The sequence below is a fragment of the Haloplanus sp. GCM10025708 genome, assembly GCF_042663985.1.
In the GTDB taxonomy this organism is placed as follows: Archaea; Halobacteriota; Halobacteria; order Halobacteriales; family Haloferacaceae; genus Salinirarus; species Salinirarus marinus.
The window spans coordinates 54255-107500 of record NZ_JBHSZA010000011.1 but is presented as its reverse complement, the minus strand read 5'-3'; the positions used below and the strand labels follow the sequence as shown (position 1 = coordinate 107500).

Here is a 53246-nt window from a genome sequence, read left to right as displayed (position 1 = left end):
CGGCGATCCCGAGAAGGTGCGGGCGGCCCGCGACGCCCTCGACGAGGCGACGCTCTTCTACGGCGGCGGCGTCCACGACTACGAGAGCGCCTACGAGATGGGCCAACACTCCGACACCGTCGTCGTCGGCGACCTCCTCCACGATGAGGGCGTCGACGCCGTCGCAGCGACCGTCGACGGCGTCAAAGACGCCCACGGCGAGTGATTCGCGGGGAGCGTCGTCACGCCTGCGCGGCCGGGCGGGGTGCGTTCGACCGCTCGACGGACACCGCCCGGCGTTCCCGACCCCACAGCGAGAGCGCCGCCGTCAGACCGTAGAACGTCACGAACGCACCGGCGAACGGGCCGACGACGGGGAGCGTGCTCGCCGCCGCGGCGACGAGAGACGACGCGAAGGCGACGAACGCCGCCGCGAGCCAGTGGCGAACCGTCGTCGCGTCGGCCGCCGTCTCCCAGACCGCCGAGACGTCGAACGCGGCCCCGAGTTCGTCCTGCAGGGCGTATCGCGTCGTGGCGACGGTGGAGAGATACGCACAGACCGGTGAGAGGACGGCCGCGGCGACGAACGCTGCGACGACGGGCGCGGACGAGAGCAGATCGAGAAACGAGTTGAGGACGAGCGACGGACGCGACGCCGCCGAGAGGAGGAACCCGCCGCCGACCGGACGCACCCCGACGAGGCTTCGCCCGACGCCGACGGCGGCGATCACGGGCACGTAGTAGGCGACGAGGATACCGGTCACGCGAACGCCGTCAGTCGCCAGCGCCTCTACGTCGTCGAATCCGGGGTCGGATCGTCGGTGTCGGCGCGGAGCACGCGTACCGCGTAGCCCGCCAGCAGCACCGCCGGGAGGACGAGCGCCGTCGTCGCCGCGAGCAGCGTCCCGACGAGAGCTACGTCCGGCCAGTCGTCGGCCCGTGTCACGTCTCGAATCGCCGTGTCGATGTCGGCTATCATGCGTCGATCCGAGATGGTCCCGGTATCGTACTTAAACGTACGCCGACCGCCCGACGACGAGGAGCGCGTGACCGACGGAGCGAGCAAAACGGGTCCGTTTAAGGGCCATCACCGGGAACAACGCCCTATGCAGAACCGAACCTATACGGCCGACGCCGATCCCGGCGAGACGGTGACCGTCGCCGGGTGGGTCCACGAGATTCGGGACCTCGGCGGCATCGCGTTTCTCATCCTCCGGGACAAGACCGGTAAGCTACAGATCAAATTCGAGAAAGACGAGATGGACGACGACCTCGTCGAGACGGGACTCGGCGTCCACCGCGAGAGCGTCGTCTCGGTGACGGGGCGCGTCGAAGAGGAGCCCCGCGCACCGACGGACGTCGAACTCGTGCCCGACTCGGTGGACGTCCTCGCGGAAGCCGACCCCGAACTCCCGCTCGACCCGAGCGGGAAAGTCGAGGCGGAACTGCCGACGCGCCTCGACAACCGGACGCTGGACCTGCGAAAGCCCGAGGTGAAGGCCATCTTCGAGATCCGTGCCGAGATTCTCCGCGCCGTCCGCGACTACTTCCGGTCGGTCGGCTGTACCGAGATCAACACGCCGAAGATCGTCGCCACGGGGACGGAAGGCGGCACCGAGCTGTTCCCAATCACCTACTTCGGACAGGAGGCGTTCATGAACCAGTCGCCGCAGTTGTTCAAGCAGCTGATGGTCGGGAGCGGACTGGAGCGCATCTTCGAGGTCGGCCCCATCTTCCGCGCGGAGGAGCACAACACGCCGCGTCACCTCAACGAGGCGACGATGATCGACTTCGAATCCTCGTTCATCGACCACAACGAGGCGATGGACGTCTGCGAGGGGACGCTGAAGGCTGCCTACGAGGGCGTCGCCGAGAACTGCCAGGAGCAGCTCGACCGCCTCGGCTACGAGGAGTTCGAGACGCCCGACGGCGACTTCCCGCGTCTCACCTACGAGGAGGCCATCGAACGCGTCAACGCCACGGGCGAACTCGACGAGCAGCTGGTCTGGGGCGACGACCTGTCGACGGAGGCCGAGAAGGCCCTCGGCGACGATATCGGCGGCCACTACTTCATCACCGACTGGCCCTCGGAAATCAAGCCGTTCTACATTCAGGACTACGACGACGACCCGGACCTCTCGAAGGGGTTCGACCTGATGCATCCGCGGATGGAACTCGTCTCCGGCGGCCAGCGCGAACACCGCTACGACGAACTCGTCACCGGCTTCGAACAGCAGGGGCTCGACCCAGACCAGTTCGAGTATTACACGAAGATGTTCAAATACGGGATGCCGCCACACGCCGGGTGGGCCTACGGCGTCGAGCGCGTCGTCATGACGATGCTCGATCTGCCGAACATCCGCGAAGCGGTGTTGTTCCCGCGAGATCGCCAGAGACTGAGCCCGTAGGGCGAAGTCTCTGGGAGCCAGCGAGACGAGCGACGCGAGTCTCGCCGGATCGCCAGCGGCTCTCTCCGTAGCGCCACGCCGACGAGCGGGAGCACGTCGGAACGCAGCCGTTTTCACCCCCGAACGAATCCGACAAGGATTAACGCCGTCTCGTTCTCGTACTGGCAATGACAGCCGAGGGGTCCGAGCGGGAGCGCGAGTCGGCGAGGAGGCGAGACGAGGCGACGGCGTTCGTTCCCGGTCACGTCACGGGCTTTTTCAGCGCACACCCGGCCGACGACCCCGCGGTCGCCGGGTCGCGCGGCGCGGGCCTGACGCTCTCGGACGGCGTCCGCGTCACCGTCGAATCCGGGGATCGACGGATCACGCTCGACGGCGAGGTGTGCGAGATGCCGCCGGTCACGCGCGTCCTCGACGCGATGGACGTCGACGCGCAGGTGCGCGCCGAGAGCGACCTGCCGGTGGGAACGGGGTTCGGCGTCTCGGGGGCGATGGCGCTCGGCACCGCGATCGCGGTGAACGCCGCCTTCGACCGGGACTACTCCGAGAACTCGCTGATAACGATCGCACACCGCGCCGAGGTGGCGGCGGGGACGGGACTCGGCGACGTGGTCGCGCAGGCGCGTGGTGGCATCCCCATCCGTCTCGAACCCGGCGCGCCGGCGTACGGCGAACTCGACGGCATCCCGACGACGGCCCGCGTCGAGTATCTCAGCCTCGGGAGCCTCTCGACGGAGGAAGTCCTCTCGGGCGACACCGACCGCCTCTCGGCCGCCGGCGAGGACGCCCTCTCCCGACTCGTCGCCCGACCCACGCTGTCGCAGTTCATGGTCGACGCCCGGCGGTTCGCCCGCGAGGCGGGACTCCTGACCGACCGCGTCGAGTCGACCATCGCGGACGTGACGGAAGCGGGCGGCGAGGCGTCGATGGCGATGCTCGGCGAGACGGTGTTCGCCCTCGGGACGGGGCTCTCGAACGCGGGCTACGAGGCGACGGCCTGCCGGACCCACACGGCGGGCGCGACGCTGGAGTAGCGGCGAGTCGAGACGGGACGGTTTTACCTGTGGCCACCCTGCGGCCGGTATGGCGAACGTGGAGATTCCGGACGAGCACCCTCGGCGCGACTCGCTGGTGACCCGACACCGCATCGAGGCGGGCGTCGAGAAGGGAATCACCAGCAAGCAGGGCCTCATCGCCGAGGGGCGCGGCGAGGCGTTCGACTACCTCCTCGGCGAACGGACCATCGAGAGCGCCGACGCCGCCGAACGGGCCGCCGCCGCACACCTCCGTCTGGCCGATCACCCCGTCCTCGCGGTGAACGGGAACGTCGCGGCGCTCGTCCCCGGCGAGATCGTCGAACTCGCCGAAGTCACCGGCGCGGACGTCGAGGTGAACATCTTCCACCGGACGGAAGAGCGGATGCAAGCCATCGTCGATCACCTCCACGAACACGGGGCCGAGGCGGTCAAAGGGCTGACCGCCGACGCCCGGATTCCCGGCCTCGAACACGACCGCGCGAAGGTCGACGCGGACGGCATCGCCGACGCCGACGTGGTTCTCGTCCCGCTGGAGGACGGCGACCGAGCGGAGGCGCTCTCCGCCATCGGGAAGATCGAGATCGTCGTCGACCTGAACCCGCTCTCCCGGTCGGCACGGACGGCGGCCGTCCCCGTCGTCGACAACATCGTCCGGGCGATCCCGAACATCACCGCCCACGCGCGCGCTCTCGAAGACGCGGACGAGGCGGAACTGCGGGAGATCGCCGCCGCGTTCGACCCCGACGAGGCGCGAGAGGCGGCCGAGTACGCCATCCGCAGCGGCGTACTCGACTGATCCGAGAGCGCCCGTTCGGTCGGGGCAGTCCGGAGTCGGCGGGGACACTGGCGGAGCGCGACCGCGACGGAGAGGGACGTGCCCGGCGGGGAGCGCCGTCCGGACGGGCGTCCCGGCCTCAGTCGCTCGGGTAGCAACTTTTCCCGGTCGGCGGCGACTCCCAGAGTGGGATGTCAGTGAGCAGCCTCGCAGTCGACCCGATAACAGCACCGCCAGAAGTCCCGATCGGCGACGTCGCTGAGTTGATGTCGACAGAGGAAGTCGGCGACGTCGTCATCGTGAAGGACGACCGGCCGGTCGGCATCGTAACGGACCGGGACATCGCGCTCGCCGTCGCCGAGCACGGCGACATCACCGAGTTGGCCGCCGCCGACGTGATGTCGGAGGACCCGGCGACGGTGTCCGCGGACGCGGACCCCCTCGCGCTTCCCGAAGAGATGGCCGAGGAACGCGTCCGCCGAATCCCGGTCGTCGACGACGGCGAACTCGTGGGGATCGCGACGCTCGACGACCTCGTGGCAACCGTGGGCGAGGAACTCGAGGACGTCGCAACCGTCATCGAGGCGCAGTCGCCGGGCTACTCGCCGTCCTGAAGCGCCGGCGGCGGTCCGCCGGGTAGCCGGTCCCGGTCGTGGGGCCCGGTGAAGTCGACGTCCGGTCCGATCGGGACCAGCCGCTTCGGATTCAGTTCGGCGTGGCTCCGGTAGTAGTGCCGGACGATGTGGTCGACGTTGACCGTCCGCTCGACGCCCGGCAACTGGTACAGTTCCTTCGTGTAGTTCCAGAGGTTCGGATACTCGTGGATCGCGCGGCGGTTACATTTGAAGTGGGTGTGGTAGACGTGGTCGAAGCGGACCAGCGTCGCGAACATGGCGAGGTCCGCCTCCGTGAGGACGTCGCCCGCGAGGTAGCGCTGATCCGCGAGTATCGCCTCCCAGTGGTCGAGCGCGTCGAAGAGCTCCTCGACCGCCCGGTCGTACGCCTCCTGTGACCCGGCGAAGCCGGCGCGGTAGACGCCGTTGTTGATCGGGTCGTAGATGTCGTCGATGACGCGGTCGACCTCGTCGCGGTAGCCCTCGGGGTAGAGGTCCACGTCCCGCGTCGCGTGGCGGTCGAACTCGGTGTCGAGCATCCGCATGATCTCCTCGGACTCGTTGTTGACGATGGTCTCGCGCTCCGTGTCCCAGAGGACGGGCACGGTGACGCGGCCGGTGTAGTCGGGATCGGCCCGGCGATAGATGTCCCGGAGGTACGGGTCGCCGTAGAGCGGGTCGGGCTGTTCCGCGGAGAACTCCCAGCCCTGGTCGTAGCGTTCGGGCTGGACGAGCGACAGCGAGATGGCGTCGTCGAGGCCTTTCAGCGCCCGCGTCAGCGCGGTCCGGTGGGCCCACGGACAGGCCCGGCAGATGTAGAGGTGGTAGCGACCGGCTTCGGCGGGGAACTCGGCGTCCGGGTCGTCGCGTATCCGGTCGCGAAACGCCGTCTCCTGTCGCTGGAACTCGCCGGACTCGTCCGTCGACGGGTCGACGTCGATGCGCCACTCGCCGTCTACGAGCATGTTCGTCACGCGAGAGTCACCTGCATGGTACTCGGCGTTCGGCGGGCGCGAGGATAAGGGTTTGGCGACCGGTCAGAACGAGTCGCGGATCGCGTCGGCGACGTCGGCGGTCACGTCGCGGGGTTGGTCTTCAGCCGGCGTTCCTGGACGAGCGTGTTCTCGACGACGTCGTCGACGTCCTCGACACCCAGACCGAGGGCGGCAAAGGAGGACGGAAGGCCGACGGAGTCGCGGAGTCGGGCGCACTCTTCGACGAGCGCGAGCGCCGCTGTGCGGTCGGTCGTGCCGTCGGCGACGCCGAGTTCGCGAGCGATGGCGGCGTATTCGGCCTCGCGAACGGGGAGGTTGTAGCGCAGGCCGGGTTCGACGGAGGCGGCGAGGCAGTCGCCGTGGGGCGCGCCGGTCATGCCACCGACGGCGCTCGCGAGGGCGTGGACCGCGCCGAGACCGGCGTTCGAGAACGCGAGGCCGGCGAGATGGGAGCCGAGACTCATCGCCCGACGCGCCTCCCGGTCGCCGCCGTCGAAGACGGCGCGTTCGAGCGATCCGTGGACTGCCCGAGCGCGCGCCGGGAGAGCGGCTCGGTGACGGGGTTCGCGCCCTGGTAGGTGATAGGCCGCTCTTCGACCCAGCGGTAGTCGCGGGCGGTGAGCGACTCCAGCGCGTGGACGAACGCGTCGAACCCGGAGCGGGCGGTGACGTCGCGGGGCAGCCCGTAGGTGAGTTCCGGGTCGACGAGCGCCACGTCCGGGCGCAGGCGTTCGTCGCTCACGCCGCGCTTGACGCCTTCGAAGGCGAGCACGGCCGTCTGGGTCGACTGCGAGCCGGTGCCGCTGGTCGTCGGAACGGCGACGAGCGGGACGGGGTCGCCCGGGAGCTTCCCGGTGCCGATCCAGTCGGCCGGGTCGCCGCCGTGGGCGAGGATGGCCGCGACGAGTTTCGCCGTGTCGAGGACGGAGCCGCCGCCGACGGCGACGACGCCGTCGACGTCGAAGGCGTCGACGTCGGCGACGTCGGCGGCCGATGGCTCCGTCGTCGCGTAGTACGTCTCGACGGCCCCGTCGAAGGCCTCGAGGGCGAGAGAGGACGCCCGCGTCGGCGACGCCCTCGTCGGTGACGACCAGCGGGTCGTCGACGCCGAGACGGCCGAGAACGGCCGGTAGCGTCCGGACGACGCCCTCGCCGAACTCGAACTTCGGGGCGGTCAACGACAACTCGTCGGGGGCGATAGCTTCCGCCATGATCACGTCGTTCGGTAGCACGCCCCGACAATGAGCCTGCCGGTTGGGGAAGGAGAACAGTTTTAATGAAGGAGTAATATTACCTAGTGGTATGGCAGAATTCGAGCAGTTCAGTGAAGTCGGAGAAGCGGACGTAACGCGAGCCATCGGCCAGGAGTGGACCGAGGAGTTCATGGATTTCTCGGACAGCGACGTCATCATCGTCGGGGGCGGTCCCTCGGGACTGATGGCGGCGAAGGAACTGTCCGAACGCGGCGTCAAGACGATGGTCGTCGAGAAGAACAACTACCTCGGCGGCGGGTTCTGGCTCGGCGGCTTCCTCATGAACAAGGTGACGGTCCGGTCGCCCGCCGAGTCGGTCCTTGACGAACTCGACGTGGACTACAAACAGTCCCAGGACAGCGAGGGCCTCTACGTCGCCAACGGGCCGGAGGCGTGTTCCGGCCTCATCAAGGCCGCCTGCGACGCCGGCGCGAAGATGCAGAACATGACCGAGTTCACGGACATCGTCATCCGCGAGGACCACCGCGTCGGCGGCATCGTGATGAACTGGACGCCGGTCCACGCCCTGCCCCGGGAGATCACCTGCGTCGACCCCATCGCCGTCGAAGCCGACCTCGTCATCGACGCCACCGGTCACGAGGCCATGGCCGTCAAGAAACTCGACGAGCGCGGCGTCCTCGACGCCCCCGGCATCGAGAGCTCGAAGTCGAACGCCGGCATGGACCAGACCGGCGACGACTCCTACGGCGCGCCCGGTCACGACTCGCCCGGCCACGACTCGATGTGGGTCGGCAAGAGCGAGGACGCCGTCGTCGAACACACCGGTCTCGCCCACGACGGCCTCGTCGTGACGGGGATGGCCACCGCCACCACCTACGGCCTCCCGCGCATGGGACCGACCTTCGGCGCGATGCTCCTCTCGGGCAAGCGCGCCGCACAGGCCGCCATCGACGAACTCGGCGTCGAGGCCGACCCGGTCGAGATGACCACCCGAGCGCCCGCCGACGACTGAGGCGATGGTCGAACGGGTCACGCTGTACCGCGCGCCGACGACCGTCGCGGACGCCGACGCCATCGCCGGCTGGCTCCGCGGCCGCGTCGACGCCGAGGTGGCGGTCCGCGACCGGTTGCTCACCCAGGTTCGGGACGACGACCTGCCGGAGGCGTTCGCCGACGCGCGCGTCCTCTCGCCGTACGACCCGGAGACGGGGAACACGATGCTCGGCATCGTCCGCTACGAGGAGCGCGCCATAGAGAACCCGGACCGCGCCGGCGGCGTCATCTACGACGGCGTCGACGTCCAGCAGGCGCTCAACGCTCGCCTCCCGGCCGACGAGCGCGGCCTCGACCATCTGCACGTCCCCCTCCTCGACCGCGTGCTCGGGACGTGGGGCGACCACGACGGCCGGTGGCACAAGCGGGTGAACGTCCTCGGTCAACCGGCGCTCGTCTCGGTGCCCGGTCTCTACGAAGCGCCGGCGAAGCCCGAGGACTACTACAAGGAACAGCAGCGACACGCCATGCTCTCGGGGGACACGCCGCCGCGCGAGGTGCTCGAATCGCAGGTCGAGGGCGACTTCCTCGTCGAGGACGACCCGCGGACGACCGAGGCCCTGAAGGGGTACGTCCTGCAGGCCGTCCACTACCTCCGCACCGGCGAGGCGTTCTGCGACGACGAGCGCTGTCGGCTCCACAACCCCCACCGGCAACCGGGCGTCGTCGACTCCCAGCTCCGCGATCCGGAGTTCTGTCCGGACCACGCCGAGGCGTACCAGTAGCGCTCAGCCCTCTCGTCGTCCGGAACTCACCCGGACGAAGCCGAACGCCGTCGTCTCGTGGGTCGTCGCGTTACACGACTCCAGAATCTTCCGGTGAGCGGCGGCGACGCGCCGGTCTAACACCCGCGTCGGCGACTCGCCGTGATAGCGCCGCGTTCCCCGCGGCGACGACGCGAGGACGAACGCCCGGAAGAGCGGATTGAGCGCCCCGGCGACGGGGCGCGTACTCCGCGCGAGGTCCAGCAGCGCGATCCAGCCGCCGGGTCGGAGGTGGTCGAGCCACGTTCGCACGGCCTCGCCGGGGTCGGCGAGCATCCCGACGAGGAACGAGGCGAAGACGGCGTCGGCCCTCGCGACGGGCGGGTGCGTGGCGTCGCCGCGAACGACGTGGACGTTCGCCCAGCCCTCGCGGTCGATTCTCGCCCGCGCCCGGGAGAGCATCCCCGCCGTGAGGTCGACGCCGACGACGGTGCCCTCGGGACCGACCGCCTCGCGCAGGGCCGGGAAGTTCGCGCCGGTGCCACAGCCGAGTTCGAGGACGGTGTCGCCCGGCGACGGGTCGAGGGCGTCGACGGCCGCCCCGCGGATTCGTCCGACGCCGGGAGCGTGACTCGCCAGCAGGTCGTAGGGCGTGGCCCACCGCGAGTAGAACTCCTGTGCGGGGCCGGTTCGGGTCACGTCTCAGAGCAGGTCGCGGACGACGCGGGCGACGGTCGGTGCGTCCGGTCCGAGGACGTAGGTGATGGGTTCGATGCCGTAGCCGCCGGTCTGGTAGAGGACGAACGTCTCGTCCGTCGACCGACCTTCGAGGGCGGCGACGATGGAGTCGACGGGTTCGTCGCGTTCGCTCTCCGCGGGCGACGTCCCCTCCACTTCGAACTCGATGGCCTGATAGTCGGCGTCCCGGAGGCGTTCGAGCAGTGCCGGATCGTAGCGGACGTTGACGGCGGCACGGGCGGGAACGCCGCCCGCCCGCGCCGACAGGAGCACCGACGCGACGTGTTCGCTGACGCCGAACTCGGGGTCGCCGGGCACCGTCGCCCGGCCCTTGACGTCGAAGATGCGACCGGGGACGCCCGCGACGTCCTCGATGTCGGTGGCGTCGGGGAGACATTCGACGAGGTTCGATCCGACGTTCGGGACGAGGCCGGCGAATCCGCTCGCGTTGGTGAGCGTCCGGAGGCCGCGACGAACGGAAGAGAGGACGCGTTCGGCCGTCCGGAGCGGGCTGTCCGGGTCGTGGATGCTGAAGCCGCCCTCGTACTCTTCGAGTTCGGGCATCGCCTCCTCGTGGAGCGCCGCCAGCAGGTCGCCGTCCTCCAGTCGGCGGATGAACACCTCGGTCTCGACGAGGGCCTGCACCCGGCTCATGTCGCCGGTGGCGAGGCCCTCGCCGATGCGCTCGACGAGTTCTCGGACGCGCGTGTCGTCCCGGATTTCGGGGCGACTCCCCACCTCGCCGTGGGCGTACTTCGAGACGGCGGACTGGGAGATGCCGAGCGCGTCGGCCACCTCGCGCTGGGTGAAGCCGCGTTCGCGCAGGTCCTCGGCGAGCATCGACCGGAAGGTGGGCAGGAACTCGTCGACGACGACCTCCTCGACGAACTTCATCGGTCGAACTCGGGGTCGTCCCCGATGCGCGAGGCCTGCGGGCCGCGCTGGTCCTGGTATTTCGATCCGCGCGCCGCGCCGTAGGGCCGGTCCGCGGGCGATTTGAGCTCCGTGAAGACGAGTTGCGAGATGCGCATCCCGGGCGTGAGCGCCACCGGGGCGGTGCCGAGGTTCGACAGTTCGAGCGTCACCTGCCCCCGGTAGCCCGGGTCGATGTAGCCCGCCGTCGCGTGGACGACGACGGCGAGGCGACCGAGCGACGACCGCCCCTCGACGTTGGCGACGAGGTCGGCCGGCACCTCGACGCGCTCTTTGGTCGTCCCGAGGACGAAGTCGCCGGGGTGGAGGATGAACTCGTCGCCGTCGTCGACGACGGTCTCGGTGATGTAGTCGCTTATCTCCTCCTCGCGGTTGGGGTGGATACAGGAGATGTTCGTCCGCTGGAACTCGAGGAACTCCTCGCCGAGGCGGAGGTCCACGCTCGCCGGCTGGACCTGCTGGGCCACGTCGTCGAGGGGGTCGATGACGAGCGACCCCGATTCGAGGCGAGAGAGGATGTCCGCGTCCGAGAGTATCATACGCGAGAGGGAGGGGCCGGAGGATAAAAATTCCCTGTCTGAGCGACGAGAGGAGCAGGTACTTTACGCCGGCCGCCCGCACCACGGATATGAAACAGGCAATCGTCGCGCGCGCGGACCTCGGGATGGGCGAGGGGAAACTCGCTGCACAGGTCGCCCACGCCTCGCTGTCCGCCTACGAGGACGCCAGCGAACCGACCCGCAAGGCGTGGAAAGGGGAAGGACAGAAGAAAGTCGTGCTGAAGGTGAACGGGGAGGCCGCCGTCTTCGAACTCGCGGACGACGCCGAACGCGAGGGACTACCCCACGCCGTCGTCCGCGACGCGGGCCACACGCAGCTCGAACCGGGGACGGTGACGGCCCTCGCCGTCGGTCCGGGCGACGACGACGTCGTGGACCGCGTGACGGGCGATCTCTCGCTGTACTGAACCGCAGGGCGCTGTGTCGATTCCCGCAGCGCGCGAACGCGGGGCCGGTTTGAAGCCGTTTGGGCGTGAACGTCGGGAGCGATGACGCTCTTGCAAACCGGGAACGGGGAGGTAGCGACGGTCGCGCTCGCGCTCGCGTACCTCGCGGTCACCGTCGGCGCACTCGTCCTGCTCTACTCACTGTACGGCTACGTCAGGGGATTGCTCGCGGACACCTACCGCGAGCGGTGGTGGTATCTCGGCGCCGGCGTCGGCGCGGCCGTCGTCTACGGCGTCGCGGGACTGGCCGACGTCGTCGCGTCGGTCCCGGGAGCCCCCGAGTTCCAGGTCGGGGCGATGTTGTTTTTCTTCCTCTTTCTCGCCTTCGGCGTCCGCGACCTCTACTCGCTGGAGCGCGGCGAGGAGAGCCCCGTCCCGTCGTGGGGTCCCTACGTCGTCCTCGGCGGATTCATCGTCGCCTGGTGGGTCGGTTACGCCCTCGACGCGGGCGCGTTCGTCCACGCCGTCGAGACGGTCGGCCTCACCGTCGCCACCAGCTACACCATCGTCTACGCGGTGCTGACCGTCCGCGTCGAGGAGGGGACGAGCATCGCCGCCGTCGTCCGGCATCTCCTCCCGGCGCTGGTCTGTTTCGCGGGCGTCGTCCTCGCCGAGCAACTCGGGCAGTACACGGGCGTCTCGCCCGCCGTCGTCACGGCCATCGAACTCGTCGGCACCGTCCTCGTCGGCGCGTTCCTCTTTACCACCGCCGTCGCCATCGAACAGCAGGGCGGCGAGGTGCGCCGGATGTACGACCGGACGACCTGGCGCGGCGAGTCGCTCTGAAAACGCGTTCCCCCGAGCGGCGGTCACGCCGGGCGGCCCGCGTCGACAGTCGCTCCTGGCCAGCGCGCGACGTCGTCGAGCTCCGCGCGTTCGGCCATCATCGACGCGGCGGTCTCCGCCCAGTCGCCCCAGACGAACCCCACGCCGACGACGGCCGCCCAGCACGCGTACGAGAGGACGACGCCGAGGTAGACGCCGGGGAGGCCGTAGCCGAGGGCGACGCCGGCGACGTAGGAGACGCCGACCATGAAGAGGAACGCGCCGAGCAGGCGGGCGTAGAACGGAGTCCGCGTGTCGCCCGCGCCCCGGAGCGCCCCGGCGAGCGGGAAGAAAACCCCGAAAAAGAGCATCGAGACGCCGAAGGCCCGGGTGAACGACACCGCGTATTCGGCCGTCGTGCGGTCGTCCGTGAACACCGACACCAGTTGCTCGGCCCCGACGAACAGGACCACGCCGGCCGCGCTCAGCGTGAGGAGGCTGAATCCGAGGATGGCCGTCGCGGCGTACCGGGCCGCGTCGGCGTCGCCGTCACCCAACCGCTGACCGACGACGATGCTCGTGACCGTGCCCAGCGACCGGTACAGCGGCCCCGTGAGTTGCTGGTAGATGCGGCGGCCGATGTGGTAGGCGGCGACGGCCTCCGTACCGAACACCAGCAACAGGGCGTTGAACGGGAAGTTCGCCAGCGACGTGCTCATCCCCTCCGCGAACGTCGGAACGCTCACCGCGACGAGCTGGCGCGTGAGTCTGAGGTCCCGCGGGCGGGAGAACGAGAGGGGCGTCCACCCGCTCGCGATCGCGCCGGTGACCGCGAGCGCCTCGAACAGACGACTGACCGCGGTTGCGACGCCGACTCCGAGGATGCCGAGTCGCGGCACGACACCGATTCCGAGTCCGAGGCTCACCGTGAGAGCGACGTTCAGGACGTTGGCACCGCCGTTGACGAGCATCGGCGTCCGCGTGTCGCCGGCCCCCTGGAGCGCGCGCGCACCGACCAGGCCGACGATTCGCATCGGCGACGCGGCGAAGACGACGAGCAGGTAGGTCCCTCCCAGTTCGACGACGGTCGGTTCGGCTCCGAGCAGGCCGATGAGCGGGCGGCCGAACAGCAGGCCGACGGCGACGAGCGGGAGGCCACAGAGCGCGCCGATGAGAAGCGCCTGCGTGATGGCGCGGTTCCGAGTGTGGCCCGCCCCGCGGCCCGTGTCCTGGCTGGAGAGCGCGATCGCGCCGGCACCGAACCCCAGACCGACCCGGAGCGGGATCTGCGCGTAGAGGTCGGCGAGGCCGATCGCGGCGACGGCCGCCGGCGAGAAGAGGCCGGTGACGACGATGTCGACCGTCCGCATCAACGTCGTGAAGGTCTGCTGGACGGCGATCGGCCAGCCCAGCGCGACCATCCGTCGCCAGATGGAAGCGAGGCGGTCCGGAACCCGGAGCATCTCCTACATCGGACGGGGAGCGGCGGTAACAAAACGAGGGAAGGAGCAAGGGTGTCGGGGTTCGGAGCGGCGAGGCGGTCGCGCGGATCGTCGGACGAGTCGCCTAAACCGCTCCGCCCCGAACAGCGACCGATGCGCGAGGCACACCCGCTGGAACGGCAGGTCGGGATGGAGTACTACGTGAGCGACGCCGACGGCGTCGGCGGCCACCTCCGCGACGAACCCGCGGACTTCCGCGTGCGCGAACTCGAACGCGTCGACCCGGAACCCCTCGACGCGGACCCGGGCGCGTACGCACACCTGCTCCTGCGCGTCACCCTCCGAGGGTGGGACACCAACGACTTCGCCGCCCGCATCTCGGACGCGCTGGGCATCTCCCGCGAGCGCGTCTCGTGGGCGGGCACGAAGGACAAACACGCCGTGACGACACAGCTGTTCACCGTCCGCGGCGTCGCGCCGGACGACCTGCCCGAAATCCGCGACGCCGACGTCGAGGCCGTTGGGCGGGTGGGTCGCGCCCTCGAGTTCGGTGACCTCGCGGGCAACGCCTTCGACGTCCGGGTGCGCGACCCCGACTGTCCGGAGTGTGCCGACGACGTGACCGCCGATCTGCGCGCGTTCGTCGACGGGGAGGCGGCCGTCCCCAACTACTTCGGCCAGCAGCGGTTCGGCAGTCGCCGACCCGTCACCCACGAGGTGGGCCTGCACGTCGTCCGCGGCGAGTGGCGGGGGCCGTCCTCGCGTACGTCGGCAACCCCGCCGAGACGGAACCCGACGAGACGCGGGCGGCCCGCGCGTTCGCCGACGACCAAGCCGCGAGCGACGACCCCGACTGGTCGCTCGCTCTCGACGAGATGCCGCGCTATCTCGGCTACGAGCGGTCGATGCTCCACCGACTCGACGAACGGGAGGCCACGGACGACCCCGCGGACTTTCGCTACGCGCTCGAAGCGGTCCCCTCGAACCTCCAGCGGATGTTCGTCAACGCCGCGCAGTCGTACCTCTTCAACCGCGTCCTGAGCGAGCGACTCCGGCGTGGCCTCCCCTTCCATCGTCCAGTCGCGGGCGACGTGGTCTGTTTCGCCGATCGCGACGCCCCGGAAGGGCTGGTCGTCCCCGACGTGGACCGGCGTCAGCGCGCGACCGACGACCGGGTGGACGTCCTGCGCCGCCACTGCGACCGCGGGCGGGCGTTCGTCACCGCACCGCTGATCGGCACCGAGACCGAACTCGGCGACGGCGAACCCGGGGACATCGAACGCGGGGTCCTCGCCGACGTCGGCGTCGATCCCGGCGACTTCGCCCTCCCCGGCAACTTCGACTCCTCGGGGACCCGCCGGGCGATACTCGTCCGCCCGGACGTCGAGGTGACGGACGACCCGCTCCGGTTTTCCTTCTCGCTGCCCTCGGGGAGTTACGCCACCGTCGTGCTCCGGGAGTATCTCAAGATCGACCCGCTCGACCTCTAACCCACCGGTCACGTCCGCTCGACCGCGTATCCGAGAAGCAGCGCCGGCACGCCGACGACGGCGGCGGCGAAGGCCCCGCCGACGGCGAGGACGACGGCCAGGCCGTACAGCGTCCCGCCGGAGGAAAACAGTGGAAACTGGACGGCGAGGACGAGCGCGAGCGCCGTGCCGGCGACGGCGAGACCGCGACGCAGGTCGTCCCGGGCCGCGGCGTAACCGACGGCGAGCGTCGCGTACACCGGGAGCGCGGGCAGGACGTGCCGGACGATTCGGGCGTGGGGCGGGAACGCCACGGCGTCGGCGACCTGCGTCGCCTGCAGGGCGGCCGCGACGCCGACGGCGACGACGAACGCGCCGCCGACCAGCGCGGTGACGCCGGCGAGCGAGAGGCGTCGCCGAACCGCCGGATGGCCGGCTGCCCCGAGGACCGCGACGCCGACGCCGGCCGCGAACAGGGCGGGCGAGGAACTCCCGAGCAGCGAGAGCGCCCCGGCGTAGAGCGGATGCGCGGCGAGCAGGAGGCCGATCCCGACCACGAGAGACGCCAGCGGCTCCGGGCCGCGCTCCCCGACGCCCGTCCGGCCGGCGGCCCACGCGACGGCCGCGACGACGCCGAGGTAGACGGAGAGCGGAACGGCGACCAGCAACAGGAGGTTTCGCGCGACGACGTCGCCGACGGCGGCGGCGACGGCGACGAAACTCGTGAGCGGTGTGACGAGTCCGCCCTCGGGAACGAGCGTCACGAACGGGCCGTCGCCGTGCGAGTCGAAGCTGGTGAGCGTCATCTCGCGACCCTCGACCGACGCGCCGGAAAGCGCGCGGTCGACGACCCGTCCCTCGGGCGCGACCAGCGTCAGGCGGTCGGCACCGAGGCCGTCGTAGTCGCGCCCGACGTCGTCGCGGAAGTAGGTCACGAGGAGGACGTTTCCGGGGGCGTCTCGGGCGAAGTCGGGCGTGCGATAGCGAATCGTCACGGTCCGTTCGTCGACCGACGCGCGCACCGCCTCGGCCTCGCGGGCGGCCAGCGAGTCGGCGGCGACGCGGTCGACGAGCGCCGCGTCGTCGCGGAACCGTTCGGCCGCGGCCTCGTCGACGCGGTTCTCGACGGTCCACGAGGCGGAGCCGTTTCCGTGGACGCGGACGTGGGCGGTGCTGTGGCGGATCTCCAGGTCGACGCCGTGACCGCGGGCGGCGGAGACGAAGGGCCGGTCGCAGGGCCCACAGACGGGGACGGGTCGCGGACTCGCGGTCGCGACGGCCGACGTCGCGAGGAGGACGACGAAAAGGGAGAGGACGATCTTTCGCGGAGCCATGCGGACGCGTGTCGCGGCGGCCGGTAAGTGTCTTCCCCGGAAAGCGGCGCGAACGGACGGACTTATCCGGGGGACGGCTTTCCTCGGATATGGAGTGTCGGCGGTGTGGGTCCCCGCTCGAAAAGCCGGGCGACTACTGTCTGGTCTGTCACACCGCCAACTGCGACGCCGTCGTCGGCGAGTTCGCGCGCGACCGGGCGACGCTGACGATGCTGTCCGAGGAGACGGTCGTCGGCGAGACGACGGTGACGACGGTCCCTGAGACGGGCGACGAAACGGAGGTGGTGGAACTCCGAAACTTCGCCGGCCTCGTCGCCGACGAGATCCGGCGCAAGCGCCCGGAGACCGTGTACGCGGCGGGGGACCGCGAAGTCATCCGCGAGACGCGGGCGCAACTGCATTACGAGTTCTACCGCGTCGACGGACAGGACCCCGTGGCGTCGGTCATCGACCGTCGCGGGGAACGGGCGCTGGAGGTGGTCGAGACGCCGCCGCGCGAGAAACTCGGTGGGCGACACACGACGCTCATCGGCGGCCGCCCCGGCCGGCGGGCCATCGGCACCGTCGCCGAGCATCCGCACGTGAAGAAGATCGTCCCCGGCCCCATCGACGCGGGCGGAACGGGATCGCAGTCGGGGTTGCGGGCGAAAGTCACCCGCGCCGACGACAACGGCAACGTCCGCCTCCTCCTCCGCGACGGGTCGAGCGTTCAGGAGAACCGCGTCGTGACGACGGCGATGGACCGCGAGACGGGCGAACGCGTCCGTGACGATCTGAACGAGGCGCTGGCGGCGGCGGAGTTGCAGTAGCGGCTCCGCACGAACGCGACTCGTAGGGTTTATGCGTCCGCTGGCGGTACGAAACGGTACTATGGCCGAGAACAAGGCACGACAGACCGGGAGCGCCGGTCGCTTCGGCGCGCGCTACGGCCGGGTGGCCCGCCGCCGCGTCAAGGAGATCGAAGCGGAGATGCACGACGCGACGGTCGACGGCGACGACGTGACTCGCGTCGGGACGGGTATCTGGCGAAACGAATCGACGGGCGAACTCTTCACCGGCGGCGCGTACCGCCCCGAGACCCCCGGCGGACGCACCGTCCAACGGTCGATTCGCGCCGCCCTCGCGGGCGACGAAGAAGAGCAAGGATGAGCTACAAGTGCTCCCGCTGTAAGCGCGACGTGGAACTCGACGAGTACGGCGGCGTGCGCTGTCCGTACTGCGGGCACCGCGTCCTGTTGAAAGAGCGCGCGCCCACCATCAAGGAAGTCGACGTTCGGTAGCGCGTGACCGACGCCGAGCGTACTCACGCGGTTTCTCTCGATTTCGACTACGACGACGAGCGACGCGCCCGCATCGTCGAGCGGAGCGTCCGCGTCGAAGTCAGCGAGATCGCCGACAGTCGGTCCGAAGCGTCGGTGGCGCGACACGGCCGAACCGTCACCGTCGCCGTCGACGCCGCGGACCTCGTTGCGCTCCGCGCCGGCGTGAACACCTGGACGCGTCTCGTCGCCGTCGCCGAGGAGCTAACGTAGGTCGTCTCGATCCGCGGACGCGGCCGCCTCGTCACGGGACGTGGGCGACGCGACCGGAATACGGGGCTTTTTCACGTCGGGACTCCACGCTTCGATCATGCAAGGGAACCTCCCGCCGGAAGCACAGGAGAAACTCGAGGAACTGCAGGACCTCCAGCAGACGGCCCAGAAAGTCGCCGCCCAGAAACAGCAGGCCGAGACGACGCTGAAGGAGTCCCAGACGGCGCTGGACGCCCTCGAGGACATCGACGAGGAGACGACGATGTACCGCGAGGTCGGCGAACTGCTCGTCGAGACGGAGTACGACGAGGCCTACGACGACCTCGAGGACAAGGTCGACTCGCTCGAAGTCCGCGTCGAGCAGCTGTCCAAACAGGAAGAGCGCGTCCGCGAGCAGTTCGAGAGCCTCCAGTCCGAACTCCAGCAGATGCTGCAGGGGGCGCGGGCGGCGCGGGCGGCGGTCCGATGGGACCGGGCGGCGCCGGCGGCGCGTAAGATGCCGACCGACGAAGAGGTCGTACAGACGGCCGCCGAGGCCGCCGAAGGCGTCATCTTCGACTACTACAAACAGTCTGCGGTCCGCGACTTCGACGTGACCGTCACGTTCGAGGAAGGCGTCCTCGACGTCGACGTCTACCTGAACGCCCCGGACGCCGTCGAACGCGACTCGACGGGCCAACAGTCGACGTCCGCTGACGCCGTCGCCGACGAGGCGGCACAGGCGGCCCGCGACGCCGTCGACGACCTGTTCGCGGACTCGTGACTTCTCGCGCTTTCGAAGCGCTCCGGCGACACATCTAAGCCGTTCTGTGGCATACGTTACCATATGGCTTCCTCACAGGAGCCGGGGGCGTCCGCGTTCGACCGACTCAGGTCCCACTACGCCGACTCCAGAGCGTCCTGTCCCGAGTGTGGCCACGAGGACACCGAGGGCGGGTGGCGCGTCACCACCTCCGGGAGCCGGGTCAGCTACCAGCGCGTCTGTCCGAGCTGTGGCGCGGTGGACGCGCTCGAACTCCGCCTCTCAGGCGAACAAGAAGACGAAGACGCTCACTGCCATCGCCGCGAAGGTGACGGCCGCAGCGAGTGCGCCGCCCATCGACACGACGGCGTTTGCGTGGCTGGCGAGCGTCTCCGTCCGGTCGTTACCGAACACCGTCACTTCGGCCTGTTCGGTGGCGAGCGCCGCCGTGACGGGTTCGCGGTCCGCCAGCGCCTCGTCGACGAGGCGGCGGATCACGGCCAGCAGTTCGTCGTGGTCGATGGCCGCGCCGACCTGATTGTCCGCCTCCACGGTGTTGACGACGTGCGTATCGGTGGTCATCACCTCCGCGACGTCGACCGGGCCGTCGGTCATCGTCGAGACGACGCGTTCGCGCAGCCCGGGGACCATGTTGTTGCCGTCGACGAGGACGTAGGCGGTGGTCTGTCCCAGCACGTCGGTGACGCCGACGCGGATGCCGAGGGGGCCGATGCCGTCGCGGGGCTCCCACTCCGTACGGTCCCAGGCGGTGCCGAGACGGAGGGGGCCGCGTTCGGCTTCCGTGAGCGCTTCGCCCGCCTCTCCGGCGGCCCGAATCATGTCGAGGGCGCGTCGGCTCCCGGGCGTGACGTGGCCGAGGTCGTCGCCCTGGAGGCCGTCGTTGGAGTTGTGGGCGTCCACGAGGAGGACGTCGTCGAGGCCGGCAGTGCGGGCTTCCGTCGCCGCCGAGCGACCGACGCCGAACTCCACGTCGTCGGCGAACCCCGGCGCGTACGTCGAGACGAGGAGGGCGTCGTCGCCGAAGGCCTGGCCGAGTATCTTCGCCTCCCCCGACTGCGTGCGGACGCTCCGGGTCGCCTCCGCGGTGTATTCGAGGCGTTCCTCCGCGGCGTCGGCCGCCTCGAGGATGGCGTCGACCTCGCGTTCGGTGACGAGGTTGAAGTCGTGTCCGGCGGTGGCGTGGGGCGGGAAGGCGAGGCCGTCGGTGCGGGCGGCGACGCGGATGGGGAAGTGACCGCCGCCAATCTCACCCATCGGCCCGGGGTGGATCATCGGCAGGACGAACTCGGCCTTCTGGGTGCCGTCCTCGCGGCGAAAGGAGAGCACCGTCACCGGGACGACGGCTTCCTCGCCGAGTTTCTCGAAGAAGTCCTCGAGTTCGCGGGACCCCTCGGCGACGTGGCCGACGAACCCGCGGATGAAATCCAGCATCGAGACGCCGAGGCTCTGTCGCCACGGCCGGTCGACGACGCGGACGAAGGTGTAGACGCCGCCGGCGTAGATGAGACAGGTCACCCCGAGCAGGACGAAGTGGTCCGCCCCGATGATCAGGAGTTCGGGGGAGCCTGTTCGGCGCGCGCGAGATACGGCATCAGATACGCCTGCAGGAGCGTGCCGCCGACTTCGAGGAATCGGAGCGTCCCGCTGTAGACGAACAGGAGCAGGGCCGAGGCGAGCGTCTGGATGCTCGCCGGGATGGCGGCGATGGGGAGCGACGACCGGGAGACGGCCATGACCACGAGCAGCCGGAAGGCGAAAATCGACGCCAGCGCGATGACGAGGGCATCGTAGACGAACGTCTGATCCAGGGGCGTCAGGACGGCGACGATACCGGCCCCGGTGACGATGACGACGACGATGAGTTCGCAGGCCAGCGCCAGGAGCGACGACCGGTTCGGCGTGAGCTTGCCGCCGACGAGGCGATCGACGCCGGTCGTCCCGAGACTGGCGACGACGGTCGGCAGGCCGATGAAGAAGATGCCCTCCCACGCGTCCTTGCCGAGAAAGAGCAACCCCCGCCACGTCGCGGGGTCGCGTCCCGAATCGAAGGCGGCGACGCCGGCCATCGCGGCGACGACGAGGGCGAACGCGAGACTCGAGTACCAGTTCGGGGCCGTGAAGATGAATCGCGAGAGCCCCGCGAGGTCGCTCTGGGTCGTCGTCATGGGTCAGCGGTTGGTAACGGGGCGTCGTAAAACCACCCAGTTAGCGCCGGGCACAGAGGTCGATGAAGTTCTCGAACAGCTCGTCGCCGCGCTCGGTGTGGGCCACCTCGGGGTGCCACTGGACGCCGTAGAGGTCGCGATCCGCGTCGCTCATCGCCTCGATGTCGCAGACGTCGCTCGTCGCCGTGTGCGTGAACCCGTCGGGGAGTTCCTTCACCTCGTCGGCGTGACTCGCCCACACCCGCGTCTCGGGGGCGAGCGATCCAACCACGGGGTCGTCGGCGTCCAGGATCTCGACGTCGATGTCGGCGTAGCCGCCGTAGTCGCCGTCGCCAACGCGGCCGCCGAGTTCGTCGGCGATGATCTGCATCCCGAGACAGACGCCGAGGACGGGCACGTCGAGGTCGAGATACTCCGCACACCGGCCGATGCGGTCGATGGCCGGGCCGCCCGAGAGGACGAGTCCGTCGGCGTCGAGTTCGTCCGGCGGCGTCGTGTTGTCCACGACGTCGGTGTCGACGCCCGCGTCCCGGAGCGTCCGGCCTTCGAGATGGGTGAACTGGCCGTGGTTGTCGATGACGACGATTCGGGTCATTGACGTGTGGTAGCCCGGTCGACGGTAAAGGGAATCGAAAGCCGAGTTACTTGCGTCGGTAGCGCTCCGCGGCCGATCGGAAGCCGAACTCCGCCTGCTCCTTGCTCCGGCGTGCCTCCCGCGCCGCGAGCGCCTCCGCGTCGGGGTTGACGTCGTCGTCGATGCGCGCCCACCCCTCGTGGACCTTCGCGTGACACCACCGGCAGAGAGCGACCGTGATCTCGTGGGCCGGCCGTCGATCCGCGTCCGGCTCGCCGCGTCGCGTTTGCCCCCGTACGAGAGGTGGTGTTCCTCCAGCAACGGGCGGGCGTCCTCGTGGGCGAGTCGGACGTCGTCGAGGCCACAGCGGACACACTCCCGGGCGGCGGTGGTCGACCGGAAATGTGGGCAGTCGCGCCACTCGCAGTCGTCGTCGCCCGCGAGACAGGCGTAGTCGTCGGCGCGGCGGGCGGCCGCGAACTCGGCGTCCCGTCCGGCGTGTTCGAGGGCGTACCGACAGCGGCCGTCGTCGGTGAGGTGATCACACCGGCCCGCGTGTTCGTAGGGGTCGTCGACTCCGACGGGCGTCCCGGTCGGCGTCCGCTCCATACGCCCGCCTCGGGCCGCGGACGTATGAAAGTAGCTGCGCTGGGCGAGAGTCGGCCGAGCGATCAGTTACGCTGGGCGATGCGGTCGGCCTCGGTGGCGTAACTGGCGGCGGTGTCGGCCAGGTCGTCGAGGAGGTCGACGAAGGCGTCGGTGTGTTCCGGCGGGTCGTCGGCGAGATCGGAGAGCTGCTCTTCGGCCTCGGTCGACAGGTCGTACGCCCGGTCGGCGGAGTCGGCGGCGGCGTCGTAGCGACCCTCGTCCTCCTCGTTTCGCGCGTCCTCGATGAGTTCGACGGCGTCGGTGATGTCGGTCAGGTACGTCTCCAGTTGATCGAGGACCGACTGCTCGTTCGTCAACTGCGTCACCTTCGCGGAGTAGCCCTCGCTCGTGAGTGCATCGGTCGCGTCCGCGCTCGCCGCGTCCGTCTCCTCGGTGATGGTCGTCAGGGGATCCTCCGTCTCCGAGACCGCGGTCTCGACGCGTTCCAGGTCGTCGATCGCGGCGTCGACGTCGTCGTTTTCCAGTTCCTGGTAGGCGGCCGTGGCGGCGTCGTGGCCGTCGATGAGCCACGACTGCAGGTCCGTCGCGTGGGTGAGGAACCGCTGGACCGTCTTGAGCGACTCGACGGTCCGGCGCTGTTGCGCCGTCGACGCCGCGGATTCGGCCGCGTAGAGCGATTTCTGAACGGCGTCGAGTTTCAGGAGGACGTCCCGCGGGCGGAACGACCCGTTCTCCGCCGTCACCGACGTCAGGTCGTTGGTCACGCCGCCGGCGTAGACGTAGACGGCCTCCTTGAGGTGGTCTCGCGCCGAATCGATCTGCTCGGCCGCGTCCGCCGAGGCGGTCGGCGTCGGTTCGGGCGTCGGTTCTGGCGTCGGTTCTGGCGTCTCCGTACCGTCGTCAGCGGGAGTGGCGGGCTGTTCGCGCCGCCCACCGAAGCAGCCGGCGACGAACGGGGTCAGGACGGTGAGAAACTTCCTCCGGTCCATATTCGAACCGACCGCCGAACCACAATAAGAGTAGCGCTGTTGTCAGACGCGCGTCACACGCCGTCGCGCGGCGAATCAGAGCCTCCGGCCGCGAGAGACGCCGTCCGTCAGACACGTATCAGCGAGCGATAAAAAAGTATACGTCGGAAACACGCCCGTTGTTAGATAGCCATGGCCCTCCCTGCTACACACGCCATCGCTCGCGGCGTCGGGAAGTTCCGGACGAGACGCGCGCTCGCGCTCACGGGTGCGTTCCTCCTCGTCTACGCCGCCTGGACCGCTTCGCTGAACACCGTCGTCGCTCGGCTGCGAGCGACGGACGGACTCGCGATCACTTACGGCGTGACGCTGCCGGTGTCCGGGCCGCAAGCGACGGGCATCCTCGCCGCGACGTCCGTCGTCGGCGCGGCGGTGCTGGTCTTGCTCGTCCGGTCGTTCGCACGGGACGCCGACGTCCTCGGCGGGAACGGGGGCCGTCGACGCCCTCGTCGCCGTCGCGCGCGGCGTCGCCGTCGTCGTCCTCGGGACGGTGGCCGCGCTCGTCGGCTTCGGTCTGTTGCTCTTCCCGGGCGTCGTCGTCCTGGTCCATCTGCCCCTCGCCCTCGTCGCCGTCGCCGCCGACGACGCGAGTCTCGGACGCGCCGTCTCCCTCGCCTGGACCCGCGCCGACGGGCACCGATTCCGACTCGGGGCGCTCGTCCTCGGGTTCGTCGCCCTCACTGGCGGCGTCGGCGTCGTGGGCGCGGCCACGACGCTCGTCCCCGTGCCCGTCGAGTTCGCCCTCGGCGTCCTCCTGACGGGGGCGATACTCGTCGCCGGGGCCGCCGTCTGCACCGAGTTCGCCCGGGGCCTCGACGCACCCGCGCCGAACCGGCCGACGCGTCGGTCCGACTCGCGCGCGCTCTGAGCGTGGCCGAACTGCGCCACCGCGGGGCCGACGGCGAACGCGTCCTCGCCACCCGCGTCGACACCGCCGACTCGCTTCTCTCACAGGGCGTGGGGCTCATGTTCCGCCGGTCGATACCCGACGACTACGCGCTGGTCTTTCGCTTCGGCGACGCCGCGACGCGCCGCCTCCACATGCTCTGTGTCCCCTTCGACGTCGACGCCCTGTGGCTCCGCGACGGCCGCGTCGAGCGAACGAAACGGCTGTCGGCGTGGACGGGACACGGAAGCGCCGTCGCCGACGTCGTGGTCGAACTCCCCGCGGGTGCCGCCGCGAGCGTCGAACCCGGCGACGAGGTGTGGGTGGCGTCGCCGTCGACCTGACGGGCGCGGGGGCTGAAGCAAAGACACGCGAACGGCGACGGGTTCTGCTCGTCACGCCGTCGCGACGCTCGGCGTCGAGGAGCGAACGTGCGGTCAGGCGAAACGCGCCACAGCGCGGGAGGAGAGTGAAACGCCGAGGGTGAGATTTGAACTCACGAGTCCTCTCGGACAGTTGCTTTCGAGGCAACCGCCTTGGCCGGGCAGGCTACCTCGGCACGGGAGTAACTGCGTGGTCGGCCATTTAATCGGTTTCGGTTTCCGAGGGCGAACGATGGGATTGATTACCGTCGGCGTGAATCCACGCACATGGCAGCCATCGACACTGCGGTCGCGACGATCCACCTGCTCTTCGCCGGCCTCTGGGCCGGGAGCGTCGTCTTCGTCGCCCTCGCCGTCCTCCCGACGGCGACGGCTGGCGAGCTGAACGTCGACCCCCTCCGAACGATGGCGTCCTGGCTTCGGACCGTCTCCCGGGCCTCCTCGCTGGTCCTGTTTCTGACCGGCGGCCACCTCGCGGGCGCGCAGTACACCGTCGAGAGCCTCGTCGGAACGACGTACGGCAACCTCGTCATCGGGATGGTCGCTCTCTGGTTGCTCCTCACCGGCCTGGTCGAAGCCGGGACGGGGCGGCTCCTCTCGGGGCTCGACGAACGGAAGGTCCGCTCGCCGGCACGGAGCGCGCTCCCGTTCTTCCGGGCGGCAGCGCTCGTCGCCTGCTCCCTCCTCGTGGTCGGTGGCATCATCGTCTGATCCGACGGTACTCCGGGGCGTCGGCCACGCGCCGCTCAAGACGCGCCGTCGCCGAGGCGACGCGGCCGGGGCGGAGCGGCGACCGCTCACCGGGATTCGTCGACGACGTCGCCCTCGCGCAGCACCGACCGGACGCCGCGTCGGAGCCGCTGCGACATCGCCGAGTCGGAGACGCCGAACTCGTCGGCGAGTTCGACGAGCGTCGTCCGCCGCGGCACTTCGAAGTACCCCTCGTCCAGCGCCCGCGAGAGGGCCGCTCGCTGTTCTTCCGTCACCGACGATTCCTGCAGCCCGATGCCCCGACGACCGATGCGAGTGACGGAGAGGTCGACCTCCTCGTCGCTACACGACGACTCGAAACGCGTGACCGCTGCCTCCGTCGGCAGCCGACACTCGACGGTCCACATCTCGTTCGACGCGACGGCCCGCAAGAGCGCCCCCTCCGCGTCACGGAGACAGTCGACGAACCGCGGAACGTCCCCCAGCGGACGGCGTACAGCTGCTCCTCGGCGCTCCCGTCGAGCAGTTCGAGAGCGGCGACGCAGGCACACCGCCGGACGTCGTCGGCCACGTCGTCCGGGTCGTCCCCCGAATCCGGAGATACGGCAGCGGAACCTCGCGTACGGGAACGACGCCGTCGAATTCGACGCGCGTCCCCGGCGGTATCCGGTCGATTCCGTCCGCCAACAGCGATCCCGTCTGAATGTGGGCCTCGATAACGATGCTCACTGTCCCTGTGCCCGTTAGGTCGAGCGATCCAAAATCCCTTCGTTCACTGACTGAACTCGACCGCGGAGCGTCCGGCCTCGGATCGGCGTCGAACGGGCGGATCGGGCGCTTCGACGCGGGAGCGACGCGTCCGGGTGGGCCGTCGGCCCCACCGCCGCCTCAGAACGGCGCGTCGCCGCGACTCGCCCGGCCGCCGCGTTCCGGCGATCCGTCGACGTCGGGCGGGACGTGCGTCACCGACCCCGTCTCCCGGAACCGCTCCGCTAACCACGCCAACTGCTCGTTCGTCGCCTCGCTCTCGTGGTGCATCGGGTGGACGCGGACGCGGACCAGGTCGTACTCGTGGCGGTCGACGAGGCCGTTCCAGGCCCGGAACGACCCTTTCGTCAGGGTGTTGCTCTGGGGACAGAACGGCGTCGTCGGCGTGAACTCCGCGCGCAGCACGGTCGAGGATTCCTCGGCGTACCGGTAGCCGGCGTCGGGATGCCGGCCGTCGAGGTCGAGGCGCGCGAGGTTGTAGCCGAACGTCATGTCGTAGACGCCGCGCTCCTCGAAGAGGTCCCTCGTGAGTCGGTGGAAAGCGAGGTGGGCGTCGCCCTCCAGCACCTCGTGGCCGTCGAGGAACGGCCCCGGTTCGGGCAGGTGCGCGGGGACGAACTCGTCGTACGCGTCGAAGACGCCGTCGCTCTCGTCGTCGGTGCCGCCGAACGGCGAGGAAAGCCGGTCATGGGCGTCCCTTCGCCGCCGGCGGACCTATGGCTGACCGGGAACATGTTCAGTGAGAGCGCGGTCGCCGGCGGCGCTCAGTCGCCGGCGATCCGGTCTTCGAGGTAGTCGAACTGCGCGTTCAGCTCGCGGCGGCGCTGGAACGCGATCACGGTGGCGTCGAGAAACGACCCGACCGCTGCGACGTCGAGGGCGAACTCCGTCGTCGCCTCGACCGTCGTCGCGCCGTCGCGGTCGACGAGTTCGTACCGCGTCGTCATCTCCTCGAAGATGCCCTCGCGCTGGTCGTACGCGAGGACCGTCTCGGAGTCCTCGACGACCTCGAGGCGGAGTTCGATGCGCACCGGCCCGACTTCGTTGGCGACGCGGACGGTGCCGTCCGCGACGTCGACCTCGTCGAATCCGGCGGCGCGCATGAACGGGCCGACGTCGCCCATCGCCGCCCGTACCTCCGCCGCGTCCGCGTCGAACTCCCGGGTCACCGTCACTGACTCCATGGACCCGGCTTCGCCCGCGAGACAGGTGAGCCTTCGGGCGAACGGGCCGGCCGAACATATGCGCGAGCAGGGCTTAGGAACGTGGGCCCCGACGTGGATCGAGGACAGCCCCAATGCACGACCAACCACCGACGGCTGAGGCAGACGGCACGCAGTGGCACCGACGCGCGTCGGCCGATTCGATCGCGCTCAGAGACCCCCTCGCGGAACTGCTCGGGATGGTGGAGGCGGGCGAACCGCTCGTGTTCTCGTTCGCCGAGGTGGCGAAGGCGGCGGGCCACGCCTGCCCCGCCGTCGCCGGCGCGTACCGAGCGACACAGCTCGCCCTCGGCGAACTCTATCCCGACGCCTACCCGGTCAGAAGCGACGTTCGCGTCACCGTCGACGGCGACCCGTCCGATCCGGGACTCGGACCGATGGCGAGCGTCGTCACGCACCTCACGGGCGCGGACGGCGAGACGGGATTCGCGGGGTTCGGCGGCTACGGGGGCCGGGAGAACCTCCTCGCCTTCGGCGACGTCGACGGCCGGGACGAGGGACGGACCTTCGAGTTCGAGCGGACCGACGCCGGCGATCCGGTCCGCGTCACGTTCTCGCCGGCCGCGACGGGGACGGCCCCGCCGGGCGGCGACGACGACGCCGCGAACCTGATTCCCGAACTCGTCAGCGGCGAGGCGACCCGGGAAGAGCGGCACCGCTTCTACGACGCGTGGCACGGCCGCATCGACGCGATCCTCGCCGCGGAACCGGGAGACGGCAGTCCGTTCTCGCTCGAACGACCGTAGGTACGGGGACTACTTTTGGGGAGCGTCGCCACGAACTCGTCGTCGGCGACCCGATCGACTTCGTAGTTCTCGGCGTCGAAGCTCTCGACTTCGGCCCGCAGCTGGTAGAACAGCGGTTTGGGTTCGTGGTCGTTGATCAGCGTGAGCGCCTCGCCGCTGTCGAGGGCGTCGAAGGCGTCGAAGATTTTCGGATGTCGCTGTGCTGGCGGGACGTCGCGGAGGTCGAGCGTCTCGGTCGTCATGCGACTCTCCCTTCGCCTCCACGGGCGGAAGCGGTTGTCCCGAACATATTCAGGCGCGTTCGATGGCGACGTGCCACTCCCCTCGACCCGGGACGCCTCGTAGGTGAACCCGCGCTGGTCGAGGACGGTGTAGAGCGGTTCGGGTTCGAAGCCGTTTATCAGGCGGAGCGTCTCGCCGTCGGCCAGGTCGTCGAGCGCCTCCATGATGGCGTCGAACGGTTCGCCGTCCACTTCGCGGGCGTCGAGTTCCGTCACGTCGTCGGTCGTGCTCATCGGTTCAGGGTTCGTCGGCGGACGCCCTTAGCGTAGCCCCGATGATGTTCGCCGGAAGCCGCCGATATCGGCGACGGGGCGGCGAGTCGAATCGGCGGAGGACGAGGGTCGAGTCGGTCGCGAGCGCGTCAGGGAGCGTCGTCGTCCGGGGCGGAGTCGCCCCCGTCCGCGACGGCGGTGTCGACTTTTCGGTCGAACCACTCCCACTCGTTCGTCACGAGTCCGCTCGCGGCCAGGTTCCAGGGATCGCCGTCGTCGACGACGGGCCCTTCCAGCCACGGCTGGACGACGTTCACGACGAAGATCACCTGTCCGACGAAGAGGACGGCGACGCCCAGCGTCGCCAACTGGTGGAGGAGCGTGAACAGTTCGAGCGGGCCGGCGGTCACACCGCCGTAGGTCGCGTACCGCCGCGGCATCCCGGCGTACCCCAGCAACACCATCGGGAAGAAGGTGAGGTTGGTCCCGACCATCGAGAGCCAGAAGTGCCACTTGCCGAGGCGGCGCTGGTACATCCGCCCGGTGTAGATGGGAAACCAGTAGTAGATGCCCGCGAAGACGGCGAAGGCGATGGCACCCATGATGACGTAGTGAAAGTGCGCGACCACCTGGTAGGTGTCGTGGAGGACGAGGTCGACGGGGATGGACGCCTCGAAGACGCCGAGGACGCCGCCGATAATGAAGTTGGCGACGAAGCCGATACAGAACAGCATCGGCGTCGTCAACTCGAGTTTTCCGTTCCACATCGTCGTGATCCAGTTGAACGTCTTGACCGCACTGGGGACGGCGATGGCGATGGAGACTGTCATGAAGGAGACGCGCAGGCGCGGGTCCATCCCGGTCGCGAACATGTGGTGTGCCCAGACGCCAAAGGAGAGCGTTCCGAGCGCGAGCGTCGAGTAGACGACGAACCTGAAGCCGAACAGCCGCCGACCGGAAAAGCGCGGCAGGATGTAGCTCACGAGGCCCATCGGGGGCAACACGAGGATGTACACTTCGGGGTGGCCGAAAAACCAGAACAGGTGTTGCCAGAGCATCGCGCCGCCGCCCTCTATCGCGAAGAAGGTCGTCCCGAGGTTCCGGTCGAGCAGGAGCATGACGAGCGCGCTCCCGAGGAGGGGAAACGAGAAGAGGATGAGACCGGACTGGGTGAGGATGGTCCACGAGAAGATGTCGAGGTTCGCCCACGTCACCTCTTCGGCGCGTTCGGTGAGGATGGTCGCGATGAAGTTGATGGCACCCATCGTCGCCGAGACGCCGGTCAGGTGGAGGCCGAGCAGCATCAGGTCGACGCCCGCGTTGGCCTGACTGCCGTTGCCGACGCCGGCGGACAGCGGCGTGTACAGCGTCCACGCCGTCTGTGCGGGAGCGACGTCGCCGAGGGGGAAGAAGCCGGCCCAGATGAGCAACGCGCCCGGCGGGAGCAGCCAGAACGCGATGGCGTTGACGCGCGGGAACGCCATGTCGTCCGCGCCGACGAGAATCGGGACGAAGTAGTTCGAGAACGCCGCGAGGATGGGCGTCCCGAACAGGAACAACATCGTGATGCCGTGACTGGTCAGGAGGCCGTTGTAGGTGGCAGAGCCAACGATCGACGATCCGGGATCGACCAGTTCGAGGCGCATGAGCGTCACCATGACGCCACCGACGGCGAACGCGAGCAGCGCGTAGACGCCGTAGAGGAGGCCGATGTCCTTGTGGTCGACCGTCGTGAGCCACCGGAGGACGCCGCTCGGTTTCACCGCCCGCTCCGCGGTTTCGTGGCGGGGACCCGTCCCCCCGCCGGAGGGGCGGTTCGCCAGTCGACGGCGCGACGCACCCACAGCGCGAGGGAGAGCAAAACGATCCCCATCAACGCGCCCAACCCGACCTGCACGGAGAGTGTTGCCATCATCGGGCCTGCACGCGGAGCGGCCTTTGCGATTGGCGGGAACATATTCGCGTCCAGTCGAAACGGGGGTGAAAACGGACGCCGACCGCGGGGTTATTCGACGACGATGGCGCCTTTCATGCCCATCGACTTGTGCGGCGTGCAGAAGTACTTGTACACGCCGGCGGACGTGAACTCGTGTGAGAACGTGTGGCCCTCCGTGTCGACCATCTCGCTCTCGAACTCGCCGCCGTCGTGGGCGACGTTGTGCATCGACCCCTTCCCGGTCCACTCCCACGTGACCGTCGTTCCGGTCGAGATTCTGACGGCCGGCGGGTCGAACGCGAAGTTCCCGCCGTTGCCGGACGTGCCGACGGCGACGGTCACCGACGACGACCCCGTCTCGTCGACGACGCCGTCGTAGTTGCTCGCGTCGGCGAGCCACTCCTCGACGGCCGCCGGCGTTCCGCCGCTCGACGTCGCCGCCGTCTCCGTGGCTCCGCTCGCCGGCTGTTCGTCGCCGCCGCTCGCGGTCGATTCGGGAGTGGACGTCGGCGTCGAGGTGGCCTGATCACCGTCGCCCGATCCGCTACTCGACGGGGCGCTCCCGGAGCAGCCGGCGAGGAAGCGATTCCGAGGACACCGAGCGTCTTGATCGCGTCGCGTCTGCTGAGTCGGCTCATGACGTCTGTCCGTACGGAACAGACGATCCAGTGAGTTCTGCCGAACATCTCCGGGCGGATTCCCGCCCACTGAGAACGATCAGCCGACCAACTCGACGATTTCGAGCGGTTCGACGCCGCCGACGGCGATGCCGGCGACGACACCGACGATCAGTCCGAGGACGCCCCCCGCGACGAAGCCGATGATGCCTGCGGTTAGCGGTTCCATCGTGGCCGACGCTTGGGGCGAGAGACGGAAAAACGCGGCGGCTACACTGGCGGTCGGAAGCGCCGACAGCCGTTCGCCGTGACGGCCAGCTGTCAGTCGGTACTACGGTTGCTCACGTCGCGTATCATGTTCGCGACGCCGACCGGGTCGCCGTCGTCGTCGGTGATGACGACTGCACCGCTGGTCTCTATCGTGATGCGTCCGCCGTCCGCGTGCAACGCGGGGCGGTCGTGAGTCGGTCGTCGGGGGCCCTCGTCTCGCCCGCCTCGATGGCGTCGAAGTAGCCGTCCCAGTGCGGGTCGCGGAACTCCTCGGGGACGATGATGTCGAGAGACGACCCGACGGCCTCCTCCCGAGAGAAGCCGAAGATTCGTTCGGCGGCGTCGTTCCACAGGCGAATCGTGCCCTCCAGGTCGGCGAACATGACCGCCTCGCCCGCGTCCTCGACGATGCGTCGACAGAGCCACTGTCGGTCTACGTCCATGTGGCGTGATACCGTGGTAAGGGGTGAAATACCTACGGCAGAACACGTTCGATGACACGGTATCGGCCGACGGTTCGAGATGGCGGGTATCGGAATCGGAAAGTGGCTCCGTCGGGAAGATAGGTATGGACCGACAGCAGTTGTTGACGCTCCTTCTCGTCGCCCTGATGCTCGGGTCGTCGCTCGCATACGCCGTGACGATAATCTGACGGGCGACATTCAAGGTGCTGGTCGACACACGTCTACGCGATGACGTTTCGTATCGGCGCACACGTCTCGATCAGCGGTGGCGTGCCGAAGGCCGTCGAACGCGAGGTCGACCTCGGGGGCAACTGCGGGCAGATCTTCGTCGGGTCGCCCCGCGGGTGGGCCGTGAGCGACGTCGATCCGACGGAAGCCGAGGCGTTTCGGGAGGCAGCGGCGGACGCGGACGTCGGCCCGTGGATCGTCCACGGGACGTATCTCGTCAACTTCGCGACGCCGAAACCGGACCTCGCGGCGAAGTCCGTCGAGACGGTCCAGGCCGAACTGGACGCGACGGCCGAGCTCGGCATCGACTACTACACGTTCCACCCCGGATCGCACACGGGCGCGGGCGTCGACGACGGCGTCGACAACGTCGCGACGCGTCTCTCGAAGCTCGGCGTCCCCGACGGCGTGACGCTGCTCCTGGAGAACACCGCCGGGAAGGGCACGTCGCTCGGGAAGACCGTCGACCAGCTCGCCCGGATGATCGACGGCTCCGACCACGGCGACGAGTCGCTCGGGCTCTGTCTCGATACCTGCCACCTCTACGCCGCCGGCTACGAGTTCACCGCCGACGGCCTCGACGCGCTGGCGGCGGAAGTCGACGACGCCGTCGGCCTGGAGAGCGTCGACTACCTCCACCTCAACGATTCGAAACACCCGCTTGGCTCCGAGAAAGACGAGCACGAACACATCGGCGAGGGAGCGATCGGCGACGCGGGCTTCGAGCGGTTCGTCAATCACGACGCGTTCGCCGACGCTCCGATGGTTCTCGAAACGCCGGAAGACGACAAGGGATACGCCTGGAACGTGGAGAAGGTCCGCTCGCTCAGGTCGTAATCGTTCGTTAGCAGCCGGTCAAACAGCCCTTGAACGGGAGTATGGAGCGCCTGAAATCTCGAAAGGAGTGTATTCCAATAGGGGTAGCTGGCGTGGGCACCGTCGTGCCTCGCAATGACCTCGCACTACCGACGCGGTGTGCCCGTTCCGATCGAGACGCCGAACGCGACCGGGATGCGACGATGACGGCGGACGCGATCCCCTCTGACGTCGACCCGTCGGAGACCGTCCTGTTTCTGACGCCCTCGACGGGGGTGATCCGGCCGCCTGCACGGCGTTGCAGACGTTCGGCTCGCCGGCCGAGACGAACGCGTTGGCGGTGTCGTACGCGGATTCCGCGTCGGAGCGAGCCACTTCGTGGCGATCCCACGCCGACGCACCGCCCGCGAACTTCGCCGTCGTGGTCGTCGGCCGCGGCGGGACGCCGGACGGACCGGACATCGCCCGAAACGCGACGAGAATCGAATCGGTCCCCGACGGGAGTGACCTCACGGCGCTCGGCGTCACCGTCACGAGAATCCTCGACGGGTGGGGCGACCACCCTACCGGACGGCCGTGGATTTCGATTCGCTCACCGCGCTCCTCCAGTACGCCGACCGAGAGACCGCGTTCCGGTTCCTGCACACGCTGACGGCGCAGATGGACGGGATCGACGGCGGCGGTCACTTCCACCTGACACCGGACGCCGTCGACGACCGGACCTACCACCTCCTCCGGCCGCTGTTCGACGCCGTCGTCGAACGAACCGAAGACGGATGGGAGGTTCGGCGCGGGGGCGGGGGCTTCCGGAACCGACCCATGAACGACCGACCGGCGGACGACGTCTCCGGGTACGGCGAGGTCGTGTATCGCGACCACTTCGACTGGGAGGAAGTCGAACCGAGCGTCGCCGTCGTCGACGTCCTCAGCGAAGTGACCGGCGAACGGGTGCGAAACATCGGGCCGCTGGCGGAGTATCTCGATCCGGACTCGCTGAACGGCCTCCTGCGAACGAGCGAGCCGACGCCCACGCCGGTGTCGGTCGCGTTTCGATACGGCGGGCACTACGTCGTCGCCCACTGCGACGGCCGTCTTCTGGTGCAGAAAAACGAGTGATTCAAGCGCACAACGCGCGCCGGACGTCGGCGGAGAAGTCCGGCCCCTCGGCGTCCACGACGACGGCGCTCGAACTGGAGACGTTCTCGAACTCGAAGGGCACCTCGTTCCCGTCTTCGACGTATCGCGACTTGGTTCTGGACCCGACTTCCACGGTGACGTCCATCGGATCGGCGAACTGGTTCCGGACGAGGACCGTGACGTTGACGTCCCGTGACCCGCCCGCGTTGACCCGCTTTCCGCTCCGTCCCGGGTTGTCGTCGTCGACGCCGTCGCAGTCGTTCCCGTGGCCGCTGTCGGCGTCGCCGGCGGCGCTCAGAGACGCCGGTCCTCGGGCCGAGACGCCGAGATACGCGTCGTCGTCACTGACCACGCCCACTCGGGCGTCGCGCCCGGCCGACATAGAGGAGAACGACCCGGCCTGGACGAGCAACGCGAGCGAACACGCGATCACCAGTCCGACGTAGAGGGCTCGGCGTCCGGACATCGTGGTGCGTCTCAGTTGTCGGCGTCCAGTTCCGGCGGCGGGCCGGCGGAGCCGACGCGCATGTGCAGTCGGCTCTCGACGAGGAACGCGACGGAGGACACCAGCATCGCGACGACGACGGCCGCGACCCCGGCCGCCTTCGGAATCGCGCCGAACGGCGCGACGCCCTGCCAGATCGAGAAGAGGAACAGGCCGCTACACGCCGAGAAGAGCGTGAAATAGAGACTCCACGGGATCCCACGCCCCTCGACGACCTCGAGATAGAGGTTCGCCTCCGCCGCCTTGTCGGTGAGTTCGACCGTGCCCCGTTGCTTGTCGAAGTCGACGATGTCGACGTCATCCATCTTCGGCAGGTGGAGCTGTCGGAGCGCGGTGTGGACCGTCTTTCGCTCGTCGTAGGGCAGTCCCTCGACGGTCTTGCCGAACTCCCACGCGGCCACCTGCTCGGCCACGTCGCGGAGCGGAAGCGTCTTCGCCTCCGCCTGCTTGAGACAGTGGAGCGTGTAGCGTCGCCGCCGGTTGCTCAACACCTCGAAGAGTTCGTCCGTCGAGAGCGAGTCCCCTTCCCCGGAGAAACCCGTTCCTACGATTCGATCGAACGTCTGTTGTTCGGCACCCATCGTTTGAACCATCCCTACCCAGATTAGGCAGGTACTTTATCATTATCTCCATACCGTTTCTTCAGGCCCGACGTGTGACGCGATTAAGGAGCGATTACGGGTTTCAAGCCGGGCTTGATGCGGCGAAATCGGAGGCAGATATTCCGAAAGATCGCCCGTTCGTTCGAAAAGTTACCTTTTCCGATTCGAATGGCGAGTTTGCCAACCCATCATCTCGTTTATAACAATGGGGGTGTGGTGCATGGCGTTCAGGTGACGCGTTCCCCGGGTTGCGGTGGCCCGGAGGGGCGTGCAGAGAACAACCATGCAACGACGCAAGTTCCTCGCAGGGATGGGATCGCTCGCCGCCGGCGGGGCGGCCGCAATGGGTACCGGTGCGTTCACGAGTGTCCAAGCGACTCGGACGGTCAACGTCAGTACCGCTGGTGACACGGGCGCGTACCTCCAGATGGACCCGTCCGTTGGCGAAAACAGCTCGTACGCGGGCTGGGATTCCGACGGCGACGAGGTCGTGGTCACCCTCGACTCCGTGAACAAAGACGCGAAAAGCGACTTCCTCAATCTCTTCCAGGTGAAAAACCAGGGCACGCAGGACGTCGTCGTGTACGTCCATCCGGACCCCGGGAAAGGTGTCAGCCCAGAGAGCGTTACCGCGGAAGGTCTCCCGAGCGAAAGTCGAGAATTCCCGTCGCCGGGATCGGGTGTCGGCGACGTCTACATCGATCCGCAAGCGACGGGTATGCCCAACGAACCCGATACGTTCAGTCTGACTGGCGTCTACGGATCGGGGATGCCTTACAAAATCCTGAACCACCGGACGGATGCCGACCCCTCGAACGGGGCGCCGAATTCGGGTAACCAGCATCCGGGGACGGCTCTCAGTGACCGCGTACTCGGAACGGGCGAGTCGTTCACGTTCGGTCTGAACGTTCAGCACGCCGAGCCCGCGGAGTTCCCCGAGGATATCAGCGTCACGCTCTCTGCCGACGCGCAGTTGACGCCGTAAATCGAGAGTTTCTCGCCCACGTTGGCACTCGCACGGCGGTTCGATTCCGCCGGTGGGTTTCGACGACGATATGAAACGACGCAAACTCCTTCTCGGACTCGGAAGCGTCGCCGGGACGGGAAGTGTCCTCGGCTCGGGCGCGTTCACCAGCGTCAGCGCCGAACGGAACGTGACCGTCGCTGCCGCCGCCGACGCGAACGCGTTCCTGTCGATGAGGCCCTGCAGCGGCGGAAACGGCGGCTACGTCACGACGACCAACGGGACGATGACTCTCGACCTGTCGCCGTCGTCGCCGACGGACGCCGGGGAAAAGGCGTGAATCCGGACGCGACGACGGTTTTCGACGACGTTTTCGAGATCTCCAATCAGGGGACGCAACCGGTCGACGTCTGGATCGACGTCGCTCCGGTCCAAAACGAGAACGGAGATCCGGCCATCGATTTCTATCGCGGCGGCGATCCGAGCAGCGAGGTCGTCGGACAGGCGAACGCGGTTACCCTCGACATCGGCGAGGACATCTGCGTCGGGCTCGTCACGCGGACGTACGGGCTGGACCCCGGGACGTCGCTTCTCTTCCCCGTCTCCGAGGGGGCCGAGATGCTCGTCCACGCGGACGCGAGCGTCAGTTCGAGAGGCGGGGACGGAAACGTCGGAACGACGGATCTGAACACCGGGAACGTAGTAGCCGTGCCGCCCGCGGACCACACGGGATGAACCGCACCGTCATCGTCGCCCTCGCCCTCGCCGTGGCGGGAACGGTCGCGCTCCCCTCCGTCGCCGCGCCGCTCGCCGTCGGCGACCGGGTCACCGAAAACGTCCACCTCACGCCCAGCGACGGCCCCAACGGCGACTACGCCTCCCTCGCCGACGGCGAACTCGTCGTCGACCTCTCGGCGACGAATCCGAACGTCGAGGGGCGGGCGTCAACCCCGACGCGATCACGACCGTCGACGACGTCTTCCGCCTCCGCTACGGCGGGTCCCGCGCCGCCCGCGTCTGGCTCGCTCACGGATCGGACGCCGTCACGTTCCGCGCGCGCGGCCACGAAATCCAGTCCGAGGCGACCGGCGTCACCCTCGGCCCGAACGACTCGGTCGCCGTGGACCTCGTCGTCGACACCACCGGGTCGAAGGCGGACGGGCGGATCGACGACGTCGCGGTTCACGCGCGTTCCGGAGGAGGTCACCATCGACGCCGACGGAGGGGACGACGGCCCCGCGGTTCGACGGTTCGCGCCGAACGCCGACAGCCGTCACGTCACCCTCTCGAACGCCCCGGCCGGCAGGCCCGTCTCGCTCGGCCTCGGGCGGCTGGAACTCGACAGTTCGGGCGGCGGGAATCTGACGCTCGACGGCCTCAACGTGACGACCACCACCGGCTCGGCGGGCGTGACGGTCCGCGTCGGCGGGCCGACCGCGACGACCGGACGGGCCGTGCCCGGGGGCGACCTCCTCGGGGCGGTGACCGTCGAGGCGAGGGGCGGAACGCGAGGATGGCAGGCCCGGTTCGGCGTCTCGCAGTCGTATCTCGACGCGACGGGAGTCACCCCGGAGAGCCTCGCCGTCTACCGGAGCACCGGCGACGAGTGGCGGAGGCTCGACGCGAACGTCACGAAGCGGAGCGACCGTCTCGCGGTCAGGGCGAACGCGTCGAACGCCTCGACGCTCGCCGTCGTCGCCGCCGACCGCGACGTCGACGACGTCCGTGAGCCGCGAGCCGAAAATCCGGACCAGACCGACGACCGGCCGGCAGGTAGCGAACGGCAGTCGAGTAGAGCCGCGGTACGAGCGAACCCGCCGCTGATCGGCGGCGAGCGACGGATTCGTGTCGGGACGGGGAGGTACCGATGCCGAATCTCCCGATCGTCGTCGTCCCTGGAATCGTCGCAATCGTCGCGACCGTAGCGAGACGTCGCCTCCGAAACCGATGACCGAGAACTTTTAATCGCTCAACACCTCACCATGGCTGTCATCTCAATGTCACCACGGCGCGCCCTCTCGCTCGGGATCGAACTGCTGGCGGTGGCTCTCGTGGTGTCGCTGATCGCCGGGCAGGTGCTCGGCTATCCCGTGTTGTTGAGTTACGTCGAGACGGGGAGCATGGAGCCGACGCTGAATCCGGGGATGGGTTCGTCGCCGTCCCGACCGCCGTCGTCGACGACGTCGAAGAGGGCGACGTCGTCGTCTTCCGGGCGGAGGAGATACAGGGCGGCGGCCTCACGACCCACCGCGTCGTCCGCGAGACCGAACGAGGGTACGTCACGCGCGGCGACGCCAACCCCTTCACCGATCAGGACGGCGGCGAGCCGCCGGTGAAAGACGCCCAGATCGTCGCCGAGGCGCTCCAACTCGGCGGCGGAGTCGTGGTCGTTCCGAACCTCGGGACGGCCGTGATGGCGATACAGGACGGCATTTCCGGCACGCAGCGGTATATCGCGGCGCTGGTCGGGAGCCGAGCGCTGCTCGGAACGCAGGGGTTGACGTATCTCCTCCTCGCCCTGTCGGCGCTGCTGTACGTCTTCGACCTGCTCGCCGGCGACGCCTCCGACCGCGACCGCGATCGGACGCGGACTCGCAACCAGGGCGTCTCGACGCAGGTGATCCTCGTGGCGCTCGCGGTCGTCCTCGTCGTCGCGGCGACGGCCGCGATGGTCGTCCCGGCGGGGACCCAGAAGTACGGCATCGTGAGCGCGGAGTTCGACTCGGAGAGTCCGACGGTCGTCCCGATGGGCGAATCGAAGACCCTCCCGTATCGCGTCTCCAACGCGGGGCTGGTGCCGGTGGTCGTCTACCTCGAACCGGCGAGTCAGGGCGTCGCCGTCGACCGGGATCGGCTCCACGTCGGAGGGCAGGCGACGGAGACGGTAGAGCTCACCCTCTCGGCACCGGATCGAACCGGCTACTACCGTCGGTTCCTCACCGAGCACCGCTATCTGGCCGTCCTCCCGACTCCGGTCGTCGACGCGCTCTATCGCGTCCACCCGTGGCTCCCGATCGCCGTCGTCGACGCCCTCCTCGCCGGGGCGTTCTACCTCCTCGGACGCGCCGTCGTCGGCACCGGCCGCCTCCGTAATCGGAGCCGTGACCGAGAGGCCGCGGGCGGATTCCGGGCGATCGTCAGGAGGCTCTACTGATGTCAGGGACCAGGAGTAATATACGTGGACGGAGACAGGTCGATGTCGATGCGTGAGAGCCGACTTCGGTTCCGGGCCGCGATGAGTCGCTGGTTCGCCGTCGTCGTCGTCCTGTTGGTCGTCCTCGCGGGGGTCGGCGGCTGGGCCACGTACACGTCGGTCGTCGAGCCCGGAACGCACACCGAGGAACGGACCGTCTCCTCGTGGTCGTCGAGCCGGTCGTTCACCCACGGAGCGCAGGTCGTTCGGAGCAACCCCGTCTTTCCGGTCGGGTCGCGGCTGTCGAACCGGAGCGTCTACTTCCGGACCGTCGCGCCCGTCCTCGACGGCGCGTACCTGTTTTCCTACCGCGCGACCGAGAGCGGGTCGCTCGCGGTCACCGCCAACACGTCGCTCGTGATTCAGGGCGTCGAGTCCCCGGACGAGGGTGCGGACACACGGAACGTGACGGTCCACTGGCAGACGACCGACCGACTGGCCGAGCGGTCGGCGTCGAACCTCCAGCCGGGTCAGCGGCTGACCGTCCCCTTCTCGGTCAACGCCACGCAGGTACGGAACCGGACCCAGCGAATCGGCGAGTCGCTCGGGAGCGGCCCGGGCAGACAGCGCGTCCTGCTCCGGGTGCGACTGACCGTCGAGGGGACCGTCAACGGCCAACGCCTCTCTCGGACGCGAACGGACGCGCTCGCGCTCGCCTTCGACGGAGACACCTACCGCGTCGACGACCCCGGACGGCTGACCGCGGAGTCGACGCGGACCCGACTCGTCGGCGTCGCCAACGAGTACGGTCCGCTGTGGACGAGCGGCGGCCCCGCGCTCTTCGGCCTCTCGCTGGTCGCCCTCGGCGGCCTCGTCGCCGCTCGCCGGCGGGGACGATTCGACCTCTCGGCCGCCGAGCGGGAGTACCTCGACTACCTCGACGACCGCGAGGAGTTCGACGAATGGATCACGACCATCCGCCTCCCCGCGAGCGTCGCCTCCCGCGAGCGCGCCGAGGCGGTCAGCCTCGCCGACCTCGTCGACTTCGCCATCGACACCGACAACGCCGTCGTCGAACGCCCCGACGGCGAGGCGTTCTACGTCGTCCACGACGACCTCCTGTACACGTACACGCCGCCGACGGAGCCGGCGCGCGAGGGCCCGACCGCTGCGGCCGACACCGAGGCGGACGAGTCACCGACCGACGTCGAGGACGGGAAGTGAGGGACCGCAAGCGCCTTTGTCCCCCGCGCAGTAGACGGGTCATGGACGTCGACCCGTCGCTCGCCGAGCGCGAGTGGCGACTCGTACGCGAGGAGACTCGCTCCGGGCCGATGAACATGGCCCTCGACGAGATCGCGGCCGAGACGGCGGCCGCGGGCGGCCCGCGAACGCTCCGGGTGTATCGCTGGCGACCGAGCACCCTCTCGCTCGGCTACGGTCAGGACCCCGACACCGTCGACTGGGAGGCGTGTGCGACGGCGGACGTGACCGTCACCCGACGGCCGACCGGCGGCGGCGGAATCTACCACGACGTCGACGGCGACGTCTCGTACTCGATCGTCGCGCCCGCCGCGGAACTCCCGGGCGACCTGCTGGAGTCGTACCACCGCCTCTGTACGCCCGTCGTCGAGGCGTTCGACCGCATGGGCGTGCCGGCGACGTTCGCCGACGAGGAGCGCCCGGCGCTCTACCCGCCGGCGTGCTATCTCCGCGAACTCCACCCCGCCCACGACGTCGTGGTCCAGTCGGACGGCGAGCGACGGAAGGTGAGCGGCAACGCCCAGTACCGACGGCAGGACGCGGTCGTCCAGCACGGGTCGATCACGTACTCGACGCGCCCCGAGCGACACCTCTCGGTGTTTTCGGACCCCGGCGTCGACGCCGAGACCTTCGGTGAGCGCGTGACCGGCGTCGACGAACACGCCTCGATCACCCGCGCCGAGGCGGTGCGGGCGCTGGAGGAGGCGCTTCGCGAGTGGGTCGACGCCGCGGAGGGGTCGTGGACCGCCGACGAACTCGACCGGGCGCGGACGCGCGCCGAGGAGAAGTACGCGAGCGACGAGTGGGTGCGTCGCCGGCCGCACTGACGAGGGTCGGAAAACCCCACCCCCGGTGACCGGTTTCGAAGTCCCTTTGCTCCGTCGGCCGGTGGCTATGGTATGCGAGTCGGAGCACACGTATCCATCGCCGGCGGCGTCGACAACGCAGTGACGAACCAACTCGACGTCGGCGGCAACTGCGGACAGATCTTCACCCACTCGCCACAGGTGTGGCAGGACCCGAACGTCGGCGACGATGAGGCCGCCGCCTTCCGCCGGGGGACGCGGGACTCCCTGGACGGCCCGTGGGTGATTCACTCCTCGTATCTCGTCAACCTCTGTACGCCGAAAGACGACCTGCGGGCGAAGTCCATCGACAGCATGCAAAAGGAGGTCGACGCCGCGGCAAAACTCGACATCCCGTACGTCAACGTCCACCTGGGCGCACACACGGGCGCGGGGGTCGAACGGGGGCTCGAAAACGCCGCGAGCGCGCTCGACGAACTCGACGTCCCCGAGGGCGTGACGGTGCTGGTCGAGAGCGACGCCGGGAGCGGAACGAAACTCGGCGGCGACTTCGAACACCTCGCGACGGTTCAGGCGGCGACCGACCTCGACGTCGAGTTCTGTCTGGACACCGCCCACGCCTTCGCCGCGGGCTACGACCTCTCGACGCGCGAGGGGGTCGACGAGACGGTGGCCGAGTTCGACGACGTGGTCGGAGTCGACTCCCTGCGGTGTATCCACCTCAACGACTCGAAACACGCCTGCGGGACGAACAAGGACGAACACGCCCACGTCGGCGAGGGCGAAATCGGCGTCGAGGGGATGCGCCGCGTCGTCACCCACCCCGATCTCCGGGGCCTACCGTTCGTCCTCGAAACCCCGACCGAGGACGGCAGGGGCTTCGCCTGGAACGTCGACCGGGTCCACGAACTCGCGGCGGAAGCCGAAGCCTGAGCCGACTCACCCACGCGGCGACGCGGGCCGTGTGACGCGGTTCGCGAGTCGGGGCACGGAGGCAGACCGCGCGACGCCGACGACTGATTTTTATGCCCCTCGCCGCCAGGTCGACCGTGCGAAGGTTCTCGGAAGCGTATCTCAGTCGGACTCGCGAGGGGATGTGGGAGGACTCCCGCGACGCCCTCGCTGACCTCGATCTCCCGGGGCGGGAACGCATCCTCGACGTCGGCTGTGGGACGGGCGAACTCTCTCGGATCCTCGCCGAGGAGAGCGACGCCGAGGTGGTCGGCGTCGACGCCGATCCGGCGCTCCTGGAGGTGGCCCGCGAGGCGGCCGGGATACCGGTCGTCGCCGGCGACGCCCGCCGACTCCCCGTCGCCGACGACGCGTTCGACCTCGTGGTCTGTCAGGCGTTGCTGGTGAACCTCCCCGACCCCGAGCGTGCGATCGAACAGTTCGCCCGCGTCTCCTCGATCTCGTCGCCGCCGTCGAACCCGACAACAGCGCCGTCGACGTTCGGTCTACCGTCTCCCGCGAGCAGCGCCTCGAACGCCGCGTCCGGGCGGCCTACCTCGAAGGCGTCGAAACCGACGTCGCCCTCGGCGAGACGGTGGCCGACCGCTTCGAGGACGTCGGTCTGGCGGACGTCTCGACGCGGCGCTACTACCACCGGAAGGAGATCGAACCGCCGTACTCCGAGCGGTCGCTCAGGGCGGCGACCCGGAAAGCGAGCGGTGCCGGACTGGCCGATCACGAGCGGGAACTCCGGCGCGAACTCGCCGACGCGGAGTACGACGCCATCAGGAGCGAGTGGCGGGAGATGGGCCGCGAGGTGGTCGAGCAGATGCAGGCCGGCGACTACCGCCGAATCGAAGTCGTCCCCGTCGACGTGACCGTGGGACGGGTCACGTAGCGAACCCCGGAACCACCGCGCGAGACGCGAGGTACCGAGGTCGCGCTTGGCCATGACGACCGTCGAGTGAGCGCGCCGACCGACCGCCTCGGGGACGGCCCCGAACACCAGCTGTTCGAGGACGCTCTCGCGGGACGCCCCGAGGACGGTCACGTCGTGGGCGGTCGATCGGGCCACGATGGCGTCGGCGACGTCGCCGTGTTCGATGAGGCGCGTCTCGACGGGGACGCCCTCGATGTCGGCGGCGGTCGAGTCGAGGACGTCCGTCCCCCGGTCTCGGTCGTCGTCCGGAGCGACGACGTGGACCACCTCGACGCTGGCGTCGTTCGCGCGGGCGATCGCGCCGGCGACGGTGGCGGCGTAGCGAGCGTGCGTGCTCCCCGTCGTCGGAACGAGCACCGAGTCGACGCCGTTCGCCTCGGAGCCGATCTTCTCGACGAGAACGTCACACGCCGCGCGGTGGACGACCCGGTCGACGGTGCGACCGAGGCGGAAGTCGGGGCGAGACCGATTTCGCCACCCCAGGAGGACGGCGTCGACGTCGTGGTCGCGGGCCGCCCGCAGGATGGATTTCCCGGGATCGGCCCCCACCCGTACCTCGCCGGTCACGGGCACGCCCGTCCCCGGGTCACCTCGACGGCGCGGTCGACGATCTCGCGTTCGTTCTCGCCGTAGTCGCGCTTGATGACCTCGTCCTTGTAGAGCGAGACGGGCGAGGCCTGTGGCTGCCGGACGACGCTACAGACGAGGATCTCGCCATCCCGGTCGCCGGCGACGTCCCGGGCCGTCCGCATCAGCTGCTCGACGTGATCCGGGTTGCCGACGGCGACGAGGAGCCGATATCGCGGATCGCCGTCGGACGTCCCCCCGTTCGACATGGTGACCACTACTCACCCCCGCGACATGACTGTAGGGGCTCAGACCACGTCGCCGCGAACCGTCGTCCCGGTCTGGGCCGCCCGGTACTCGCGCATCGCCGCGGCGGCGTCGGCCGCCGTCTCCTCGTCGAGACCGAGCATCTCCAGCGCGCCCGAGAGCGTGGGGAAGGGGAGTTCGCCGCCGCGGAGTTTGGCGAGCGCCTCGTCGTCTCGCTGGCCGTCCACCCACAGACAGACGCCGCGTGGGTCGAGAATCTGCTCGTACGCCTCGCGCGCCATCGCGCCTTCGAGGCGTTGCATCACGTTGTCGTCGAAGCTCGCGTTGCAGACTTCGAGGTGGGCGGGTTCGCCGTCGCGGAGGAGGTGGGCGGCGAGACACTTCTCGGGGGCGGCGTGGCCGCTGTCGTTCGCGCGGAGGTACTCGGGAAACCGCTCGGCCCACGTCGCCGAGACGCTCTTGCCGACGCCGCGGACGCCGTGGGATTCGAGAAATTCGTCTTCTCGGTCCGCGTCGCCGCGCAGGTGGACGTCCTTGGTCACGTAGACGTCGAGGCGGTCGATCGGATCGAGGCCGAGGGCGACGTCGCCGTAGACCCACACCTCGCGGACGGGCACGGGCATCGGCTCCGAGTCGACGACGTCGAGGAGTTCGGTCATGCGGTCGAGGGCGGCGTCGCGGTCCATCGTCCGCTCTTGTCCGTCGTCGGGGAAAACCGTTTCTCGTTCGGGCGGACGCCGACGGCGAGAGGGAGGTTCGCGGCCGCCAGGGCGGCCACCCGTCGCTCGCGGAGGTGTGCGAGCGAGGCGTACCGGCTGGCGAGCGAGGCGTACAGATCGCGGAGGGAAGTTCGTGACGTCCGTCGGCTGCGGTCGGGGCGCTGAAAGAGCGCTACGGGAACGAGAACGGACCGGCCGGGGCGACCGGTCGGACGCAGACGACGGAGGTCATCCCGTCGGACGGGTCCGTCATAGAAGCTGTGTCCGACAACGAAACCGACATACCCGCGCCGAGACAATCGGAGGCAATGGACTGCGACAAGTGCGACCGCGAGGCCGTCATGCACGCGGCGTACTCCGGGGCCCACCTCTGTGACGCCCACTTCTGTACGTCCGTCGAGAAACGCGTCCGGCGGCGCATCCGAAGCGACGCCCTGGTTCCGTCCGATGCGTCGCCCGAGAACCCCCAGACGTGGGTCGTCGGTCTCTCCGGAGGGAAAGACAGCGTCGTCCTCACGCACATCCTGGACGAGACGTTCGGGCGCGACCCGCGAATCGACCTCGTCGCCCTCACCATCCACGAGGGCATCGAGGGCTACCGCGACGAGAGCCTCGACGCCTGTCTCGAACTGTCGGAGGCGCTGGAGATGCGCCACGAGGTGGTCGCCTACGACGACGAGTTCGGCGTCCGCATGGACGACGTGGTGGAGTCGGACCCGATGGACATGGCCGCCTGTGCCTACTGCGGCGTCTTCCGGCGCGACCTCCTCGAACGCTACGCCGACGAGTTCGGCGCGGACAAACTCCTCACCGGTCACAATCTCGACGACGAGGCCCAGACCGCGCTGATGAACTTCCTGGAGGGCGACCTCGAACAGATGGCCAAGCATTTCGACGCGAGCATCGGCCCCTTCGCCGCCGGCGACGACGACCTCCGCGAACGCCCGGCGTCCGACCGGTTCGTCCCCCGGGCGAAACCCCTGCGCGACGTGCCCGAGAAGGAGATCGCCCTCTACGCGCATCTGATGGACCTCCCGACGCATATGGCGGAGTGTCCCCACGCCTCGGAGGCCTACCGCGGCGAGATTCAGGAACTGCTCCTCGAACTCGAAGAGAACCACCCAGGGACGCGACACTCGATTATGGCGGGCTACGAGGAACTCGCCGCGCTCGCGGCCCAGCGCTACCGCGACGACGGGACGGGAGCCGACCTGACCGACTGCGAGCGCTGTGGGTCGACGACCAGCGGAGACGTCTGTCGGAAATGCCGGCTACTGGAAGCGCTCTGAGCGTCGCTGGCGGCGCTGGGCTCGAAGAAACCGATCGACGGCGACGTTATTTGATGACGTCGACGCCGTTTCGCTGTTCGAGCTGGTCGTGTCCGCCGTCGGACTGCCACGACGCAGTGCTGGAGTCGGCGTTGGCGCTATCGCCGGCGTTCGCGTCGAACTCCGACCCGCCACCGTTGAGGCTCTGGCGGGAGCGGTCCGCCTGCTTTTGCGTGCTCGGGCCGAGGACCTGTGCGCTCTGGACGCCCGTCATGATGGCCATGACGCGGACCTTGCCCTTGTACTCGTCCTGAATGCGCGCGCCCCAGATGACGTTGGCACTGGCTTCCAGGCGTTCGGTGATGTTGTTGGCGATGCCTTCGGCCTCTTTCAGCGTGAGGTCGGGGCCGCCCGTGATGTGGACGAGACCGCCGGAGGCACCCCGGTAGTCGACGTCGAGCAGTGGGTGGTTCATCGCGTCGTTCACCACCTCCTGGGTCTTGTTCTTGTCCTGCGTCTCGCCGACGAGCATCACCGCGACGCCGCCCTGATTCATGATCGTGGACATGTCCGCGTAGTCCAGATTGATGAGAGAGGGCTGGGTGATGGTCTCGGAGATGCCCTTGACCGTCTCCGCGATGATCTGATCCATCACGGAGAAGGCCTTGCCGATGGGCAGGTTCGGGACGTAGTCGAGCAGGCGGTTGTTGTCGAGGACGATGATCGAGTCGGCCTCGCCGCGAAGCTTCTCGAGGCCCTCCTCGGCCTTGACCGTCCGCGCGCGTTCGACGTTGAACGGCGTGGAGACCATGCCGACGACGATCGCGCCCTGTTCTTTGGCGATCTTCGAGACGACGGGGGCGGCACCGGTACCGGTGCCACCTCCCATGCCGGCGGTCACGAACACGAGGTCCGCTTCGCCGAGGACCTCTTTGATGGTGCCCTGGGCCATTTCGGTGGCGCGCTCGCCCATGGAGGGGTCGCCGCCAGCGCCGAGACCCTGCGTGAGGGACTTGCCGACCAGGATCTTCGTGTCGGCCTCGACCATCTTGAGGTGCTGTTTGTCCGTGTTGATCGCGATCGTGTCCGCGCCGTCGACGCCGATGTTGTAGAGACGGTTGACGGTGTTGTTACCCGCGCCGCCACAGCCGACGATGACGATGCGCGGATCGCCGAACTGGTCGTCCTCGTCGTCGAGGTCGCGCTGTTGTTCGGCTTCTTCGTGCTCGATCGCCTCCTGAACGAATCCCTGCATCGTTACACCTTCGCCCAGCTGCGGTTGCTCCGCGACTCGCGGGACTCGTTCTGTTCGTTGAGCATCTCACGGACGGCCGAGCGAATCGCCTCGCTCCGATTCGGGAACTCTCCCGTCTCGACCATCTGCTCTACTTCCTCGATCTGCTGCTTCGGAATTCGTAGTGTCACACGCTCCATTGTTTCATTCCCCCGGTAAGACGGCAGGGACGCGCCCCGTGATTTGTCTTACACGCCGAAATCGGCCGCACTGGGGTCGTCCCCGTGCGATTTCCGGCTATGTAAGACGGGCCGTCTTACGCAATCGTATTGACAGGGGGATACATTATAAAAGTAACGGCGGTTGTCTTACACATCCTCGGAAGTCGCGTATACACGGAGTATAGCGCGTTTACTCGGGGTTTAGGGCCTGTCGAGGACGTCAGCAGCGGGGGTACGGCGACCACAGCTGGGACAGAACGCCCAGCCTGACCGGATTTCGTCCCCGCATTCACAGAACACCCGGTGGGACGTCTTCTCCCCGCAGTTCGGGCAGTAAACGTGCTCGCCATCCAGATTCTCGCCGCATTGCCCGCACGTTTTACGCGACGCGTTCGACGTCTCCCCCGCGTTTTCGGCCCGCGTCTTACGCGGCGTGTCAGCCGTCTCACGTTCGACTGAGGCGTCGGGTGAATCGGACGTAGCGCCGTCGAGCGTGACGTTTACGTTGATATCGGGCGCGGCAGGCGACGCGCGGCCACCGACCGCGTCCAGCCGTTCCGCGATGAGTGCGTCCACGCGCGAGGCGAGCGCGTCGTCGACCGACGAGTCGGCGGTGCCCTCCTCAGCGTCGTCGAGATACGAGCGCAACGCTTCGCGCATGACCTCGCTCTTGGAGGCGTCGAACGCCTCCAGCCGTTCGACGAGGTCGTCGTCGGCGCGGAACGTTATCTTGCTCATCGTTAGCTCATGCGACCGGGGATTATTTGAATCTTCCCACCTGTCTGACGACTGTCTGTCGCTCGTCTGTCAGCGGACATCCGACGGACGCGAATGGCAATTTTTAAGCGCGAATCCTCGCTACCTGTAGCCGTCCGCTCTTAGCTCAGCCTGGTAGAGCAGCCGACTGTAGATCGGCTTGCCCCCGTTCAATTCGGGGAGAGCGGACTTCTCTTGCGAACGAAACGAGCAGCGAGAAGCGTCCTCGACCGAAGCGAGCGGACGGCTTCCCGCGCGTCATACGCGAGAGCATCCGCGCGGCGAACGGTACACCTCGCCGTCTTTCACGACGAGCGACGGCGAGCCGACCGCACCGATATCGTCGCGTGGGTCCCGCGAGTAGCCGACGACGTCCGCCGGCGTCCCCGCCTCGACGACGCCGAGGTCGGGGTGGTCCAGCTGGACGGCCGCGTTGTACGTCGTGGCCGCGAGTGCGTCCTCGGGATCCTGTCCGAACTCGACCATGCACTCGAGTTCCCGGTGGAGGCCCGGGTGCGGGAGGTTCGGTGACCCCGCGTCGCTCCCGGCGACGATCCGGGCGTCGTTCTCGACGGCGCGCGCGAACACCTCGGCGTGGCGCTCGTAAACCGACCGTGCGTTCTCGGCGGCGTATCCGGGTATCGAGTCGCTCCGGGCGATGTCGCGGTAGATGAACACCGTCGGATCGTAGGCGACGTCCTTCTCTATCAGGAGCGAGAGCGTCTCGTCGTCCATGAGGTTGCCGTGCTCGACGGTGTCGACGCCGGCCTCGACGGCGTTTCGGATCCCTTCGGTGCCGACCGCGTGAGCGGCTACCTGCAGGTCGAAGCGGTGCGCCTCGTCGACGACGGCGTCGAGTTCCTCGAACGAGAGTTCGCTCGCACCCGGGTCCTCCCCGACGGCCTGCCCGTAGACGCCGCCCGTCGCACTCACTTTGATCAGATCCGCCCCGCGACTCCGGAGCGTTCTGACGGCCGACCGAACCGCGTCGACGCCGTCGGACTCGATGCCCCAGAACGGGTCGTGTCCGCCGGTGATGATGATCGTCCGACCGCTGGCGAACGTGCGCGGCCCCGGAATCTGTCCCTCGCGTATCGCCGCGCCGACGGTTATCGCGACGTCGTCGGTGCTCCCGACGTCGCGAACCGTCGTGACGCCCGCCCGTAGCTGCCGGCGCGCGTTCTGGACCGCCTCGACGACCGTCTCCGCACGCGACTGGGCGCGGAGGGACGCGACCGGGTCTGCGCTCCCGTCCCAGACGTAGTGGACGTGCATGTCGACGAGACCGGGCGACAGAAAGCCGACGTCGTACGCCTCGGCGGACGACGACGGAGCGTCCTCGCAAACCTCCCGAATCTCACCGTCGGAGACGACGACCCGGTGGTCCGGTCGGAGGCCGTGTTTCGCGTCCCACACGTCGCCGTGGAGAACGACGTCGTCGCTCATCCCGACTCACCGCCGGTGCGCTCGGAGCGTGTCTCGCGCATCAGTCGCCTCAATGTGAATCGTTCACATCAAGCTACCGGCGAGGACCACGGGAGTACTTTTCACGGCGCTCGCCGAACCGAGTAGTATGTCGGACGTCGTCTTCGAACGCGCTCGCGTCGTCGACGGAACGGGCGCACCGTGGTTCCGAGGCTCCGTCGTCGTGCGGGACGGGGTCGTCTCAGCCGTCTCGAGGAGTCGACCCCCGACGTCGACGCCAGCGTGACCGTCGACGTGGACGACCGGGTGCTCTGTCCGGGGTTCGTCGACACGCATTCACACTCCGATCTGATGCTGTTCGACTCGCTTCTCGAACCCAAGGTTCGGCAGGGAATCACCACCGAGATACTGGGACAGGACGGATTCTCGATGGCCCCGATGTACCGGGACGGCGGCGCGGACGAGTGGCAACGGCAGTTGCGCGCGCTGGATGGCGACGTCAACGTGGACTGGACCTGGGGGAGCGTCGCGGACTACCTCGACGCCGTCGACGCCGCGGGCGTGCCGCTGAACGTCGGCCTCCTCGTCGGCCACGGGACGGTCCGGTTCAACGTCCTCGGCATGGCGGACCGCGATCCGACCGACGCCGAATTCGAAGAGATGGCGGAACTCGTGACCGAAGGCCTCGAAGACGGCGCGCTCGGCTTCTCGACCGGTCTCATCTACACGCCGTGTACGTACGCCAACCGAGCGGAGGTGCAACGACTCGCCGCCCGCCTCGGGCCGTACGGTCGCCCGTTCGTCGCACACGTCCGGAGCGAAGGGCGGTGGCTCTGGGACGCGCTCGACGAGTTCGTCGACGTCGGTGCCGAGGCGGGCATCCCGCTCCACCTCTCGCACTGCAAGGTCGCCGGGACCCAACAACAGGGGAAAGCCGACCGGGCGCTGGCGCTCGTCGAGGCGGCGCGCGACCGCGGCGTCGACCTCACCGTCGAGCAGTACCCCTACACCGCGGCCAGCACGATGCTCTCCGTCGTGTTACCGCCGTGGGTCCACGCCGACGGCCCGGACGGGACGATAGAACACCTGACCGACGAGCAGTCCCGCGACCGCATCCACGCCGACGTCGAACGCTGGCGCATCGACGGCTGGGAGAACTTCGGGGCGCTGACCGGGTGGGAGAACCTCGTCGTCTCGAACGTCGAGAGCGAGGCGAACGCCGCCCTGAGGGGAAGAGCATCGCGGAGATCGCCGACGAACGCGGCGTCCGGGCCACGGACGCAGTCTGTGACCTCCTCGCGGAGGAGGAACTCGGCGTCAGCATCGTCGCCCACATGCTCGAGGAAGGCGACGTGCGAGAGATCCTGTCGAACGAGCGCGTCTGCGTCGCCACGGACGGCCTCTTCGGCGGCAAACCACACCCGCGCGTGTACGGCACGTACCCCGAATCCTGGGGACGTACGTCCGCGAGGAGAACCTGCTCACGCTCGAAGAAGCCGTGCGGAAGATGACGTCGCTTCCGGCGCGGGCGATGGGACTCGACCGCAAGGGTCTCGTCCGCCAGGCATGGACGCCGACCTCGTCGTCTTCGACCCCGCCACCGTGCGTAGCACCGCGACGTTCGACGACCCGCGCCGGCATCCGAAGGGAATCCACCACGTCCTCGTCGACGGCGAGTTCGTCGTCCGCGACGGCGAGACGACGGGCGAGACGCCGGGGCGAGCGATTCGCGCCGGCGTCGAGCAGCGGCGCGCGCTCGCACCAGCATATTCAAGTTCGTTTTCGCTAACTACGAGGCAGTGGCAGTCTCGTTCGACCTCTTCGGAACGCTCGTGTGCGTCCCGTCTCCGTCGGACCCGGCGGCCGCCGTCGGCGACGCCCTCGACGAGCGAGGCGTCCCCGTCCCCGCCGACTGGGACGACGCCTATCGCGAACGACACGTCGACGCGCCGCCGGGCGCGGAGACACCCCTGCCGGCACACGTCGCGGCCGCGCTCCGGAGCCGCGGCGTCTACGCGCCGGGCGCCGTCGTCCGCCGCGCCGTCGCCGCCGCCTTCGACCCGGACGTTCGAACACGAGAGGGAGCGGCCGTCGCCCTCGACGCCGCGCGCACCGCCGGTCCGGTCGCCCTCTGTTCGAACTGTAGCGTCCCTGGTCTCGTCTCCCGCGCGCTGGCCCGCGCAGAACTCGACCGCGACGCGTTCGACGCCGTCGTCACCAGCGTCGGGTGTGGCTGGCGGAAACCGGACGAACGCGCCTTCCACGCCGTCGCCGCCGAACTCGGCGTGCGTGCGGACGACCTCGTCCACGTCGGCGACGACGAACGAACCGACGGCGGCGTCGAGTCGGTCGGCGGCTGCTACGTCGACGTGTCCGACGCCCCGCTCGCCGAACTCCCACAGCGACTGGAGGCGACGCCGTGACGCCGTTTCCCGGGGAGTGGCGACGGCCGTCTTGCTGGCGGCCGCGCTCGACCGACTGGTCGCCGAGCCACCGGCCCGCGCCCATCCCGTGGCGTGGATCGGCCGGGCGATCACACGCGTCGATCGACGCTGGACGCGGCCGCGCCTCGTCGGCGTCGCCGTGGCCGTCCTCCTGCCGCTGAGCGCCGCCGGCCTCGTCGGCGCGGGCGTCGCCGTCGCCGAGCGCGCCCACCCGGCCGTCGCCGCCGTCGCCGCCGGCCTCGTCCTGTTTTCCGCGACGAGCCGTCGACTGCTGCTCGACACCGCGAGAGGCGTCACCGCGGCGTCGGACGCCGATCTCGACGCCGCCCGGACGGACCTGCGAGCCCTGGCCGGACGGGACGCGTCGACGCTGTCCGCCGCCGAGGTCCGGAGCGCCGCCGTCGAGAGCGCCGCCGAGAACCTCGCCGACGGGCTGGTGGCTCCGCTCGCGGCCTTCGCGCTCGTCGCTCCGCTCTCGCCCCTCGCCGCCGCGGGCGCGACGTGGGTCAAGACCGTCAACACGCTCGACTCCGTGCTCGGCTACCGCTCGAAACCGGTCGGCTGGGCCAGCGCCCGCCTCGACGACGCCGTCATGTGGCTTCCCGCCCGCGCGAGCGCCGTCCTCGTCGCCGTCGCGGCCGGGCGACCTGGGTCGCTGGTCGCCGCCCGCCGCGAGGCCCGCGCGCCGGCGTCGCCGAACTCCGGGTGGCCGATGGCGACGCTCGCCGTCGTCCTCGGCGTCCGCCTCGAGAAACCGGGCCACTACGCGCTCGACGGCGGGAAGGGACTCCCGTCCGTCGACGACGCGAGACGCGGCGTCCGCGTCGTCGGCCGCGCCGGACTGCTCGCGTTCGGCGTCGCAGCGTGTCTCCCGCCGGGGGTGCGAGCGTGGTTCTGAGCGTGCTTCGCGGTGTGCTTACTACGCTCCGCGGTGTGCTTACTACGCTCCGCGCTGTGCTTACTACGCTCCGCGCTGTGCCCGCTGCACTTCGGGGCGCGCTCGCGTTCCTCACGCGCCTGCCCGTCGGCGGCGGCGAAGCAGCGTGGGACGCCTTCCGTCGAACCCCCGCCGCGTTCACCCTCGCCGGCTACGTCGTCGGGGCGCTCGCCGCGCTCCCGTTTCTGCTCGCGGCACCCGTCACCGCCGTGGCCGTCCTCTATCTCGTCGGCCTCTATCTCGTCACCGGCGTCACCCACGCCGACGGCCTCGCCGACCCAGGCGACGCGGCGGCCGTCCACAGCACCGGCGGCGGAGACGACGCGCCGTCGGCGACCGACCGCCGACGGGCCGTCCTGAAAGACTCCGCTACCGGCGTCGGGGGCGTCCTCGCGCTCTCGCTCGCGCTCGTGGCGCTCGCGTTCGGC

The 53246-nt window shown here is 69.1% G+C and carries 61 protein-coding genes, 2 tRNA genes and 13 pseudogenes (2 of these 76 cut by a window edge); 41 read left to right on the top strand and 35 right to left on the bottom strand.

The window, feature by feature from the left end:
• Positions 1–205: the final stretch of a phosphoglycerol geranylgeranyltransferase gene (locus ACFQJD_RS03535; protein WP_379796199.1), read on the top strand. It extends 506 nt beyond the left edge of the window; the window shows 205 of its 711 coding nt (coding positions 507–711); the start codon falls outside the window, past its left edge; its stop codon occupies positions 203–205.
• Positions 206–221: 16 nt separating this feature from the next.
• Here the strand turns inward: ACFQJD_RS03535 and ACFQJD_RS03530 are convergent, their stop codons facing one another.
• A complete protein-coding gene (locus ACFQJD_RS03530; RefSeq protein WP_379796197.1) occupies positions 222–743 on the bottom strand; it encodes a DUF4013 domain-containing protein in 522 nt (173 codons plus the stop codon).
• A 26-nt stretch (positions 744–769) separates the two neighbouring features.
• Positions 770–958: a hypothetical protein gene (locus tag ACFQJD_RS03525; protein WP_379796195.1), complete on the bottom strand. Its 189-nt coding sequence runs from the start codon at positions 956–958 to the stop codon at positions 770–772.
• Between the two features lie 127 nt (positions 959–1085).
• On the opposite strand from ACFQJD_RS03525, the gene aspS reads away from it, so the two are divergent.
• The 4 genes from aspS (at position 1086) to ACFQJD_RS03505 (ending at position 4813) form a co-directional block, all read left to right on the top strand.
• Positions 1086–2387: an aspartate--tRNA(Asn) ligase gene (gene aspS / locus ACFQJD_RS03520; RefSeq protein ID WP_379796193.1), complete on the top strand. Its 1302-nt coding sequence runs from the start codon at positions 1086–1088 to the stop codon at positions 2385–2387.
• Between the two features lie 167 nt (positions 2388–2554).
• Positions 2555–3421 (top strand): pantoate kinase, encoded by an 867-nt coding sequence (locus ACFQJD_RS03515; RefSeq protein ID WP_379796191.1) that lies wholly within the window; start codon positions 2555–2557, stop codon positions 3419–3421.
• Positions 3422–3470: 49 nt separating this feature from the next.
• On the top strand, positions 3471–4220 hold the full coding sequence (locus ACFQJD_RS03510) for a 4-phosphopantoate--beta-alanine ligase (protein ID WP_379796189.1): 750 nt from the start codon (positions 3471–3473) through the stop codon (positions 4218–4220).
• Positions 4221–4390: 170 nt separating this feature from the next.
• Entirely contained in the window at positions 4391–4813 is a 423-nt protein-coding gene (locus ACFQJD_RS03505; RefSeq protein WP_379796187.1) for a CBS domain-containing protein, read from the top strand.
• On the opposite strand, the gene ACFQJD_RS03500 is transcribed toward ACFQJD_RS03505, so the two are convergent.
• Positions 4798–5778: a glutathione S-transferase family protein gene (locus ACFQJD_RS03500; RefSeq protein ID WP_379796185.1), complete on the bottom strand. Its 981-nt coding sequence runs from the start codon at positions 5776–5778 to the stop codon at positions 4798–4800. The two genes, ACFQJD_RS03505 and ACFQJD_RS03500, sit on opposite strands and share 16 nt — an antisense overlap.
• 110 nt (positions 5779–5888) lie before the next feature.
• Positions 5889–6730: pseudogene (locus ACFQJD_RS03495) on the bottom strand (iron-containing alcohol dehydrogenase family protein); the annotation flags it as partial.
• 161 nt (positions 6731–6891) lie between these two features.
• Between ACFQJD_RS03495 and ACFQJD_RS03490 the strand changes: the two are divergent.
• The 3 genes from ACFQJD_RS03490 to ACFQJD_RS03480 are packed head-to-tail and all read left to right on the top strand — an operon-like array spanning position 6892 to position 8800.
• A complete protein-coding gene (locus tag ACFQJD_RS03490) occupies positions 6892–7053 on the top strand; it encodes a hypothetical protein (RefSeq protein ID WP_379796184.1) in 162 nt (53 codons plus the stop codon).
• Positions 7054–7110: 57 nt separating this feature from the next.
• A complete protein-coding gene (locus tag ACFQJD_RS03485) occupies positions 7111–8034 on the top strand; it encodes a sulfide-dependent adenosine diphosphate thiazole synthase (RefSeq protein WP_379796182.1) in 924 nt (307 codons plus the stop codon).
• A 4-nt stretch (positions 8035–8038) separates the two neighbouring features.
• Positions 8039–8800: a DUF7001 family protein gene (locus ACFQJD_RS03480; RefSeq protein WP_379796180.1), complete on the top strand. Its 762-nt coding sequence runs from the start codon at positions 8039–8041 to the stop codon at positions 8798–8800.
• Between the two features lie 3 nt (positions 8801–8803).
• Here the strand turns inward: ACFQJD_RS03480 and ACFQJD_RS03475 are convergent, their stop codons facing one another.
• From ACFQJD_RS03475 to dcd, 3 genes are read right to left on the bottom strand one after another with little or no spacing between them, the layout of a single operon-like run.
• Positions 8804–9478, bottom strand: a complete 675-nt coding sequence (locus ACFQJD_RS03475) for a class I SAM-dependent methyltransferase (protein ID WP_379796178.1) — start codon at positions 9476–9478, stop codon at positions 8804–8806.
• A 3-nt stretch (positions 9479–9481) separates the two neighbouring features.
• A complete protein-coding gene (locus ACFQJD_RS03470) occupies positions 9482–10411 on the bottom strand; it encodes a thiamine-phosphate synthase family protein (protein ID WP_379796176.1) in 930 nt (309 codons plus the stop codon).
• Complete coding sequence (gene dcd, locus ACFQJD_RS03465) at positions 10408–10989, bottom strand: dCTP deaminase (RefSeq protein WP_379796174.1); 582 nt, start codon at positions 10987–10989, stop codon at positions 10408–10410. The genes ACFQJD_RS03470 and dcd overlap by 4 nt, the downstream gene beginning before the upstream one ends.
• 89 nt (positions 10990–11078) lie before the next feature.
• Here dcd and pth2 point away from each other — a divergent pair, with 89 nt between their 5' ends.
• Positions 11079–11417: a peptidyl-tRNA hydrolase Pth2 gene (gene pth2, locus ACFQJD_RS03460; RefSeq protein ID WP_379796172.1), complete on the top strand. Its 339-nt coding sequence runs from the start codon at positions 11079–11081 to the stop codon at positions 11415–11417.
• Positions 11418–11498: 81 nt separating this feature from the next.
• Complete coding sequence (locus ACFQJD_RS03455) at positions 11499–12242, top strand: hypothetical protein (protein ID WP_379796171.1); 744 nt, start codon at positions 11499–11501, stop codon at positions 12240–12242.
• A 23-nt stretch (positions 12243–12265) separates the two neighbouring features.
• On the opposite strand, the gene ACFQJD_RS03450 is transcribed toward ACFQJD_RS03455, so the two are convergent.
• Positions 12266–13684, bottom strand: a complete 1419-nt coding sequence (locus ACFQJD_RS03450; RefSeq protein ID WP_379796169.1) for an MATE family efflux transporter — start codon at positions 13682–13684, stop codon at positions 12266–12268.
• Positions 13685–13816: 132 nt separating this feature from the next.
• Between ACFQJD_RS03450 and truD the strand changes: the two are divergent.
• A pseudogene (truD, locus tag ACFQJD_RS03445) lies at positions 13817–15153 on the top strand (tRNA pseudouridine(13) synthase TruD).
• An 8-nt stretch (positions 15154–15161) separates the two neighbouring features.
• Here truD and ACFQJD_RS03440 read toward each other — a convergent pair.
• A complete protein-coding gene (locus ACFQJD_RS03440) occupies positions 15162–16466 on the bottom strand; it encodes a hypothetical protein (protein WP_379796167.1) in 1305 nt (434 codons plus the stop codon).
• An 89-nt stretch (positions 16467–16555) separates the two neighbouring features.
• On the opposite strand from ACFQJD_RS03440, the gene ACFQJD_RS03435 reads away from it, so the two are divergent.
• The 7 genes and pseudogenes from ACFQJD_RS03435 to ACFQJD_RS03405 all read left to right on the top strand — a co-directional run.
• Positions 16556–17275: a DUF2103 domain-containing protein gene (locus tag ACFQJD_RS03435; RefSeq protein WP_379796165.1), complete on the top strand. Its 720-nt coding sequence runs from the start codon at positions 16556–16558 to the stop codon at positions 17273–17275.
• 61 nt (positions 17276–17336) lie between these two features.
• Positions 17337–17615 carry a 50S ribosomal protein L37ae gene (locus ACFQJD_RS03430; protein WP_379796163.1) on the top strand — a complete coding sequence of 93 codons (279 nt, stop codon included), beginning with the start codon at positions 17337–17339 and terminating at the stop codon, positions 17613–17615.
• Positions 17612–17746 (top strand): DNA-directed RNA polymerase subunit P, encoded by a 135-nt coding sequence (locus ACFQJD_RS03425; RefSeq protein ID WP_379796161.1) that lies wholly within the window; start codon positions 17612–17614, stop codon positions 17744–17746. The genes ACFQJD_RS03430 and ACFQJD_RS03425 overlap by 4 nt, the downstream gene beginning before the upstream one ends.
• Positions 17747–17749: 3 nt before the next feature.
• Complete coding sequence (locus ACFQJD_RS03420; protein ID WP_379796159.1) at positions 17750–17998, top strand: KEOPS complex subunit Pcc1; 249 nt, start codon at positions 17750–17752, stop codon at positions 17996–17998.
• Between the two features lie 97 nt (positions 17999–18095).
• A pseudogene (locus ACFQJD_RS03415) lies at positions 18096–18493 on the top strand (prefoldin subunit beta).
• 1 nt (position 18494) lies between these two features.
• Entirely contained in the window at positions 18495–18761 is a 267-nt protein-coding gene (locus ACFQJD_RS03410; protein WP_379796158.1) for a DUF3194 domain-containing protein, read from the top strand.
• A gap of 63 nt (positions 18762–18824) precedes the next feature.
• Positions 18825–19022: pseudogene (locus ACFQJD_RS03405) on the top strand (HVO_0649 family zinc finger protein); the annotation flags it as partial.
• Here the strand turns inward: ACFQJD_RS03405 and ACFQJD_RS03400 are convergent.
• The 4 genes and pseudogenes from ACFQJD_RS03400 to ACFQJD_RS03385 form a co-directional block, all read right to left on the bottom strand.
• Positions 19023–20926, bottom strand: a pseudogene (locus ACFQJD_RS03400) (DUF2070 family protein).
• A gap of 40 nt (positions 20927–20966) precedes the next feature.
• Entirely contained in the window at positions 20967–21521 is a 555-nt protein-coding gene (locus tag ACFQJD_RS03395; protein ID WP_379796156.1) for a GMP synthase subunit A, read from the bottom strand.
• A 46-nt stretch (positions 21522–21567) separates the two neighbouring features.
• A pseudogene (locus tag ACFQJD_RS03390) lies at positions 21568–22109 on the bottom strand (hypothetical protein).
• A gap of 62 nt (positions 22110–22171) precedes the next feature.
• A complete protein-coding gene (locus tag ACFQJD_RS03385; protein WP_379796154.1) occupies positions 22172–23098 on the bottom strand; it encodes a hypothetical protein in 927 nt (308 codons plus the stop codon).
• A gap of 529 nt (positions 23099–23627) precedes the next feature.
• Here ACFQJD_RS03385 and ACFQJD_RS03380 point away from each other — a divergent pair.
• Both ACFQJD_RS03380 and ACFQJD_RS03375 read left to right on the top strand, forming a co-directional pair.
• Positions 23628–24005 (top strand): hypothetical protein, encoded by a 378-nt coding sequence (locus tag ACFQJD_RS03380; protein WP_379796153.1) that lies wholly within the window; start codon positions 23628–23630, stop codon positions 24003–24005.
• A 2-nt stretch (positions 24006–24007) separates the two neighbouring features.
• Positions 24008–24367: a DUF192 domain-containing protein gene (locus ACFQJD_RS03375; protein WP_379796151.1), complete on the top strand. Its 360-nt coding sequence runs from the start codon at positions 24008–24010 to the stop codon at positions 24365–24367.
• Between the two features lie 131 nt (positions 24368–24498).
• On the opposite strand, the gene ACFQJD_RS03370 is transcribed toward ACFQJD_RS03375, so the two are convergent.
• Positions 24499–24582 (bottom strand) — tRNA-Ser (locus ACFQJD_RS03370).
• A gap of 91 nt (positions 24583–24673) precedes the next feature.
• On the opposite strand from ACFQJD_RS03370, the gene ACFQJD_RS03365 reads away from it, so the two are divergent.
• Positions 24674–25117 (top strand): transporter, encoded by a 444-nt coding sequence (locus ACFQJD_RS03365; RefSeq protein WP_379796149.1) that lies wholly within the window; start codon positions 24674–24676, stop codon positions 25115–25117.
• Between the two features lie 86 nt (positions 25118–25203).
• On the opposite strand, the gene ACFQJD_RS03360 is transcribed toward ACFQJD_RS03365, so the two are convergent.
• The 3 genes from ACFQJD_RS03360 to ACFQJD_RS03350 form a co-directional block, all read right to left on the bottom strand.
• Positions 25204–25524 (bottom strand): helix-turn-helix domain-containing protein, encoded by a 321-nt coding sequence (locus tag ACFQJD_RS03360; RefSeq protein ID WP_379796147.1) that lies wholly within the window; start codon positions 25522–25524, stop codon positions 25204–25206.
• A 40-nt stretch (positions 25525–25564) separates the two neighbouring features.
• Entirely contained in the window at positions 25565–25846 is a 282-nt protein-coding gene (locus ACFQJD_RS03355; protein WP_379796145.1) for a hypothetical protein, read from the bottom strand.
• 159 nt (positions 25847–26005) lie between these two features.
• On the bottom strand, positions 26006–26452 hold the full coding sequence (locus ACFQJD_RS03350; protein WP_379796143.1) for a hypothetical protein: 447 nt from the start codon (positions 26450–26452) through the stop codon (positions 26006–26008).
• Here ACFQJD_RS03350 and ACFQJD_RS03345 point away from each other — a divergent pair.
• A complete protein-coding gene (locus ACFQJD_RS03345) occupies positions 26432–26680 on the top strand; it encodes a hypothetical protein (protein WP_379796141.1) in 249 nt (82 codons plus the stop codon). The two genes, ACFQJD_RS03350 and ACFQJD_RS03345, sit on opposite strands and share 21 nt — an antisense overlap.
• On the opposite strand, the gene ACFQJD_RS03340 is transcribed toward ACFQJD_RS03345, so the two are convergent.
• Complete coding sequence (locus ACFQJD_RS03340) at positions 26650–27069, bottom strand: SRPBCC family protein (RefSeq protein WP_379796139.1); 420 nt, start codon at positions 27067–27069, stop codon at positions 26650–26652. The two genes, ACFQJD_RS03345 and ACFQJD_RS03340, sit on opposite strands and share 31 nt — an antisense overlap.
• 113 nt (positions 27070–27182) lie before the next feature.
• On the opposite strand from ACFQJD_RS03340, the gene ACFQJD_RS03335 reads away from it, so the two are divergent.
• Complete coding sequence (locus ACFQJD_RS03335) at positions 27183–27854, top strand: hypothetical protein (RefSeq protein ID WP_379796137.1); 672 nt, start codon at positions 27183–27185, stop codon at positions 27852–27854.
• A 14-nt stretch (positions 27855–27868) separates the two neighbouring features.
• Here the strand turns inward: ACFQJD_RS03335 and ACFQJD_RS03330 are convergent.
• From ACFQJD_RS03330 to ACFQJD_RS03300, 7 genes and pseudogenes are all read right to left on the bottom strand, one after another.
• Positions 27869–28096: pseudogene (locus tag ACFQJD_RS03330) on the bottom strand (DUF2249 domain-containing protein); the annotation flags it as partial.
• A 147-nt stretch (positions 28097–28243) separates the two neighbouring features.
• Positions 28244–28300, bottom strand: a pseudogene (locus ACFQJD_RS03325) (hypothetical protein); the annotation flags it as partial.
• 197 nt (positions 28301–28497) lie between these two features.
• Positions 28498–30221, bottom strand: a pseudogene (locus tag ACFQJD_RS03320) (cbb3-type cytochrome c oxidase subunit I).
• A 132-nt stretch (positions 30222–30353) separates the two neighbouring features.
• Positions 30354–30992 (bottom strand): halocyanin domain-containing protein, encoded by a 639-nt coding sequence (locus ACFQJD_RS03315; RefSeq protein WP_379796135.1) that lies wholly within the window; start codon positions 30990–30992, stop codon positions 30354–30356.
• 9 nt (positions 30993–31001) lie between these two features.
• Positions 31002–31130 (bottom strand): hypothetical protein, encoded by a 129-nt coding sequence (locus ACFQJD_RS03310; RefSeq protein WP_379796133.1) that lies wholly within the window; start codon positions 31128–31130, stop codon positions 31002–31004.
• Between the two features lie 92 nt (positions 31131–31222).
• Positions 31223–31348 (bottom strand): hypothetical protein, encoded by a 126-nt coding sequence (locus ACFQJD_RS03305; protein WP_379796131.1) that lies wholly within the window; start codon positions 31346–31348, stop codon positions 31223–31225.
• Positions 31318–31614 (bottom strand): PAS domain S-box protein, encoded by a 297-nt coding sequence (locus ACFQJD_RS03300; protein ID WP_379796129.1) that lies wholly within the window; start codon positions 31612–31614, stop codon positions 31318–31320. The genes ACFQJD_RS03305 and ACFQJD_RS03300 overlap by 31 nt, the downstream gene beginning before the upstream one ends.
• 249 nt (positions 31615–31863) lie before the next feature.
• Between ACFQJD_RS03300 and ACFQJD_RS03295 the strand changes: the two genes are divergently transcribed.
• A complete protein-coding gene (locus ACFQJD_RS03295) occupies positions 31864–32700 on the top strand; it encodes a deoxyribonuclease IV (RefSeq protein WP_379796127.1) in 837 nt (278 codons plus the stop codon).
• 528 nt (positions 32701–33228) lie between these two features.
• Positions 33229–33795 carry a DUF7504 family protein gene (locus ACFQJD_RS03290; protein WP_379796125.1) on the top strand — a complete coding sequence of 189 codons (567 nt, stop codon included), beginning with the start codon at positions 33229–33231 and terminating at the stop codon, positions 33793–33795.
• Position 33796: 1 nt separating this feature from the next.
• On the opposite strand, the gene ACFQJD_RS03285 is transcribed toward ACFQJD_RS03290, so the two are convergent.
• Together ACFQJD_RS03285 and ACFQJD_RS03280 are read right to left on the bottom strand one after the other, a co-directional pair.
• On the bottom strand, positions 33797–34282 hold the full coding sequence (locus tag ACFQJD_RS03285) for a hypothetical protein (protein ID WP_379796123.1): 486 nt from the start codon (positions 34280–34282) through the stop codon (positions 33797–33799).
• An 11-nt stretch (positions 34283–34293) separates the two neighbouring features.
• Positions 34294–34902 (bottom strand): DUF7344 domain-containing protein, encoded by a 609-nt coding sequence (locus ACFQJD_RS03280; protein WP_379796121.1) that lies wholly within the window; start codon positions 34900–34902, stop codon positions 34294–34296.
• Positions 34903–35206: 304 nt separating this feature from the next.
• On the opposite strand from ACFQJD_RS03280, the gene ACFQJD_RS03275 reads away from it, so the two are divergent.
• The 9 genes and pseudogenes from ACFQJD_RS03275 (at position 35207) to ACFQJD_RS03235 (ending at position 42938) form a co-directional block, all read left to right on the top strand.
• Complete coding sequence (locus tag ACFQJD_RS03275) at positions 35207–35908, top strand: hypothetical protein (protein WP_379796119.1); 702 nt, start codon at positions 35207–35209, stop codon at positions 35906–35908.
• A 70-nt stretch (positions 35909–35978) separates the two neighbouring features.
• Positions 35979–36227 carry a hypothetical protein gene (locus ACFQJD_RS03270; RefSeq protein WP_379796117.1) on the top strand — a complete coding sequence of 83 codons (249 nt, stop codon included), beginning with the start codon at positions 35979–35981 and terminating at the stop codon, positions 36225–36227.
• Positions 36224–36622, top strand: coding sequence for a hypothetical protein (locus ACFQJD_RS03265; RefSeq protein WP_379796116.1), 399 nt, complete (start codon positions 36224–36226; stop codon positions 36620–36622). The genes ACFQJD_RS03270 and ACFQJD_RS03265 overlap by 4 nt, the downstream gene beginning before the upstream one ends.
• On the top strand, positions 36619–37812 hold the full coding sequence (locus ACFQJD_RS03260) for a hypothetical protein (protein WP_379796114.1): 1194 nt from the start codon (positions 36619–36621) through the stop codon (positions 37810–37812). Before ACFQJD_RS03265 ends, ACFQJD_RS03260 begins: the two co-directional genes overlap by 4 nt.
• 72 nt (positions 37813–37884) lie before the next feature.
• Positions 37885–39041: pseudogene (locus tag ACFQJD_RS03255) on the top strand (signal peptidase I).
• 42 nt (positions 39042–39083) lie between these two features.
• A complete protein-coding gene (locus tag ACFQJD_RS03250) occupies positions 39084–40244 on the top strand; it encodes a DUF5305 domain-containing protein (RefSeq protein ID WP_379796113.1) in 1161 nt (386 codons plus the stop codon).
• Positions 40245–40285: 41 nt separating this feature from the next.
• Positions 40286–41110 (top strand): lipoate--protein ligase family protein, encoded by an 825-nt coding sequence (locus ACFQJD_RS03245; protein WP_379796111.1) that lies wholly within the window; start codon positions 40286–40288, stop codon positions 41108–41110.
• Between the two features lie 72 nt (positions 41111–41182).
• On the top strand, positions 41183–42022 hold the full coding sequence (locus ACFQJD_RS03240; protein WP_379796110.1) for a deoxyribonuclease IV: 840 nt from the start codon (positions 41183–41185) through the stop codon (positions 42020–42022).
• A 116-nt stretch (positions 42023–42138) separates the two neighbouring features.
• Positions 42139–42938, top strand: a pseudogene (locus ACFQJD_RS03235) (class I SAM-dependent methyltransferase).
• Between the two features lie 57 nt (positions 42939–42995).
• Here ACFQJD_RS03235 and ACFQJD_RS03230 read toward each other — a convergent pair.
• The 4 genes and pseudogenes from ACFQJD_RS03230 to ACFQJD_RS03215 all read right to left on the bottom strand — a co-directional run.
• Positions 42996–43529 (bottom strand): annotated as a pseudogene (locus ACFQJD_RS03230) (universal stress protein); the annotation flags it as partial.
• A 14-nt stretch (positions 43530–43543) separates the two neighbouring features.
• Positions 43544–43816: a hypothetical protein gene (locus ACFQJD_RS03225; RefSeq protein WP_379796109.1), complete on the bottom strand. Its 273-nt coding sequence runs from the start codon at positions 43814–43816 to the stop codon at positions 43544–43546.
• Between the two features lie 39 nt (positions 43817–43855).
• Positions 43856–44500, bottom strand: coding sequence for a DUF7095 family protein (locus ACFQJD_RS03220; protein WP_379796107.1), 645 nt, complete (start codon positions 44498–44500; stop codon positions 43856–43858).
• Complete coding sequence (locus ACFQJD_RS03215; RefSeq protein WP_379796106.1) at positions 44470–44592, bottom strand: hypothetical protein; 123 nt, start codon at positions 44590–44592, stop codon at positions 44470–44472. Before ACFQJD_RS03215 ends, ACFQJD_RS03220 begins: the two co-directional genes overlap by 31 nt.
• A gap of 249 nt (positions 44593–44841) precedes the next feature.
• Between ACFQJD_RS03215 and ncsA the strand changes: the two genes are divergently transcribed.
• Entirely contained in the window at positions 44842–45822 is a 981-nt protein-coding gene (gene ncsA, locus ACFQJD_RS03210; protein WP_379796104.1) for a tRNA 2-thiolation protein NcsA, read from the top strand.
• A gap of 46 nt (positions 45823–45868) precedes the next feature.
• Here the strand turns inward: ncsA and ftsZ are convergent, their stop codons facing one another.
• From ftsZ to ACFQJD_RS03195, 3 genes are all read right to left on the bottom strand, one after another.
• A complete protein-coding gene (ftsZ, locus tag ACFQJD_RS03205; RefSeq protein WP_379796102.1) occupies positions 45869–47056 on the bottom strand; it encodes a cell division protein FtsZ in 1188 nt (395 codons plus the stop codon).
• Between the two features lie 2 nt (positions 47057–47058).
• The gene (locus ACFQJD_RS03200; RefSeq protein ID WP_379796100.1) at positions 47059–47235 is read right to left on the bottom strand and encodes a ribbon-helix-helix domain-containing protein; all 177 of its coding nucleotides are present in this window, start codon (positions 47233–47235) and stop codon (positions 47059–47061) included.
• Positions 47236–47457: 222 nt separating this feature from the next.
• The gene (locus tag ACFQJD_RS03195) at positions 47458–47994 is read right to left on the bottom strand and encodes a double zinc ribbon domain-containing protein (RefSeq protein WP_379796098.1); all 537 of its coding nucleotides are present in this window, start codon (positions 47992–47994) and stop codon (positions 47458–47460) included.
• 134 nt (positions 47995–48128) lie between these two features.
• Here ACFQJD_RS03195 and ACFQJD_RS03190 point away from each other — a divergent pair.
• Positions 48129–48201, top strand: a tRNA-Tyr gene (locus ACFQJD_RS03190).
• Between the two features lie 69 nt (positions 48202–48270).
• Here the strand turns inward: ACFQJD_RS03190 and ACFQJD_RS03185 are convergent.
• Positions 48271–49458, bottom strand: a complete 1188-nt coding sequence (locus tag ACFQJD_RS03185) for a metal-dependent hydrolase family protein (RefSeq protein WP_379796096.1) — start codon at positions 49456–49458, stop codon at positions 48271–48273.
• A gap of 127 nt (positions 49459–49585) precedes the next feature.
• Here ACFQJD_RS03185 and ACFQJD_RS03180 point away from each other — a divergent pair, with 127 nt between their 5' ends.
• The 5 genes and pseudogenes from ACFQJD_RS03180 to cobS form a co-directional block, all read left to right on the top strand.
• Positions 49586–49723: a hypothetical protein gene (locus ACFQJD_RS03180; RefSeq protein ID WP_379796094.1), complete on the top strand. Its 138-nt coding sequence runs from the start codon at positions 49586–49588 to the stop codon at positions 49721–49723.
• Positions 49720–50301, top strand: a pseudogene (locus ACFQJD_RS03175) (amidohydrolase family protein); the annotation flags it as partial. The gene ACFQJD_RS03180 and the pseudogene ACFQJD_RS03175, both read left to right, overlap by 4 nt.
• A gap of 935 nt (positions 50302–51236) precedes the next feature.
• Entirely contained in the window at positions 51237–51860 is a 624-nt protein-coding gene (locus tag ACFQJD_RS03170; RefSeq protein WP_379800367.1) for an HAD family hydrolase, read from the top strand.
• Between the two features lie 16 nt (positions 51861–51876).
• Entirely contained in the window at positions 51877–52779 is a 903-nt protein-coding gene (gene cbiB / locus ACFQJD_RS03165) for an adenosylcobinamide-phosphate synthase CbiB (RefSeq protein ID WP_379800373.1), read from the top strand.
• Between the two features lie 77 nt (positions 52780–52856).
• Positions 52857–53246: the 5' portion of an adenosylcobinamide-GDP ribazoletransferase gene (cobS, locus tag ACFQJD_RS03160; protein ID WP_379796093.1), read on the top strand. Its footprint extends 387 nt past the window's final position; only the first 390 of its 777 coding nucleotides appear in the window; the start codon lies at positions 52857–52859; the stop codon falls past the right edge of the window.

Coding starts and splice junctions, on each gene's coding strand:
- ACFQJD_RS03185 (WP_379796096.1), bottom strand. CDS start 49,458: ATGAGCGACGACGTCGTTCTCCACGGCGACGTGTGGGACGCGAAACAC.
- ACFQJD_RS03180 (WP_379796094.1), top strand. CDS start 49,586: ATGTCGGACGTCGTCTTCGAACGCGCTCGCGTCGTCGACGGAACGGGC.
- ACFQJD_RS03515 (WP_379796191.1), top strand. CDS start 2,555: ATGACAGCCGAGGGGTCCGAGCGGGAGCGCGAGTCGGCGAGGAGGCGA.
- ACFQJD_RS03525 (WP_379796195.1), bottom strand. CDS start 958: ATGATAGCCGACATCGACACGGCGATTCGAGACGTGACACGGGCCGAC.
- ACFQJD_RS03360 (WP_379796147.1), bottom strand. CDS start 25,524: ATGTGGACCGTCGAGTGTCGGCTGCCGACGGAGGCAGCGGTCACGCGT.
- ACFQJD_RS03455 (WP_379796171.1), top strand. CDS start 11,499: ATGACGCTCTTGCAAACCGGGAACGGGGAGGTAGCGACGGTCGCGCTC.
- ACFQJD_RS03480 (WP_379796180.1), top strand. CDS start 8,039: ATGGTCGAACGGGTCACGCTGTACCGCGCGCCGACGACCGTCGCGGAC.
- ACFQJD_RS03285 (WP_379796123.1), bottom strand. CDS start 34,282: ATGTCCGGACGCCGAGCCCTCTACGTCGGACTGGTGATCGCGTGTTCG.
- ACFQJD_RS03505 (WP_379796187.1), top strand. CDS start 4,391: ATGTCAGTGAGCAGCCTCGCAGTCGACCCGATAACAGCACCGCCAGAA.
- ncsA (WP_379796104.1), top strand. CDS start 44,842: ATGGACTGCGACAAGTGCGACCGCGAGGCCGTCATGCACGCGGCGTAC.
- ftsZ (WP_379796102.1), bottom strand. CDS start 47,056: ATGCAGGGATTCGTTCAGGAGGCGATCGAGCACGAAGAAGCCGAACAA.
- ACFQJD_RS03395 (WP_379796156.1), bottom strand. CDS start 21,521: ATGACCCGAATCGTCGTCATCGACAACCACGGCCAGTTCACCCATCTC.
- ACFQJD_RS03410 (WP_379796158.1), top strand. CDS start 18,495: ATGCCGACCGACGAAGAGGTCGTACAGACGGCCGCCGAGGCCGCCGAA.
- ACFQJD_RS03385 (WP_379796154.1), bottom strand. CDS start 23,098: ATGGACCGGAGGAAGTTTCTCACCGTCCTGACCCCGTTCGTCGCCGGC.
- ACFQJD_RS03250 (WP_379796113.1), top strand. CDS start 39,084: ATGTCGATGCGTGAGAGCCGACTTCGGTTCCGGGCCGCGATGAGTCGC.
- ACFQJD_RS03340 (WP_379796139.1), bottom strand. CDS start 27,069: ATGGAGTCAGTGACGGTGACCCGGGAGTTCGACGCGGACGCGGCGGAG.
- aspS (WP_379796193.1), top strand. CDS start 1,086: ATGCAGAACCGAACCTATACGGCCGACGCCGATCCCGGCGAGACGGTG.
- ACFQJD_RS03225 (WP_379796109.1), bottom strand. CDS start 43,816: ATGTCGAACGGGGGGACGTCCGACGGCGATCCGCGATATCGGCTCCTC.
- ACFQJD_RS03275 (WP_379796119.1), top strand. CDS start 35,207: ATGCAACGACGCAAGTTCCTCGCAGGGATGGGATCGCTCGCCGCCGGC.
- ACFQJD_RS03435 (WP_379796165.1), top strand. CDS start 16,556: ATGGAGTGTCGGCGGTGTGGGTCCCCGCTCGAAAAGCCGGGCGACTAC.
- ACFQJD_RS03300 (WP_379796129.1), bottom strand. CDS start 31,614: ATGGACGTAGACCGACAGTGGCTCTGTCGACGCATCGTCGAGGACGCG.
- ACFQJD_RS03310 (WP_379796133.1), bottom strand. CDS start 31,130: ATGGAACCGCTAACCGCAGGCATCATCGGCTTCGTCGCGGGGGGCGTC.
- ACFQJD_RS03365 (WP_379796149.1), top strand. CDS start 24,674: ATGGCAGCCATCGACACTGCGGTCGCGACGATCCACCTGCTCTTCGCC.
- ACFQJD_RS03245 (WP_379796111.1), top strand. CDS start 40,286: ATGGACGTCGACCCGTCGCTCGCCGAGCGCGAGTGGCGACTCGTACGC.
- ACFQJD_RS03240 (WP_379796110.1), top strand. CDS start 41,183: ATGCGAGTCGGAGCACACGTATCCATCGCCGGCGGCGTCGACAACGCA.
- ACFQJD_RS03500 (WP_379796185.1), bottom strand. CDS start 5,778: ATGCTCGTAGACGGCGAGTGGCGCATCGACGTCGACCCGTCGACGGAC.
- ACFQJD_RS03425 (WP_379796161.1), top strand. CDS start 17,612: ATGAGCTACAAGTGCTCCCGCTGTAAGCGCGACGTGGAACTCGACGAG.
- ACFQJD_RS03280 (WP_379796121.1), bottom strand. CDS start 34,902: ATGGGTGCCGAACAACAGACGTTCGATCGAATCGTAGGAACGGGTTTC.
- pth2 (WP_379796172.1), top strand. CDS start 11,079: ATGAAACAGGCAATCGTCGCGCGCGCGGACCTCGGGATGGGCGAGGGG.
- ACFQJD_RS03450 (WP_379796169.1), bottom strand. CDS start 13,684: ATGCTCCGGGTTCCGGACCGCCTCGCTTCCATCTGGCGACGGATGGTC.
- ACFQJD_RS03260 (WP_379796114.1), top strand. CDS start 36,619: ATGAACCGCACCGTCATCGTCGCCCTCGCCCTCGCCGTGGCGGGAACG.
- ACFQJD_RS03485 (WP_379796182.1), top strand. CDS start 7,111: ATGGCAGAATTCGAGCAGTTCAGTGAAGTCGGAGAAGCGGACGTAACG.
- ACFQJD_RS03270 (WP_379796117.1), top strand. CDS start 35,979: ATGAAACGACGCAAACTCCTTCTCGGACTCGGAAGCGTCGCCGGGACG.
- ACFQJD_RS03220 (WP_379796107.1), bottom strand. CDS start 44,500: ATGGACCGCGACGCCGCCCTCGACCGCATGACCGAACTCCTCGACGTC.
- ACFQJD_RS03335 (WP_379796137.1), top strand. CDS start 27,183: ATGCACGACCAACCACCGACGGCTGAGGCAGACGGCACGCAGTGGCAC.
- ACFQJD_RS03430 (WP_379796163.1), top strand. CDS start 17,337: ATGGCCGAGAACAAGGCACGACAGACCGGGAGCGCCGGTCGCTTCGGC.
- ACFQJD_RS03470 (WP_379796176.1), bottom strand. CDS start 10,411: ATGAAGTTCGTCGAGGAGGTCGTCGTCGACGAGTTCCTGCCCACCTTC.
- ACFQJD_RS03510 (WP_379796189.1), top strand. CDS start 3,471: ATGGCGAACGTGGAGATTCCGGACGAGCACCCTCGGCGCGACTCGCTG.
- ACFQJD_RS03200 (WP_379796100.1), bottom strand. CDS start 47,235: ATGGAGCGTGTGACACTACGAATTCCGAAGCAGCAGATCGAGGAAGTA.
- ACFQJD_RS03195 (WP_379796098.1), bottom strand. CDS start 47,994: ATGAGCAAGATAACGTTCCGCGCCGACGACGACCTCGTCGAACGGCTG.
- dcd (WP_379796174.1), bottom strand. CDS start 10,989: ATGATACTCTCGGACGCGGACATCCTCTCTCGCCTCGAATCGGGGTCG.
- ACFQJD_RS03440 (WP_379796167.1), bottom strand. CDS start 16,466: ATGGCTCCGCGAAAGATCGTCCTCTCCCTTTTCGTCGTCCTCCTCGCG.
- ACFQJD_RS03295 (WP_379796127.1), top strand. CDS start 31,864: ATGACGTTTCGTATCGGCGCACACGTCTCGATCAGCGGTGGCGTGCCG.